Source organism: Methyloversatilis sp. (assembly GCF_030696805.1).
Lineage (GTDB): Bacteria > Pseudomonadota > Gammaproteobacteria > Burkholderiales > Rhodocyclaceae > Methyloversatilis.
The window spans coordinates 1-54976 of record NZ_JAUYRO010000095.1 but is presented as its reverse complement, the minus strand read 5'-3'; the positions used below and the strand labels follow the sequence as shown (position 1 = coordinate 54976).

56 protein-coding genes and 1 tRNA gene (1 of these 57 cut by a window edge) are annotated in these 54976 nt (G+C 65.9%); 14 read left to right on the top strand and 43 right to left on the bottom strand.

The genetic code is table 11. From position 1 onward, the window contains the following. Positions 1–245: the 5' end (the start) of an EAL domain-containing protein gene (locus Q8R75_RS15395; RefSeq protein ID WP_305614231.1), read on the bottom strand. 2167 nt of this gene lie to the left of the window's left edge; only the first 245 of its 2412 coding nucleotides appear in the window; the start codon lies at positions 243–245; its stop codon lies off the left edge, out of view. A gap of 10 nt (positions 246–255) precedes the next feature. Beyond that, the gene (locus Q8R75_RS15390) at positions 256–855 is read right to left on the bottom strand and encodes a methylamine utilization protein (RefSeq protein ID WP_305614232.1); all 600 of its coding nucleotides are present in this window, start codon (positions 853–855) and stop codon (positions 256–258) included. 342 nt (positions 856–1197) lie between these two features. Between Q8R75_RS15390 and Q8R75_RS15385 the strand changes: the two genes are divergently transcribed. Next, a complete protein-coding gene (locus tag Q8R75_RS15385; protein WP_305614233.1) occupies positions 1198–2088 on the top strand; it encodes a DUF4394 domain-containing protein in 891 nt (296 codons plus the stop codon). A gap of 95 nt (positions 2089–2183) precedes the next feature. Here Q8R75_RS15385 and Q8R75_RS15380 read toward each other — a convergent pair whose 3' ends face one another. Genes Q8R75_RS15380 through peaA form a run of 9 tightly spaced genes read right to left on the bottom strand, consistent with a single transcriptional unit; the run spans position 2184 to position 13418 of the window. Beyond that, on the bottom strand, positions 2184–2969 hold the full coding sequence (locus Q8R75_RS15380; protein ID WP_305614234.1) for a TorF family putative porin: 786 nt from the start codon (positions 2967–2969) through the stop codon (positions 2184–2186). Next, on the bottom strand, positions 2950–4344 hold the full coding sequence (locus Q8R75_RS15375) for a tryptophan 7-halogenase (RefSeq protein ID WP_305614235.1): 1395 nt from the start codon (positions 4342–4344) through the stop codon (positions 2950–2952). The genes Q8R75_RS15380 and Q8R75_RS15375 overlap by 20 nt, the downstream gene beginning before the upstream one ends. Next, a complete protein-coding gene (ccsA, locus tag Q8R75_RS15370) occupies positions 4341–6500 on the bottom strand; it encodes a cytochrome c biogenesis protein CcsA (RefSeq protein WP_305614236.1) in 2160 nt (719 codons plus the stop codon). The genes Q8R75_RS15375 and ccsA overlap by 4 nt, the downstream gene beginning before the upstream one ends. Then, entirely contained in the window at positions 6493–7143 is a 651-nt protein-coding gene (locus Q8R75_RS15365) for a S8 family serine peptidase (RefSeq protein ID WP_305614237.1), read from the bottom strand. The genes ccsA and Q8R75_RS15365 overlap by 8 nt, the downstream gene beginning before the upstream one ends. Next, entirely contained in the window at positions 7140–8870 is a 1731-nt protein-coding gene (locus Q8R75_RS15360; RefSeq protein ID WP_305614238.1) for an ABC transporter ATP-binding protein, read from the bottom strand. Before Q8R75_RS15360 ends, Q8R75_RS15365 begins: the two co-directional genes overlap by 4 nt. A gap of 5 nt (positions 8871–8875) precedes the next feature. Continuing rightward, positions 8876–9985: a quinohemoprotein amine dehydrogenase subunit beta gene (gene peaD / locus Q8R75_RS15355; RefSeq protein WP_305614239.1), complete on the bottom strand. Its 1110-nt coding sequence runs from the start codon at positions 9983–9985 to the stop codon at positions 8876–8878. A gap of 32 nt (positions 9986–10017) precedes the next feature. Next, positions 10018–10338 (bottom strand): quinohemoprotein amine dehydrogenase subunit gamma, encoded by a 321-nt coding sequence (qhpC, locus tag Q8R75_RS15350; protein ID WP_305614240.1) that lies wholly within the window; start codon positions 10336–10338, stop codon positions 10018–10020. Continuing rightward, entirely contained in the window at positions 10335–11777 is a 1443-nt protein-coding gene (gene peaB / locus Q8R75_RS15345; protein WP_305614241.1) for a quinohemoprotein amine dehydrogenase maturation protein, read from the bottom strand. Before peaB ends, qhpC begins: the two co-directional genes overlap by 4 nt. 27 nt (positions 11778–11804) lie before the next feature. Then, positions 11805–13418, bottom strand: coding sequence for a quinohemoprotein amine dehydrogenase subunit alpha (gene peaA, locus Q8R75_RS15340; RefSeq protein ID WP_305614242.1), 1614 nt, complete (start codon positions 13416–13418; stop codon positions 11805–11807). 510 nt (positions 13419–13928) lie between these two features. Between peaA and Q8R75_RS15335 the strand changes: the two genes are divergently transcribed. Both Q8R75_RS15335 and Q8R75_RS15330 read left to right on the top strand, forming a co-directional pair. Beyond that, positions 13929–14879, top strand: a complete 951-nt coding sequence (locus Q8R75_RS15335) for a helix-turn-helix domain-containing protein (protein ID WP_305614243.1) — start codon at positions 13929–13931, stop codon at positions 14877–14879. Between the two features lie 184 nt (positions 14880–15063). Further along, positions 15064–16353, top strand: coding sequence for a PDDEXK nuclease domain-containing protein (locus Q8R75_RS15330; protein WP_305663790.1), 1290 nt, complete (start codon positions 15064–15066; stop codon positions 16351–16353). Positions 16354–16947: 594 nt separating this feature from the next. Here Q8R75_RS15330 and Q8R75_RS15325 read toward each other — a convergent pair. The 15 genes from Q8R75_RS15325 to Q8R75_RS15255 all read right to left on the bottom strand — a co-directional run bounded on the left by Q8R75_RS15325 (position 16948) and on the right by Q8R75_RS15255 (position 30278). Next, the gene (locus Q8R75_RS15325) at positions 16948–17265 is read right to left on the bottom strand and encodes a hypothetical protein (protein ID WP_305614245.1); all 318 of its coding nucleotides are present in this window, start codon (positions 17263–17265) and stop codon (positions 16948–16950) included. Continuing rightward, entirely contained in the window at positions 17262–17939 is a 678-nt protein-coding gene (locus tag Q8R75_RS15320) for a hypothetical protein (protein ID WP_305614246.1), read from the bottom strand. Before Q8R75_RS15320 ends, Q8R75_RS15325 begins: the two co-directional genes overlap by 4 nt. Then, positions 17939–19333 carry an amino acid permease gene (locus Q8R75_RS15315; RefSeq protein WP_305614247.1) on the bottom strand — a complete coding sequence of 465 codons (1395 nt, stop codon included), beginning with the start codon at positions 19331–19333 and terminating at the stop codon, positions 17939–17941. The genes Q8R75_RS15320 and Q8R75_RS15315 overlap by 1 nt, the downstream gene beginning before the upstream one ends. Positions 19334–19383: 50 nt before the next feature. Next, the gene (locus Q8R75_RS15310; protein WP_305614248.1) at positions 19384–19524 is read right to left on the bottom strand and encodes a hypothetical protein; all 141 of its coding nucleotides are present in this window, start codon (positions 19522–19524) and stop codon (positions 19384–19386) included. A 3-nt stretch (positions 19525–19527) separates the two neighbouring features. Continuing rightward, positions 19528–19929: a hypothetical protein gene (locus tag Q8R75_RS15305; RefSeq protein WP_305614249.1), complete on the bottom strand. Its 402-nt coding sequence runs from the start codon at positions 19927–19929 to the stop codon at positions 19528–19530. An 11-nt stretch (positions 19930–19940) separates the two neighbouring features. Beyond that, positions 19941–20294 carry a hypothetical protein gene (locus tag Q8R75_RS15300; protein ID WP_305614250.1) on the bottom strand — a complete coding sequence of 118 codons (354 nt, stop codon included), beginning with the start codon at positions 20292–20294 and terminating at the stop codon, positions 19941–19943. Positions 20295–20414: 120 nt separating this feature from the next. Next, on the bottom strand, positions 20415–20744 hold the full coding sequence (locus Q8R75_RS15295; RefSeq protein ID WP_305614251.1) for a multidrug efflux SMR transporter: 330 nt from the start codon (positions 20742–20744) through the stop codon (positions 20415–20417). A gap of 29 nt (positions 20745–20773) precedes the next feature. After that, positions 20774–22138 (bottom strand): FMN-binding glutamate synthase family protein, encoded by a 1365-nt coding sequence (locus Q8R75_RS15290; protein ID WP_305614252.1) that lies wholly within the window; start codon positions 22136–22138, stop codon positions 20774–20776. A gap of 47 nt (positions 22139–22185) precedes the next feature. Next, positions 22186–22875 carry a protein glxC gene (locus Q8R75_RS15285; protein ID WP_305614253.1) on the bottom strand — a complete coding sequence of 230 codons (690 nt, stop codon included), beginning with the start codon at positions 22873–22875 and terminating at the stop codon, positions 22186–22188. Beyond that, on the bottom strand, positions 22863–23771 hold the full coding sequence (locus Q8R75_RS15280; protein ID WP_305614254.1) for a class II glutamine amidotransferase: 909 nt from the start codon (positions 23769–23771) through the stop codon (positions 22863–22865). Before Q8R75_RS15280 ends, Q8R75_RS15285 begins: the two co-directional genes overlap by 13 nt. A gap of 19 nt (positions 23772–23790) precedes the next feature. Then, positions 23791–25131 carry a type III glutamate--ammonia ligase gene (glnT, locus tag Q8R75_RS15275; RefSeq protein ID WP_305614255.1) on the bottom strand — a complete coding sequence of 447 codons (1341 nt, stop codon included), beginning with the start codon at positions 25129–25131 and terminating at the stop codon, positions 23791–23793. Between the two features lie 37 nt (positions 25132–25168). After that, complete coding sequence (locus Q8R75_RS15270; protein WP_305614256.1) at positions 25169–25807, bottom strand: methylglutamate dehydrogenase; 639 nt, start codon at positions 25805–25807, stop codon at positions 25169–25171. Further along, positions 25804–28698 carry a glycine cleavage T C-terminal barrel domain-containing protein gene (locus tag Q8R75_RS15265; protein WP_305614274.1) on the bottom strand — a complete coding sequence of 965 codons (2895 nt, stop codon included), beginning with the start codon at positions 28696–28698 and terminating at the stop codon, positions 25804–25806. The genes Q8R75_RS15270 and Q8R75_RS15265 overlap by 4 nt, the downstream gene beginning before the upstream one ends. A 14-nt stretch (positions 28699–28712) precedes the next feature. After that, entirely contained in the window at positions 28713–28970 is a 258-nt protein-coding gene (locus Q8R75_RS15260) for a sarcosine oxidase subunit delta (RefSeq protein ID WP_305614257.1), read from the bottom strand. A gap of 66 nt (positions 28971–29036) precedes the next feature. Beyond that, positions 29037–30278: an FAD-dependent oxidoreductase gene (locus tag Q8R75_RS15255; RefSeq protein WP_336623627.1), complete on the bottom strand. Its 1242-nt coding sequence runs from the start codon at positions 30276–30278 to the stop codon at positions 29037–29039. 196 nt (positions 30279–30474) lie between these two features. Here Q8R75_RS15255 and Q8R75_RS15250 point away from each other — a divergent pair, with 196 nt between their 5' ends. The 3 genes from Q8R75_RS15250 to msrA all read left to right on the top strand — a co-directional run bounded on the left by Q8R75_RS15250 (position 30475) and on the right by msrA (position 32143). Next, on the top strand, positions 30475–31080 hold the full coding sequence (locus Q8R75_RS15250) for an XRE family transcriptional regulator (RefSeq protein ID WP_069038618.1): 606 nt from the start codon (positions 30475–30477) through the stop codon (positions 31078–31080). Positions 31081–31193: 113 nt separating this feature from the next. Then, positions 31194–31643, top strand: coding sequence for a peptide-methionine (R)-S-oxide reductase MsrB (msrB, locus tag Q8R75_RS15245; RefSeq protein WP_305614259.1), 450 nt, complete (start codon positions 31194–31196; stop codon positions 31641–31643). Continuing rightward, entirely contained in the window at positions 31640–32143 is a 504-nt protein-coding gene (gene msrA, locus Q8R75_RS15240) for a peptide-methionine (S)-S-oxide reductase MsrA (RefSeq protein ID WP_305614260.1), read from the top strand. Before msrB ends, msrA begins: the two co-directional genes overlap by 4 nt. A 16-nt stretch (positions 32144–32159) precedes the next feature. On the opposite strand, the gene Q8R75_RS15235 is transcribed toward msrA, so the two are convergent. From Q8R75_RS15235 to Q8R75_RS15220, 4 genes are all read right to left on the bottom strand, one after another. Further along, positions 32160–32531, bottom strand: a complete 372-nt coding sequence (locus tag Q8R75_RS15235; protein ID WP_305614261.1) for a hypothetical protein — start codon at positions 32529–32531, stop codon at positions 32160–32162. A gap of 14 nt (positions 32532–32545) precedes the next feature. Then, positions 32546–33772: a class I SAM-dependent RNA methyltransferase gene (locus tag Q8R75_RS15230; RefSeq protein ID WP_305614262.1), complete on the bottom strand. Its 1227-nt coding sequence runs from the start codon at positions 33770–33772 to the stop codon at positions 32546–32548. A 94-nt stretch (positions 33773–33866) separates the two neighbouring features. Continuing rightward, positions 33867–34295, bottom strand: coding sequence for a CopD family protein (locus Q8R75_RS15225; RefSeq protein WP_305614263.1), 429 nt, complete (start codon positions 34293–34295; stop codon positions 33867–33869). Between the two features lie 8 nt (positions 34296–34303). After that, positions 34304–35233: an NAD(P)H-binding protein gene (locus Q8R75_RS15220; RefSeq protein WP_305614264.1), complete on the bottom strand. Its 930-nt coding sequence runs from the start codon at positions 35231–35233 to the stop codon at positions 34304–34306. A 22-nt stretch (positions 35234–35255) separates the two neighbouring features. Here Q8R75_RS15220 and Q8R75_RS15215 point away from each other — a divergent pair, with 22 nt between their 5' ends. Together Q8R75_RS15215 and Q8R75_RS15210 are read left to right on the top strand one after the other, a co-directional pair. Beyond that, positions 35256–36272 carry a CDP-6-deoxy-delta-3,4-glucoseen reductase gene (locus tag Q8R75_RS15215; protein ID WP_305614265.1) on the top strand — a complete coding sequence of 339 codons (1017 nt, stop codon included), beginning with the start codon at positions 35256–35258 and terminating at the stop codon, positions 36270–36272. After that, complete coding sequence (locus Q8R75_RS15210; RefSeq protein ID WP_305614266.1) at positions 36269–37405, top strand: HDOD domain-containing protein; 1137 nt, start codon at positions 36269–36271, stop codon at positions 37403–37405. The genes Q8R75_RS15215 and Q8R75_RS15210 overlap by 4 nt, the downstream gene beginning before the upstream one ends. Before the next feature lie 187 nt (positions 37406–37592). On the opposite strand, the gene Q8R75_RS15205 is transcribed toward Q8R75_RS15210, so the two are convergent. From Q8R75_RS15205 to Q8R75_RS15160, 10 genes are all read right to left on the bottom strand, one after another. Then, complete coding sequence (locus tag Q8R75_RS15205) at positions 37593–38150, bottom strand: cohesin domain-containing protein (RefSeq protein ID WP_305614267.1); 558 nt, start codon at positions 38148–38150, stop codon at positions 37593–37595. Positions 38151–38178: 28 nt separating this feature from the next. Next, positions 38179–39978 carry an amidase family protein gene (locus tag Q8R75_RS15200; RefSeq protein ID WP_305614268.1) on the bottom strand — a complete coding sequence of 600 codons (1800 nt, stop codon included), beginning with the start codon at positions 39976–39978 and terminating at the stop codon, positions 38179–38181. Between the two features lie 421 nt (positions 39979–40399). Next, on the bottom strand, positions 40400–41581 hold the full coding sequence (locus Q8R75_RS15195; RefSeq protein WP_305614269.1) for a multidrug effflux MFS transporter: 1182 nt from the start codon (positions 41579–41581) through the stop codon (positions 40400–40402). Next, entirely contained in the window at positions 41578–42015 is a 438-nt protein-coding gene (locus Q8R75_RS15190; RefSeq protein ID WP_305614270.1) for a hypothetical protein, read from the bottom strand. Before Q8R75_RS15190 ends, Q8R75_RS15195 begins: the two co-directional genes overlap by 4 nt. Positions 42016–42031: 16 nt before the next feature. Continuing rightward, the gene (gene metF, locus Q8R75_RS15185) at positions 42032–42871 is read right to left on the bottom strand and encodes a methylenetetrahydrofolate reductase [NAD(P)H] (protein ID WP_305614271.1); all 840 of its coding nucleotides are present in this window, start codon (positions 42869–42871) and stop codon (positions 42032–42034) included. After that, positions 42864–43640: a TlyA family RNA methyltransferase gene (locus tag Q8R75_RS15180; protein ID WP_305614272.1), complete on the bottom strand. Its 777-nt coding sequence runs from the start codon at positions 43638–43640 to the stop codon at positions 42864–42866. Before Q8R75_RS15180 ends, metF begins: the two co-directional genes overlap by 8 nt. A gap of 28 nt (positions 43641–43668) precedes the next feature. Further along, complete coding sequence (locus Q8R75_RS15175; protein ID WP_305626677.1) at positions 43669–44736, bottom strand: NYN domain-containing protein; 1068 nt, start codon at positions 44734–44736, stop codon at positions 43669–43671. A 130-nt stretch (positions 44737–44866) separates the two neighbouring features. After that, a complete protein-coding gene (locus Q8R75_RS15170) occupies positions 44867–45886 on the bottom strand; it encodes a hypothetical protein (protein WP_305615600.1) in 1020 nt (339 codons plus the stop codon). Between the two features lie 16 nt (positions 45887–45902). Further along, positions 45903–46622: a hypothetical protein gene (locus Q8R75_RS15165; protein ID WP_305615602.1), complete on the bottom strand. Its 720-nt coding sequence runs from the start codon at positions 46620–46622 to the stop codon at positions 45903–45905. A 233-nt stretch (positions 46623–46855) separates the two neighbouring features. Continuing rightward, positions 46856–46940, bottom strand: a tRNA-Leu gene (locus tag Q8R75_RS15160). Between the two features lie 86 nt (positions 46941–47026). Between Q8R75_RS15160 and Q8R75_RS15155 the strand changes: the two genes are divergently transcribed. Next, positions 47027–48742 (top strand): ABC transporter transmembrane domain-containing protein, encoded by a 1716-nt coding sequence (locus Q8R75_RS15155; RefSeq protein ID WP_305615725.1) that lies wholly within the window; start codon positions 47027–47029, stop codon positions 48740–48742. A 46-nt stretch (positions 48743–48788) separates the two neighbouring features. Here the strand turns inward: Q8R75_RS15155 and Q8R75_RS15150 are convergent, their stop codons facing one another. After that, positions 48789–49181: a BON domain-containing protein gene (locus tag Q8R75_RS15150; RefSeq protein ID WP_305615604.1), complete on the bottom strand. Its 393-nt coding sequence runs from the start codon at positions 49179–49181 to the stop codon at positions 48789–48791. Positions 49182–49442: 261 nt separating this feature from the next. On the opposite strand from Q8R75_RS15150, the gene Q8R75_RS15145 reads away from it, so the two are divergent. After that, entirely contained in the window at positions 49443–49739 is a 297-nt protein-coding gene (locus tag Q8R75_RS15145; RefSeq protein WP_305615606.1) for a hypothetical protein, read from the top strand. Positions 49740–50058: 319 nt separating this feature from the next. Further along, positions 50059–51996 (top strand): ATP-binding cassette domain-containing protein, encoded by a 1938-nt coding sequence (locus Q8R75_RS15140; RefSeq protein ID WP_305663789.1) that lies wholly within the window; start codon positions 50059–50061, stop codon positions 51994–51996. Between the two features lie 32 nt (positions 51997–52028). Here Q8R75_RS15140 and Q8R75_RS15135 read toward each other — a convergent pair whose 3' ends face one another. Further along, the gene (locus tag Q8R75_RS15135) at positions 52029–52784 is read right to left on the bottom strand and encodes a PEPxxWA-CTERM sorting domain-containing protein (protein ID WP_305626672.1); all 756 of its coding nucleotides are present in this window, start codon (positions 52782–52784) and stop codon (positions 52029–52031) included. A 73-nt stretch (positions 52785–52857) separates the two neighbouring features. Between Q8R75_RS15135 and Q8R75_RS15130 the strand changes: the two genes are divergently transcribed. Next, positions 52858–53100 (top strand): hypothetical protein, encoded by a 243-nt coding sequence (locus tag Q8R75_RS15130; protein WP_305626671.1) that lies wholly within the window; start codon positions 52858–52860, stop codon positions 53098–53100. A gap of 276 nt (positions 53101–53376) precedes the next feature. Here Q8R75_RS15130 and Q8R75_RS15125 read toward each other — a convergent pair whose 3' ends face one another. Further along, a complete protein-coding gene (locus Q8R75_RS15125) occupies positions 53377–53889 on the bottom strand; it encodes an antibiotic biosynthesis monooxygenase (RefSeq protein WP_305615612.1) in 513 nt (170 codons plus the stop codon). Positions 53890–54090: 201 nt separating this feature from the next. On the opposite strand from Q8R75_RS15125, the gene Q8R75_RS15120 reads away from it, so the two are divergent. Both Q8R75_RS15120 and Q8R75_RS15115 read left to right on the top strand, forming a co-directional pair. After that, positions 54091–54537: a DUF2141 domain-containing protein gene (locus tag Q8R75_RS15120; protein ID WP_305615614.1), complete on the top strand. Its 447-nt coding sequence runs from the start codon at positions 54091–54093 to the stop codon at positions 54535–54537. An 87-nt stretch (positions 54538–54624) separates the two neighbouring features. Beyond that, positions 54625–54976: TetR/AcrR family transcriptional regulator (locus Q8R75_RS15115; RefSeq protein ID WP_305663788.1), on the top strand; the 352-nt coding region annotated here is incomplete at its 3' end.

Below are 54976 nucleotides of genomic sequence, written 5' to 3'. Positions count from 1 at the left end.
TCGCGACTGGTCAGCGCCTCACGGAAGCCGTAGTCGGCGGCCAGCACGCGGGCGGCCTGGGTCAGCTGGCTGGCCCGCTGTTCGAGCAGGCGGGACAGGACCCGATCGGCCGTCTGCAGTTCGGCACGCACATCGTCGAGCGCGCTGGCGCGGCCGAGCTGGCCGAACATCAGCAGTCCGCCGGCCTGCACCACCAGCAGCAGCAGTGCGCAACAGGTGGCAATGCGCCATTTGAGACTGTTCATTCGCATCGTTTCAGGGTTTCAGATCGACCGTCACCGGCTCGGTCATGTCGGCACTCACCCTGATCGGACGAGGCGGAAGGTCCGGCATGCCGAGCCGTCGCGGATGCCAGGCCTGCAGCAGATAGTCACCCGGCGGCAGGTCGGCCACCTTCGCCGTGCCATCGTCACCCGACACGGCAAACCACGGGGTGTCTGCAACCATGATGTAAGCCAGCATCCGGTCGTGAATATTGCAGCCGAGCACGACGACGCCCGGCTTGTCGAACACCACCGGGCGGGCGGGTGTGCCGGCGTACAGCTTCAACTCGAACACCTTGGACGCGGAAAAGGAATACACATGGTGACGCACCGTGTCGTTGTTCGGAAACTCGACTGCGGCGCCGGTCTGCACCACGCTGACCAGGGGCACGAAGGTCTTCCTGACCTGTTCGATGCTGGCCGGACGAGGCGGCGGCAACGCGCCCCTGGCCACCGGCAACAGGGTCACCACGACGCTGTCGAGCGCACGTCCCGACGGTTCACTGGTCTGGAAGGTGACGGTTGCGGCCTGCGCAGCACCCGTCAGAAGCGCTGCGGAAAGCCCTGCCGCGCGCGTCATCCGTCCTGCCATGCAAGCCTGCTTCCGCACTCCCTTGACGCGCACGATCCCGCTACCCACAAACTGTCGATGCTCCGGCTAACGGCAGCAGGGCGTCACCCTTTAGGGATGCCACCGCGCATCAGACGTCAGCCCGGGGTGGCGTCGGGGCGCCTGAAACAGACAAACCTGACGTCACTGCGCGTCGCGATCGCGACAGTTGCATGAAGTTCATACAGGCAATTGATGAGTGCGCTAAAGGCTGCAGCGAATCAACCGTAACCCTCCATGGATCTTGTCCGCGCGCCAGGAAACGTGAGCAAACCGCAAGCGCGAGGCTGTCAGCCCCCCCTTCATTCAATCAAGGACATCTCCATGCAGAGCGCCGCCCGTCTTCCGCTGCTGACGCTTGCCTCGACCGTCTGCCTGCTCACCGCCTGCGCCGGCACACCCGACATCGAAGGCCCGCCGCGCAAGGAAACCGTATTTGCTGTGACCCAGTCGCACCACCTGATCAGCTTCAATGCCGGCCAGCCGGGCAGGCTCCTGTCGGATGTCGCCCTGACCGGGCTGGACAACGGCGAACAGTTGCTGGGCATCGACTATCGGGTCGCCCGGGGTGTCATGTTTGCGCTCGGCAGCACTGGCCGCATCTTCACGGTCGATGTCGTCCAGGGCCAGCTCAAGCCGGTCGGCAGCGCGAAATTCGCCGCGCCGCTGAATGGTCAGCGCTTCGGCTTCGACTTCAATCCGGCGGCCGATCGCATCCGCATCGTGTCCGACGCGCGGCAGAACCTGCGCGCCCATCCCGACACTGGCGCACTGGTCGACGCCGCACCCGACATCGCCGGCCTGCAGCCCGACGGCCCGCTGACCTATGTGGAAGGCGACATCAACGCCGCGGTGGCGCCGAAGATCGTCGCCGCCGGCTACACGTACAACCAGGACGACGAAAAGCTCACGACCAATTTCGCGATCGACGCCGCCACCGGTGCGCTGGTGCGTCAGGGCTCGGTGGAAGGCGTGAAGCCGGTGGTGTCACCGAATACCGGCAAGCTGTTCACGGTCGGCGCGCTCGGCATTGCCGGGCTGGCCGACGCGCACTTCGACATCGCCGACGTCAGCAACGACGCCTACGCCGCGGTCAGCACGGTGCAGGACGCCACGCCGCAGTTCTACCTGATCGACCTGAAAACCGGCGCGGCGACGCGTCTGGGCAAGGTCGGCAAGGGCGAGCCGCTGCGCGGCATCGCCATCGAACCCTGATAGCAACTACCGGGGCAGGCCAGAACAGCGCGCCCCCGTCCCGGGACGGGGGCGGCCACGCGCTGCATTCGATGCCGGCAAGACCCCGGGAACGGTCAGAAGGTGCGTTTGACGAAGGCCAGCCAGTTCGGATCGCCCGGCTGCTTGCAGCCGTTGCCATTGCCGTTGCAGATCGGCAGGTAGGCGTTCTTGTCGACATTGGTGTCGACATACGACAGCCCGGCCTGCCAGCCACCTTCGAAGTTCCGGGTCACGCCCACCTTCCAGTCGGTGAAACTGTATTGGTCGTAGTGCTTCACGTCCTGACGGCCGACGTGAAGCTGTGCGGTCCAGCCGGGCAGGAATTCGTAATTGACGTTCGCCTCCAGGTAGTAGGAACCGTCGGAGTCGCCACGGCCCATGCCCATGGAGCGATCGTTGAAGCCGAAGTAGTCGGTCACCATCTGCGAGTACTTCACGTTCAGGAATTTCCAGGTGACCCCGGCATACAGCTCCAGCGAGTTGAAGTTCTCGCCGCTGCCGTTGTACTCGCCACCCGGGAACAGGAACTGCAGGAAGCCCACGTCCAGCGTGAAGTCACCGATCGCGTGCGCATAGCCGCCATAGACGTCGATCTCGCCCACCGCGTTCGGCAGCGCATCCCCGCTGACATTGGTGCCCCACACGCCGAGGTAGAGGCCGCTCGAATGCGCCAGATCGAAGCCGCCCTGCACCGCGGGTTTCTCCTGCGAGTACGAAATGCCGCGGAAGATGTACTGCGAGAACACCCCCACGTTCGCGCTCACAGTGAAGGCTGGCACGGGCTCCTGAGCATGGGCAGGCAGCGGCAATGCCGCCATCAGCAACATGGGCAGCAGGACATCAAACCGGGTTCTTTTCATCGTTAAACGCTCCTCTTGCGGTGGTGAGATCGCCGGATCGATGCCCGGCGCGGGTAAGAAGGGAATGCGTCTGCAGCCAGCGCAGCGCCCGGGCGACTGCGTCGGCCGGCGCGCCCAGATGACAGCCGATGTCGGCCGGCACGATCGCTGCGTCCGCCTGCAGCAGCGCGTCGAGCCGGCCGAGATCAATACCGTCGATGAAGCGCACGCCCCGCGGATGTTCGGCGCTTACGACGACGCGGCGCTCGACGATGAATCCGTCCTCGACTACCGGCAACGTTGCGAACGCAGCCGGACCGGTGGCGTTTGCGACGGACGGCCGCGTGGCCACTGGCTGCGTCACCCACTGCCAGAAGGGCTCGTCCTCCCAGTGCGTCTCGGCTGCGTAGTGCTGTCGCGCCACCTTGACGCGCGAGAAGAACACCGCTTCGATGCGCTCTCGCAGGTAGCCCCGCGCCAGTTCTGCCTGCGCCGGGCGCTGCAGCAGCGTTTTGATGACCGGCACCGTGGCAATGGCGCCGGAGGCCGCCTCGAACATGCCGTGGCCGGACAGCGGATCGCAGGTGTAGGCGGCGTCGCCGACACGCAGATAGCCGTTGCCGGCGACCGCGCCGCGCAGTGCCGCTTGTATGCCGCGCGCCCGCGCGGCACCGGTCGCCTTCAGCTGCCTGCCGAAGCGCTGCGGCAGACGCGTGAGCTGCGCCAGCGCCGCCGCGTGCGCGAGATCGAGGTCACCGCCGAAGGCGGCCACGCTGGCCGGCCGCATGACAACCTGGATGTGCGCACAGCCCTGCAGATCGACACCCCCCCAGGCCCAGCCGGACGGGAAGGATTCGATGAAAGTTGTTCGCGGCTGCGCCCGCGCGCCGTCGAAGGTGCGCCCCAGCGATACCAGCGTCGGGCCGGTGTGGAGATCGGGCGCCATCTTCGGCGCGGTATGGCCGCGACACTCGGCGAGCAGTGCAGTGTCGGTGCGCTGCTGGCGACCGTCGACGTCCTCCCAGCGCACGCACCAGGCACCGCCCTCGCCACGCTCCTGCTCGCGCACAAGCCCGTCGCGCAAGTCGACGCCGGCCGCCCGCACGTCGCGCAGCAGTGCGGCGTCGAAGGCGACGCGATCGACCACGAACTCGCCGTTCATCTCAACCTCCTGCGCGTTCCAGCTCGACACGCGATGCCAGCGCGGGCCGAGCAGGGCGAGCGCCTCGTGACAGCCGAGCTGATTCAGCGCCGCGACCACGCGCTGCGACAGACCCTCGACCGCGGGCGCCGTGCGCGGCCGCCCGATCACCTGCGCCGGTATGTCGTGCCGCGCGAGTGCGATCGCCAGCAGGCTGGCGGCCGGACCGGTACCGAGTATCAGCAGTGGAATCATCGCTGCGGCTCCCGGTGCACGGGCAGCGGGCGCAATGCAAGCCACAGGGCGCCCAGCGAAGTCAGCGTCAGACCGATCCACAGCAGCGACGCGAAAGGCAGCACACGCAGCACCACCACCGCCTGCGCGGCCTGCGGCCCGCCTTCGAGCGCCGCCACCGCAGACGAGGTGGCGACCCATAGCTGCAGGTCGCGCGCCCAGCCGCGGTCGATGAAGGGATGCAGCACATAGCCCGGCTGGTCCGCGTAGCGCGCATAACGGTAGTCGAGGATTTCGCAGATCTGGCGCACCGGACCTGCGTAGCCGGCGATCGCGCTGCGCGCGTCGCGGTACAGCGTCTGCCCCTGCAGCACGCCGTGCTCCGGCGTCGAAATCTCGATCTGCGCCAGCGCGCGGAAGCTGCCGCTGCCCCGCGTGCGACCGCCGTCGGGCGCGCGGTCCACGTCGAGGCTGGTGACGCGAACGGCATAGCCCTGGTGCGCGCGTTGCCAGTCGCCATCGATATCGATCAGGTGCTGCGAATAGCCATTCAGCGCAGTCGCCAGCAGACCGCCCCACAGCGCGACCACCGCGCCCAGATGCAGCAGACCGAGCGGCAGCTGGTAGCCGGCAGTGCGGCGAGTGCGCCAGGCGCCGTGCACGCTCCAGACGGCACAGCCGAGCGCGAGATAGGCGCCCGCGATCAGCGCGGCGTCGATGCGTGGCAGCACGGCGACGATCTGCTGCGACAGCACGCCACTGCCGGCGTAGCCGTTCGCCAGCAGGCCGCCCCGTACGAACACGACTGCGCAAAGCAGCGTCGCGACAGCCAGCGTGATCCAGCCCAGCCGCGCCGACAGCCGGCGCGCGAAGAACCAGCCGCCGATCAGCCCGGCCGCGACCATGGGCAGCAGCAGCAGGCGCGCCAGCCCGTAGCCATCGACGTCCCACTGGGCGAAGGCCGCGCGCAGCGCCGGCAGCTCGGAGCCGCGCGCCCAGTTCTTCAACGTTTCGAAAAAAGGTTTCAGGTCGTCCGGCCGCGGCAGATCCCGCGCGCTGGAGAAACAGGCCCAGGCGAGGTGGGTAGCCGCCGCCAGGCCGATGAACACAAAGATGAGCTGCGTCACGCGCAGACCCCAGGCCGCCAGATTCAGGCGCGCGGCGTGCGGCAGCGGCTGCACCGTGCGCCAGCCGCGCAGCCAGGCCAGCAGGCCGGCACCCAGCAGCAACCCGGCCAGTGCGATGTGCGCCGCCCAGGTCGAGGCCCCGACGTAGCGGTGCGAACTGGCCAGCGCATCATTGCGCGTGACGCCCATCGCGACCGCGGTCAGCACCGCCGCGGCCAGCGCGGCGAACGGCACCCAGCGCCACATCGTGCGGCCGGCCCGCCAGCCGCCGGCGCCGTGCAGGTGGGCGGCAAGCAGACACCACACGGCGAACACTGCGGTCTGTACCGGGTCCCAGTGCCACACCTGCCCGTACATCGCGTCCTCGAAGGCCCACACCATGCCGAAGCCGATGCCGGCGGTGAGCAGCGCCCAGGCGCGTCGCGCGTGCATCAGCGCACTGCCCGGCCAGCGCGCGTCGTGACCGGCGAGTGCCGCCAGCGCGGGAGCGGCCAGCGACAGCGTCCATGCGTAGGCGGCGAGGATGAGCGGCGCATGCACCAGCATCCAGATCTTCATCAGATGCGCATTCATGCCCTGCGATGCCGACTTCTGCAGCCAGTCGACCGGCGTCGCCGCGAACGGGCCGAGCCAGGCGGCGGTCAGCGCATACCAGGCTGCCAGCAGGGCAGCGATGTCGATGCGCTGACTGCGTTGCGCGGCGCCGCGTGCCGCCAGCGTGGCCAGGAAGGCGGCCAGCAGCAGCGTCGTGCCTTCGTCGCCACCCCACAGATTGGCGAGCTTCAGGTGCAGCGGCAGTTCGGCGCCGCTGTATATCCACACGTAGCGCACGTCGAAGCGGTCGCCCAGCAGAAGCACGGCGAGCGCGATCAGCGCGCCCCACAGCAGGCCGGCCACGACGCGCAGCAGCGCGGAGCGCCGGACGGGCACCACCCCGGCCCACAGTGCGGCGGCGCCGGCGGCTGCAAGCAGCACATTGCCAGCCGCCGGCAACACCGCACAGCCCAGCGCCGCCAGCAGCACGGCACCCCACAGCAGGCGATCACGCATGACGGCGCTCCGGTCCGACATGGATCGCCGCTCGCTGCAGCCGCGCGCGCAGATCATCCGACGCGACGCCTTGCGCAAGCAGCGCGGCAATCAGCCCGCTCATCCGCGCGGTGGCGATGCTGGCGCCGCCGCCGTGCTCCGGGCGGCCGGGTTCGATCAGCGGGTGAGTGCCAAAATCGGCCACAGCGGTCGCCAGCCACGACACGTCGCCCGCTGCGCAGCGGGCGTCGCCGGTGACCGCGATGCAGTGCGCGAACGCGGCCGGATACACCGGCGCACCGCGCGCCGGCGCCGAGGCGACCAGCACGATGCCGGCGTCTGCGGCGTCGCGGCAGGCCTGCGCCAGCCGCCGGGTGGCGCTCGGCATGCCGAAGCTCATATTGATCAGTTGCACGCCTTGTCCGATCAGCCAGTAGAGGCCGTCGAGCACTGCATCGACCGTGGTTTCACGGCTGCTTCCGAACACCTGTGCCACCGCCAGCCGCGCCTGCGGTGCATGCGCGAGCACGCAGCGCGCGATCTGGCTGCCGTGGCCGCGTGCGTCGGCGTCCAGCGGCGCGGTTCCGGATGTGGCATACACCGCGTCGCTCAAGCCGCTGTCCAGCGCACTGTCGAGCAGACCCACGCGAACGACGACGGTCATGCGGCGGCCTGCGGAAAATCGATGACGCGGTCGAAGGCGAACTGCGACAGGTCACGGTGGCTCACCACGATGCGCGTCGCCTGCGGCAGCAGCGCGTCGATCGCCGCCAGCGTGCGCAGCTCGAGCGCGCCGTCGAGCGAGGACGTGCCCTCGTCGATCACCAGCACTGCCGGCGACATCAGCAGCGCGCGCGCCAGCGCGACCCGTTGCCGCTCGCCGCCGGACAGCGAGGCGCCGCGCGGGCCGACCATGGCGTCCAGCCCGTCGGGCAGACGCGACAGGAAGTCGCTCACGCCGGCCGCCTGCGCCGCCCGCCCGACCTCTTCGCGACTCGCGTCAGGCCGGCCATAGCGGATATTGTCGAGCAGCGAGCCGGTGAACAGCACCGCCTCCTGCGACACCACGACAATGCGCCGACGCAGCGTCGCGCGGTCGATGGCTTTCAGGTTCACGCCGCCGATGGCCATCCAGCCGGCCGACGGTTCGAAGTGGCGGTGCAGCAGATCGATGAAGGTGGACTTGCCGCTGCCCGAGTCACCGCGCAGCCACACCCGCGCACCGGCGGGAAGGGTCAGATTCAGTCCGGAGAAGGCCGCGCGCGCAGCACCCGGATAGGTGAAAGCGAGGTCGCGCACCATCAGGTCGCCGACCGGGAAGGCGTTGCCCGGCAAGGGAGCCGAATCGTCCGGCACGTCGAGCGCGCGCAGTTCGTCGACGCGGTTCAGGCCGACCTTCACGCGCTGCCACTGCAGGTAGAGCCCCATCAGCGCATGCAGCGGCGCGCTGGCGCGCTGCACGCAGGTGGCGAAGGCGACCAGCGTGCCCAGCGTCAGCGGCTCGCCAGCCAGCATCGAGAGGCTGCCGCCGACGAAGATGCCGATCACCGCCAGCGACAACAGCAGATTGGGAAAGGCGCCGCCCAGATAGCCGAACAGCTGCAGCGACAGCAGACGCTCGCGCACCGTGCCGTGCAGCGCACCAAGTTGTTCCTGCTCGCGCTTCTCGGCAGCGTGCGTCTGTATGCAGCGCACCGCGCCGATCTTCTCGACCAGGAAGCTGGACACCTCGACACCGGCGTCGCGCGACTGTTGCGACAGCTTCTCGATGCGCGGTCGCACCCAGGACAACACGATGCTGTTGAGCACCATCAGTAACGCGAGGAAGAGCGCAAGCTTCGGGCTGAGCAGACTGAGCAGCACGACGGTGCCGATCAGCGTGAGTACCGAGTTGATCGCCGACAGCACGGCGTCGACCGCGAAGCGCTGCACTTCGCCCAGATCGCCTTCCAGCCGCGTCAGCAGGTCGCCCTGGCGCATGCGCGCGAAGAAGGCCGGCGACAGCCGCAGCACATGCGCGAACAGCGATTCGCGCATGCGGTGAAGAATGCGGGCCGACGCCGCCACGTGGATGCGTCGGCAGGCGAAGCCGACCGCCAGCGCGAACAGCGCCAGCCCGACCATCCAGCCGCCACTCGCCAGCACCGCCGCGCGATTGTGCGCGAGGATGCCGTCGTCGATCAGCGCCCGGGTCAGCAGCGGCTGGGCCAATCCGGCCAGCACGGCCAGCGTGGACAGCAGAAGCACGGCGGCCAGCGCCGGCCACTCGGGCCGGATGAAGTCGCCGGCCCAGCGGTAGAGCGCGCCGAGACGACGGCCGCCCTGCGCCGCAGGCGCCGCCGCGACCGGCGCGGCGCCCGCTGCGGGCACATGGAGTGCTTCTGCCCTCATGCCGCTCAGCGCTGGAAGATGCGCAGCGAGGTGAGAACCTGGTCGCCACCGCCCGGCGTGCGGATGTTGCCGATGCGCTTCAGCGTGGCGCTGTCGTACACCGCGATGTCGCCCTGGGTGCCGCCGATGTACAGCTCCTTGCCGTCGCTCGACACATTCACGTTGTAGTAGGTGTGGTCGAGATCGACGCGGTCCATCCTGCCGGTCTTCGTGTTCACCTTGGTGAGCTGGGTATAGACGGTATAGGTTTCGTCGCGGCGCACCGGGTTCACCACGCTGGAAAACAGCACGACGCCGGCATTCTCGAATTCCTTGAAATGCACCGTGTCCTTTTCGAGGTCGAGCGTCCAGATGCCGGCGCGCAGCGCGGACGGGTCGCCTTCCGGCTTGTTCGCGTAGGCAACGTAGTAGGGCGTGGCGAACACATTGGTCTGTTCCCACTGCGGCCAGATTGCCAGCGTGTCCGGCTCGCCCTGCTCGCCGTTCTTCCAGCTGCGCCACGGGTGCTTTCCCTTGACTGCGCCGGTCTGCGGGTCGAGCTTGAGCATGTCCCAGCTGAAGGCGTACAGCGTGTCGCCCTTTGCCGACCAGGCCAGCGTGGACACGCGGCGCGGCACCTTGAGCTTGCGTGCCGGCTCGGCGTCGGTGCCGGCGTCGGTGCGGTAGATCGCGATGTAGGGATCGAGCACCTTGTACTCGCCCGGCAGCAGCTGGGTCGGGTTCACATAGACGGCCAGTTCCTTGCCATCCGGACTCAGGTCCATCGGGAAGGGAGACTTGCCGCGGATGTCGCCGCCGGACAGTTCGGCGCGGAACACTTCCTTGCCGCTGTCCAGATCGATGCCGGACACGGTTTCCCAGCGGTTGTGGATGACGTAGGCGGTCTTGCCGTCACGCGAATGCACCAGCGTGATCGGGCTGTTGCCCATCGAAGTGTTCGGAATGGTGTGCGTCTTCACCACCTTGCGTTCCTTCGCATCCATCACGAACACGAGATTGGGCCGCGCGGCAGTCACCAGGTAGTCCTTGGCCGCGAGGGCTGTGGCCGGGAGGGCGCCGAACAGTGTGACGCCGAAGCTGGCGGCCAGTGCGGCCGCCGTGGTCTTGATCTTCATGAGCAGGTATTCCTCCGTTTGCATTCGCAGGCTTATTTCGGGAACACGCTCTGCAGCGTGTTCCAATCGCGCGCAGCGTCGTCCTTCCCGGTGTTCCAGTCCGGGTAGTTGTGCAGCGTGTCCGGCACCTGGGCCGGCCACCAGCAGGGGTCGGAACAGCCGTACAAGTCGGCTTCCATCGGCTGGCACAGACCGGCCACGCCAAGGAAGGGGTCCAGTTCCCAGCCCGGGTCGAAAGTTGTGGAGCAGCCGGCAACGGCGGCGGTCATCGCGACCACCTTCTCGACCGCCTCCTCGTTCGGGGCTGCTTCGATCTGGTGGGCCTTGCGGTTCAGCGGTTTCAAGCGGTTCATAGTTCGGAGCTCCTGTTCGCGACATGCTTGTGGAGGAAGGCGGGGTTCTTTTCGAGGATTTCGAGATAGGCCTCGATGCCGAAATCGACCCACTCCCTGAGCAGTTCGCAGTAGTGATAAACGGGCGAATGCGGGTCACTGAAGTTGGCGTAGGACTCGTGGTAGCAACCGCCCGAGCAGAGATTGCGGATGCGGCAGGTCGAACAGCCTCGCTGCGATCGGTCGAGCGCGCCTTCCAGGAAGGCTCCCAGTTCCACCTTGGCGATGCCGGTATCGACGTTGCCGAAGGTCGGCAACGCGGAGCCGGTGAAGCGGTGGCAGAGGTTCAGGTCGCCCTTGTGATCGACCGCCAGCAGGCCGATGCCGGCACCGCAGGGCAGCGCCTTGCGGCGCCCCTCGTACAGGTCGGACAGCATCTGGTGCATGTTCGAGAAGCCGATGTTCCGGCCCTCGACCGCCGCGGCGACGTATTCGCGGCCCAGCGCCTTCATCGCGTCGAACACCGCGCGCAGCTCGTCACCGACCAGATTGAAGGTGGTGATCGGGTTGCTGGTGACCGGCGCGAAGCCCACTTCGGCGAAGCCGAGTTCGTCCTTCAGGTGATGGTGGATGGCCGCCACATCGGAATAGCCTGCGGTCAGCGTGACCCGCGCACCGACCGCCCGCGAGGTGTAGCGCGACAGCAGCATGCGTGCCTTCTTCGCCACCACCTCGTAGGTGCCCTTGCCACCTACGGTCTTGCGGCGCAGGTCATGCACCGCCTGCGGGCCGTCCATGCTGATCGAGATGCCGAACGAGTGCTCGTTGAACCAGTCGGCGATCTCTTCGGTGAGCAGCGTGGCGTTGGTGGTGAGCGAGAAGTCGACCTGTTTCCCTTCCTCGCGGCAGCGCTCCTCCGCGTAGGCGGTGACCGCCTTGATCAGCCGCATGTTCGACAGCGGCTCGCCGCCGAAGAACACCACGTTGACGCGGTCGCGCTTCGCCCCTTCCTTCAGTAGCAGTTCGATGCTCTTCTTCGCCTTGTCGAAGTCGAGCTTCTCGCCCCTGGACGGGGTGGTCAGGTCTTCTTTGTAGCAATAGGTGCAGCTCAGGTTGCAGCCGGTATTCACGTTCAGCACGATGGTGCTGAGCGGAAATTCGGTCACGCTGATCCCTGCACCGCGGTCGGCCACGGCAGGGCCGCCGCGCAGCACACCCAGCGACTTCAGATCCTCGATCGCGCCGGCGATCAGCGTCGGCGAACCGTTGCCCGAGAAGCGTTGCAGCAGCGCCTCGAAACTCACGGTCGTCATCGGCCGCACGAAATCGAGCACCTCGGCCGTCACACCGTCCAGATCGAAGATGCCGGTGCTGGGCACGTGCAGCAGCACGCGCCGGCCCTTCACATCCACGTCGTGGAAGGCGTGCGTATCGACGTAAAGCAGATTGGCTTCGGTCATGATGGCTTTTCCGGTAATGGCCCGCACTCAGCGGATCGGGGGATCGTTGAAGCGCTGCACCGTCACGATCAGCGGCGCAGTGGCCTTGACCGTGCGGGTGCCGTCCTTGACCGCTGCGGTCACCTTCAGCTCGCCCGCGTTGTTGGTGCGGTACTTGCGCTGCGGGTTGGGACCCGCATCGTTGGTCATGAACAGGCCGTTCTGGTCGATGCGGCCAGCGAATCTGGCGTCCTTCATCTCGGCGGCAACCTTGTTCAGGTTGTCGAAGGACCAGGCTGCAGGCATGGCACCGAGCAACAGATCGTCGGCAGTGCCCTTCTTCCCGTCAGGCCCGACGGTGTAGGCCAGCGCCTCCAGCTGGGCCGGCACCTTGTTCATCGAGCCGCCGTTGCCGCCGACGCGGGCCATCGGATGGTCGGGCGTGATCTTCACGTAATCGATGCGCTGATAGACCTTGAGCGCTTCGCCGCTGCGTGCGTCGCCGACCTTCACTTCGCGCGGGCCGCTGACCGCGTCCTTCGCCGACTCGACCTCGACCACTACGCGATCAAGGCTGCGCTCGGCCACCGACAGCACCTTCACGCCACTGCCCAGACTCACGTCGCCGTCGAGACCCACGCCGTTGATGACCAGGCGCCTGCGAGTACCCGCCTTCAGCGCCGCCGGCTGCACCGACAGCACGGCGGGCTGTGCACCGTCCGCACGGACTGCACGCAGCACCCCGCCTATCGCGTCGTAACCCGACTCGAACCAGCGACCGGACAGCGCACGGCCGCCGTCGGCCAGCGTCATGACCTGGTTGATTTCGCGTTCGCCGCTTTTCATCGTCGCCCGCCACTCATGGCCGGAGTACACGATGGCCGAGCCCTTCAGGTTCTCGCTGGTACCGTTCTCGTAACGCAATACCATGCTGACCGAATAGGCGTCGTTGCCGGTGCGCTGCACGGTGGCCGTACCTTCATAGGCACCGGCCCCGGGTTTGTGGCCGACCAGGCGCCAGTTGCCGCTGGCATCGGCCGGCTGCTGTGCCTTCCACTTGTTCCAGCTGTCGGACTCGAAGCCATACACCTTGCCCAGTTCGACCGAGGCATCGCCGACGGCGATGTCGAACCAGTTTCGATCGCGGCCGCCGGCCTGGATTTCGATGGCCGGGAACTGGCCGACGTGGAAGTGCACCAGCTTGCGCCAGTCCGACTCGGTGCGGCGCTGTACCGCGATGCGCCCGTAGGAGTGGCAGCGCGCGCAGGTGTCGCCGATCAGCTTGTTCTCCGGGTGCTCGACCACGCTGGGCGTACGGTCAACGATGTAGCGGTGCGCGGCCGATTCGTCCGGCGACAACCCGTAGGCATCCGAGAGGTATTTGACGATGGCGCTGCGCTCGTCATGCGTCATCTTCACGCCGTGAGCGAAGCCCATGCGCGCGACCGTCATATCCCAACCTTCGGGTGTGCGACGGCTTTCACTGATGCGGTCCCACCTGCCGTCGCCCTTGGCGGTGTGACAGGATGCGCACTTGGTGTTGACCAGTGCCTCGCTCGCCGGAGCTGCCGCATGGGCGCCCGCGACGTAGAGCTGGGTGACCAGGCCGGCAGCGAGCGCAAGCGCACGCGGCGACGTCCTGCTAAGTACTGTTCTATGCATCGAGTACCTCTTGAGTTGTTGGGCGATGAAGGCCGCTCGCTGACTGCGCGGCGTCTGTTGATCACGGCGTTGGCGGAGCCCGCCGGCCGTTGATCGACTATAGGAGTGGGGTAGGCAGGGGCGTTATCGCGAACCGGCCAAAGGTTCCGTCCGCAATATCAAGAATCGGCCCGTTCGTCCGGATGATGTCGGGCCGCGTATTGCCGAGCCCCGGCGCCGGGCCTACCATCGGTTTCAGAGGGTTCCGGACGCGCCGGCCAGCAACCGGTGCAGACGTTCGCAGGCCCGCCGATACAACGAACGCCGCCATCTTCACGAAGCGTCATCCGTACTGCTACGCAGCAGGGGTTGCGCCGGTCACGAGCGGCGAAGGGAGTGAGCGTGAATACCGTTGAATCCACCGGCGAGACGCTATCGCATGGGCAGCCAGTCTTGCCCCAGTTGTGCTGTTTCGTCACCGAGGACCCTTGCCAGCACGCGGACAGCCTGCCGCAGTGGTCACAGGAGTACATGCAGCTGACCAGCGGCGAGTTTCGCGGTCGTATCGTCGAAATGACGACCGGCCCGGTGCAACTGTTCCGCGAATCGATGGACCAGGTGATCGACGAGAAGGGCCATCCGCGTCCGTCGTCCTACACCGTCGGCGTGCCGATGAACGTGCATCCGGACGGTTACTGGCAGGCGCAGGAAGTCCAGCGCGACAGCCTGCTGACACTGCTGCCGGGCGAGGAACTTCACTTCCGCACGCCCAGGATGTCCGACATCTTCGTTGCCGTGATCGACGCCGATACCCTGGAGACCTACGCCGAATCGGTGCTGGGGCGCGAGGTGGCGAGTGAAGTGGCGAGCGTGCTGGCGCGAACGCAGATGCAGACCCTGCACTCGGGCGCAGCAACGCGTTACCGACAGGTGCTGCTCGAGGTCATGTGTTGCGTGCAGGCGACGCCCGAGGTTCTGCGGCACGCCGCCTCATGCCAGGCGGTGTCGGAATCCATCATCAACGCCTCGCTCACGGCGCTGCTGTCGATCTCCGATAAAACCGAACGCAGCCGCGGCGGCCACGCCATTCACCGCGCCATCGTCGAACGCGCACGCCAGTACATCCTCGCCAACCGCGACGCGCCGCCTACGGTCAGCGATCTGAGCGCACACCTGAAGATGAGCCGGCGCGGCCTGCACCACGCATTCATCAACGTGCTGGGCATCAGCCCGGTCACCTTCCTGCGCTACGTGCGCCTGCACGGCGTGCGCAAGGACCTGCTGCACGGCGGCCCGAACATGTCGGTCGGCAGTGCCGCCTGCAAGTGGGGCTTCTGGCATATGGGCATGTTCTCGTCCTACTACAAGGCGCTGTTCGGCGAGTCACCATCGTCCACGCTGAAGCGCCCGCCGAGAGTACATGTCCAGCCCTGGTCGTCAGGCGGCGGTGACTGGCTCTTTCCCGGGCTGGCGGATCAATAGAACGGCCGCTGGCTTGACACCCGACGAAGGAACACTCGGATGTCGTCATGTGCCGCTGTCGACGCCGAGGCTCTGGACGCGAGATTCCCGGCCTGCTCGCCGATGGCCACAGCAACACGGAGAACGTTCTCGTCGCGCGTCGGCCGCGCCAGGCAAACATCAAGAACAGGCTTGAAGCGGACGCGTGGGCACTGAAGAAGCCGCCGTTCCGGTTAATGATGGCGGGCTAGAATGTCGCGATGCGCAGTCACCAAGCCGAAGAGAAAAGTCTACCGAACGGGATCGACGCCCTGGCTGCGGAGGGACGGGCATGACGCGTCCAACCCCTCCCTCTTCACCCCCGAAACTCGACTACACGGCTGTACACGCGGACATCGTCGCGCTGCTGGAGGCCGCCCGGCGGGCCGCCGCGCGCAGCGTCAATGCACTGATGACGGCCTCTTACTGGGAAATCGGCCGACGCATCGTCGAGTTCGAACAGGGTGGCAAAGACCGGGCAGAGTACGGGCAAGCACTCTTGAAGCGCCTGTCCGCCGACCTGTCGGCCCGCTTCGGGCGCGGCTTCGGGGTGGACTCGCTCGAATCCATGCGCCTTTTCTACAAGACCTATCCGCCCGAAAACATTTCCGAATCACTGATTCGGAAATTGCCCCCTGGCGCGCAGCCGCCGAATTCCGAACCGTCGATTCGGAATTTCGATCTGCACCAGTTGGCCCAGGTGTTTCCTCTGTCCTGGACGCATTACATCCACCTGATGCGCCGCACCCGGTCCGCCGAGGAGCGCGCGTTCTACGAAGCCGAAGCACTGCGCGGCGGATGGAGCGTGCGCCAGCTCGATCGCCAGATCGGCAGCCAGTTCTACACGCGGGCGCTGCTGTCGAAGAACAAGCGGGACATGCTGGAAAAAGGCGGCCAGCCCCAACCCGGCGAGCTCGTCACGGCAGACGACGCCATCAAGGATCCCTACGTTCTCGAGTTTCTTGACCTCAAGGACGAGTACTCCGAGTCGGAACTGGAAGACGCGCTGATACACCGCCTTGAAGATTTCCTGCTCGAACTGGGCAGCGACTTCACTTTTGTCGGCCGCCAGAGACGGCTGCGCATCGACGAAAGCTGGTTTCGCGTTGACTTGCTGTTCTTTCATCGTCGCCTGCGCTGTCTGGTCATCATCGACCTGAAACTGACCGCGCTCACCCATGCCGACGTGGGCCAGATGCACCTGTATTGCAACTACGCCCGCGAGCACTGGACGCTACCCGACGAAAACCCGCCGGTCGGCCTGATTCTTTGCGCTCGGGCCGGATCCGCCCTGGCCCGCTACGCACTGGACGGCCTGCCGAACAAGATCATGGCGGCCGAATACCAGACCGTGCTGCCGGACGTTGAACTGCTGCAGGCCGAACTGGATAAGACGAGACGCGAACTGGAGGCACGGCAGATCGCACGGCGGGGTGCCGCTGAGGACGGCGAATGAAGGCGGAATCGATACCATTGGAAAAACCGTGTTCAGCCGTTCTGGCAACACGTCTGGCCAAAATCCCGCAGCCTCGCCACGCCTCGAATCGCTAATTCATTGACCAGGTTGGCGACTGCAGCCCGATCTGAGTTCCCCGTTGCGTTGGCTGCAGTGAAAGACTGGCTGCAACCGCTTGAACATCCGGGTGACATAGTACGTCGGCTGCACCAATCGGGCTTGTGTCAGCGCTCCCCAGTGGACGCATTACGTCATTTGAATGCCGTGATGACCAACGCAAACTGGTTGCCTCGCGAGTTAGGGCAATGCCTGGACGAAATCGTGCATGCATCTCCAGAGCTTGAACAAGATGCGCGCGACCAGCGGTTGCGCGAATACGTGCGCAGACGCAGCATCTGATACACGGATCCGAACAAACGCGATACTCGGCAGGGCAAAAGACCACCCTCACGCTGCACCAGTAGGCGCTGGGGGCGCAAGGGTCTAAGCAAACATGGCGATGGATGGCCGACTGGTGAAACCCGCGGCAGGAGATCGCGTGTTCATGCCAGCCGGCACGCCACATTTGGTCGACGGGGCGTCGGTCGGCGGCGTTCAGGCCACGCCTGCCCCCGCCCGCACCCGCGCCAGCGTGTGCCGGTAGCGTGCCCACACATAGGCGTCCATCACCATGACGGCGTAGACGAAGAAGCCGCCAGCGTGGCGGCCGACGAAGGAGTGTTCGGGCGTCGTCATGTGCCAGCTCACGACGCCGAGGCTGAGCGCGAAGAACAGCATGATCCATGCGCGTACCTGCATGCCGTTGAGCACCTGGCCCATGCCGGGCAGCAGCGCGGCCGCAGCCAGCACGAACAGCGGATGCGGTGGACGAGGTGTTGCCACTGCGGCGGCCGATGCGATGTCGGATGTCATGCGGCTTTCTCCATTTTCGTGATCTTGAGCGACGCGGCGATGCGCAGCGCCGCATCGAGCAGAGGTTGCAGCAGTTCGGGTTCGACGCGCGCCTCGTCCGGCAGCAGCGAGCGCAGCACCAGGTAGTGCGCGCGCTGCACGCCGCCGACGCGGAACACGATGCGCACGCCGCGCGGGCTCACCAGCAGTTCCTTGAACGAGGGCTCGTCGATCAGGCTGCCGGCCGCTACGCGCAGCGTATTCAGCGGCGGTCGCCAGCCGGCCGGGCTCACCTTGGATATCTGGTGCACCGGCCAGTCGGCCGGCAAGTCGATGCGCTCGTCCATGCCATCCGAGGCGGACCAGAACTCGATGTTCTGCGGTCGCATCAGCAGGTCGAAGCTGCCGCCCACCGGCAACGGCGTGCGCAGCGTGACGGACAGCCACAGCGACGGCACCTTGCGGTAGCCGACGTGATCGAGCAGGGCCTGCAACTCGAACTGCGCCCCGCCGTAGCGGCCGCTCAGGCGCGGATAATCCGCACCCGAAGCGGCCACGTCGACCGCGTCGAACAGGCCGGCGCACTGCTCATACACCGCTGCCCGCTCGTCGCCGAATCGTCGCTGCACGCGCCGGTGCCACCACGCGAAGCCCGCGCCGGCGAGCAGCAGCGCCGCGATGGTCGCGATCGTCATCAGTAACCCTTCGGTCGCGGCCAGGGCATCGTGAATTGCTCGCCGCGCTTCACGTAGGGATAGCGACGCACGACGAACCAGATCGACACCAGGATGTAGAAGGCCATGATCGACAGCAGTGACGTGCCGTAGCCCAGATAGGTCGCGAAGTAGGTCGCGCCGCACAGCAGGCCGAGCACGATGGCGGGCACCGGATGAAACGGATGCACGTAGCCGCGCTCGATCGACCCGAGCGGCCACAGCCGGCGGAAGCGCACGATGTTGAAGGACATGAAGGTGTAACCCAGCAGGCCCGACAGGATGGAGAAGGTGATCACCTGGTCGAGCAGCCCGGTGAAGGCGAACGACACCGCGATCGGGATCAGGAACAGGATGGCACGGTAGGGCGTGCGATAGCGCGGATGCACGGCGCCGAACCAGTGCGGCATGTAGCGGTCTCGCGACATCGAGAACCAGGCACGCGACGAGTCGTTGATGCAGCCGTTGGCCGAAGCGATCGCCGCGAACATGGTGCCGATGAACAGGATCACCTCCAGTTCGACACTGCCGGTCAGTCGCGCGGCGTCATACAGGGGCGTCGTCGCCTGGCCCAGGTATTCCCACGGAATGAGGCCGGTGCAGATGTACCAGGTGAGCGAGGCGGCGATCAGCAGCGTCATCATGCCGCCCATGGTGCCGAGCGGAATCGAGCGGCCGGCCGAGCGCACTTCTTCCGCCGCCTGGCAGGTGCCTTCGATGCCGAGGTAGTACCACATGCCGAACTGCAGCGAAGCGAGCACGCCGATCCAGCCATACGGCAGGTCGGTCAGCAGTTCGCTGTGCCGCAGCACGCTTTCGCCGCCGGCGATGCCGGTGGTGCTGAAAAACAGCACCAGGATGGCGAGCACGGCGAAGGCGGTGATGACGAAATTCACTGTCAGCGTCATGAACACGCCGCGGTAATTCAGCCACGCGAGGAAGGCGATGGTCAGCACCACGAAGGGCCGTGGATCGAGTTCGGCGCCGTACTGCGCCGCCACCGCCTTCAGCAGGTCGCCGACCACCAGCGCGTCGGCTGCCTCCAGCATGGTGTAGGCCATCACCAGATAGAGGCCGACGTTGAACGCCATCAAGGGTCCGATGATGTGCTTGGCCTGCGTGTATTGGCCGCCGGCTGCGGCCACCGTCGACGTCACCTCCGAGTCGATCATTGCCACGCAGGTGTAGAGCAGGCCGATCACCCAGCAGGCGATGAGTGCGCCGTAGGCGCCGCCCTTCGCCACCGAGAAGTTCCAGCCCATGTACTCGCCGACCAGCACGATGCCCACGCCCAGTGCCCACACGTGCACCGGGCCCAACACTTTCAGGAGCGAAATCTTCTCCTGCCTGCCTTCTGCTGCGGTTGTCGTTCCCATCTTGTTCTCCCGTGTTCACGCACGCCGTTGTGCGTGGTTCGAACCACCCGTTACTCGTCGCCTTCGCGCGAACTGAGCAGGAAGTCTTCGCCGTAGGTGCTGCTGACGAAACGTGCATCGACCAGCATCCAGCCGACCAGCACGATCGAAATGCCCCAGGCTGCGTATTCCAGTGCCGTCCAGAAATCCATGACTCAGTCCTCCTTGCCGGTGCGCGGGCCGAAGCGCTCGTTGATGACTTCGCGGTACTCGCGGTCGGACACCTTGAGCACGAAGAAGAAGTACGCGGCGATCACGGCGACCGTGATGCCGAGCGACCAGGGTTCGATCTCGTAGCTGAACTTCTTGCTGACGATGGGCTCGGCCTTCTCTGCGTCGTAGCCGAGCTTCTGCCACTGGGCGGCCATGGTTTCGTTCTGCTTCATCGCCTCCCAGGAGGCGACCGGCTTTTCTGCCGGCGCATCGGACTCGGCCGCCGTACCGCCGAGCAGCAGCGGCGCGAGCAGGCTCAGATAGACCAGGGCCAGCACGACGAACGCATCGATGAACTGGCCGAAGCCTTTCTGTACGGGGGGCTTGTAGACACTGCGGGTCATGTGCGCACTCCTCAGTCGATGTCGACGTGCGCCGGGCGCAGTGCGGCCTTGCGGGCACGGGCGCGGTGTTCGTCGAGGTGGTGGATGTCGATGCCGTAGATGTGCGCGCGGTCTTCGTCGTAGTGACGCAGCATGGCCACGACGGACGCCGTGTTGAACAGCAGCACGAGCACGCCGGCCACGGTCAGCACGAGACCGGTGGGCGAGTCGAGAAAGCCGTGCGGGACAGCAAAGTACACATAGCCCAGCGCCAGCCAGAGGCCGACGAGCGCGAACAGCGCCGTTGCCCTGTCACGACCGAACATGCGGCGGATGCGGCCGTCGAGCGCGGGGTTTGCGGGGTGTTTGCTTTTGCCTTGATCCATCTTGCTCTCCTCCTTTATGGGTGCAATTTTTTGATGGGATGAAATCGTCAGCAGCAGAGGGAAACATTGGATGTGCGGTGTCGGGGTCTCCTTCTGAAAGTGTTGTCCGGGGTGATGCGTTCAGGCCTGCGACTTCGAGAAAAGCTGGATCACGGCGACCCCGCTCACGATAAGGGCAATGCCGGCCACTGCGGCGGCATCGAGGCGCTGACCGAATGCGATCAGGCCGATTATTGATATTGCGACGATGCCCACGCCCGACCACACTGCGTAGGCGATGCCGAGCGGAATGGTCTTGAGCGACAGCGACATCAGCGAAAATGCGATGACATAGCCGACTACGGTCACGACCAGGGGTAGCGGACGTGACAGGCCGGCCACCTGTTTCAGGGCGCTCGTTGCAATGACTTCCGCAACGATGGCGCCGAGCAGGAAGAGCCAGCCGGTCATGGCCGCCGCACCCGGATCAGCAAGTGCGTTCAGAAGCCGTTGTGACCCGGGATCCAGCTGGTACCGGCCAGCGGAATGCGTGCCATCGCGGCGGCTTCCAGCGTCAGCGCAACCAGATCTTCGCGTTCCAGGTGATGCACGTTCTGCTTGCCGCAGGCACGGGCAATCGTGGTCAGCTCCATGTTCATCGTCTGCAGGTAGTTCTTCACGCGACGCGCGCCGACGTCCGGCTGCAGCCGCTGCTCGAGGATGGCGTCCTGCGTGGTCACGCCGACCGGGCACTTGCCGGTGTGGCAGTGGTGGCAGAAACCCGGTGCCGTGCCCAGCGCGTCGTAGGACTCGATCGCAGAGTGATGTTCACCGTTCTGGATGTAGGTTTCGGCATTGCAGCCAAGCGCGATCAGGATGCCCTGGCCGATGGCCACTGCGTCGGCCCCCATCGCAAGCGCCTTGGCGACGTCGGGGCCGCTGCGGATGCCGCCGGACACGATGAGCTGCACCTTGCCCTTCATGTTCAGATCTTCCAGCGCATCGACTGCCTGGCGAACCGCGGCCAGCGTCGGAATGCCGACGTGCTCGATGAAGCAGGTCTGCGTGGCGGCGGTACCGCCCTGCATGCCGTCCACCACCACGACGTCGGCGCCCGAATGAACGGCCAGCTTGACGTCGTTGAAGGTGCGGGTCGCGCCGACCTTCACATAGATCGGCTTTTCCCAGTCGGTCAGTTCGCGCAGTTCCTGGATCTTGATCGCCAGATCGTCCGGGCCGGTCCAGTCGGGATGGCGACAGGCCGAGCGCTGGTCCACGCCCTGCGGCAGCGTGCGCATCTTCGCCACGCGCGGATTCACCTTCTGGCCGAGCAGCATGCCGCCGCCGCCCGGCTTGGCGCCCTGGCCGATCACCACTTCGATCGCGTCGGCGCGGCGCAGGTCGTCCGGATTGAAGCCGTAGCGCGACGGCAGGCACTGATACACCAGCGTCTTCGACGAGCCGCGCTCTTCCTGCGTCATGCCGCCGTCACCGGTGGTGGTCGAGGTGCCCATTTCGGTCGCGGCGCGACCGAGTGACTCCTTCACGTTGGCCGACAGCGCGCCGAAGCTCATGCCGGCGATGGTGATCGGGATGTCGAGTTCGATCGGCTTCTTGGCGAAGCGCGTGCCGAGCACCGTCTTGGTGACGCACTTTTCGCGATAGCCTTCGAGCGGGTAGCGCGACAGCGAACCGGCGAGAAAGACCAGATCGTCGAAATGCGGCAGCTTGCGCTTGGCGCCCAGGCCGCGGATTTCGTACAGGCCGTGCGCGGCCGCATTCTGGATGTAGTCGATGACAGTGCGGTCGAAACCGGCCGACTGTTCGAGCGACGGGCGTTTGAACGTAACGGGCTTGGTGTCCATGCTGAGTCCTTTGGTGCTGAGTCCTGCGGGTTTCCGGTACGCCCGGCTCAATATTCCTGGTCGGCGTCGGCGTTCCAGTGGTACAGGGAACGAGCCGAGGCGATACGCCTGAATGACTTCGGATCGTGGTCCAGACCGGCTTTCGACAGCAGTTCGGCCAGCGCCGCGTAGTCGGCGTCGGTCATGTCCTCGAACTGCGCATCGGCGCCGAGCGACTTCGCGGTGCCGCGGATGTAGATGACCGCCTCGTACAAGGAGTCGCCGAGCGCGTCGCCGGCGTTGCCGCAGATGACCATGCGGCCGGCCTGCGCCATGAAGCCGGAAAAGCTGCCGACGCTGCCGCCGACCACGATGTCGCCGCCCTTGAGCGAAATGCCGCAGCGCAGGCCGGCATCGCCGTCGATCACCAGCAGGCCGCCGTGTGCGGTGGCGCCGGCGCCATTCGACGCGAAGCCCTTCACATGCACGGTGCCGCTCATCATGTTTTCGGCGACACCGGTGCCGGCGCTGCCGTGGATCACCACGGTGGCGTGCTTGTTCATGCCAGCCGCGTAGTAGCCGGCGTGGCCATGCACCTCGACCGTGACCGGGTGATTCAGACCGACCGCGATGTTGTGCGCGCCGTCCGGGTTCAGCACCGACACGTGGCGACGGTCACCGTCGGCCAGATCGCGATGCAGGAAGCGGTTCATGTCGCTCAGCGACGAACTCGCCAGATCGAAGTTCAGGCTTTCCATACGTACATCTCCTCGGGCGCGGGTTCGAACACGTGGGCGTGCTTGACGCCGGGCAGGTGTGCCAGCGAGCGGAATTCCGACGCGATGGCGACGTAGTCGTCCGTTTCGGCGACCACCGCAGGCTTGCAGGCGAACGGATCGCGGATCAGCGCAAGCTTGTCCGGCGTCCCCATCAGGAAGGTGTAGAAACCGTCCATCTCGTCGAAGCCGCGCTGCAGCGCCGCTTCCAGCTCGTCGCCTTCGCGCAGCCGCCATTCGAGAAAGCGGCAGGCCGCTTCGGTGTCGTTGTCGGTGTCGAAATGGATGCCGTGCGGCTGCAGCTTGCGGCGGATGTCATTCGGGTTCGACAGCGAGCCGTTATGCACCAGGCAGAAATCCTCGCCGGCGGTGAACGGGTGGGCGCGGTCCGGCGTCACCGCCGATTCGGTCGCCATCCGTGTGTGGCCGACCAGGTGGGAGCCCTTCATCGACTTGAAGTCGTAGCGCTCGGCCACTTCGGCCGGCGTGCCGACGTCCTTGTAGAGGTCGATCGTGCGGCCGGTGCTCAGGATGTGCAGCTTCGGATGGTGTTCGCGCAACCAGCGCTTGATCATGTCCGGCGCCACCGCGAACGACAGCACGGCGTGATTGTTCTTCACGTCGATCAGCGCCTCGACGTCGAGGTGATCCTTCAGCGCGTGCGTCAGCCCATGCCAGTTGAAATCCGCGCCTTCATCGGTCAGTCCCGAATACAGGCTCAGCTTGCGCGAACCTTCGGGCAGCGGATCGGCGAACACCGCCAGACCGGCCGAATCCGGCCCGCGTTCGGTCATGCCGATCAGCATGGGCACCATCAATTCGCCCAGTCTTTCCTTCAGTGCCGGCGTCTTCACCAGCAAACCCACGATTCCACACATATCGGTTCTCCGGGGATGATCAGAAAAATTCGAGGTAGCTCTGCACTTCCCAATCGGAAACGTGGCGCATGTACTCGACCCACTCCATATGCTTGAGGCGCAGGAACTCGTCGACGACCGGACCCAGTGCAGCCCGGATCACTTCGTCCTTTTCGAGCGCCAGCAGCGCTTCATGCAGGTTCTGCGGCAGTACGCAGATGCCGGCCGCATCAAGCTGCGCCTGGCTGTACTCGTACAGGTTGTCGTTTTGCGGCGCGCCCGGATCGAGCTCGTTGTTCACGCCGTCCATGCCGGCAGCGATCACTGCGGCGGTGGCCAGATAGGCGTTGCACGAGGCATCCGGCAGGCGCAGTTCAAGCCGGCCGCCGGGGCTGCGGATCATGCCGCTGCGGTTGTTGCCGCCATAGCAGATATAGGCCGGTGCCCAGGTGGCGCCGGTCAGCGAGCGGCCGACCACCAGGCGCTTGTATGAATTGACCGTCGGGCAGCACAGCGCGGCCAGCGCCGGTGCGTGCTTGAGCAGGCCGGCCGCCCAGTGGTAGGCCAGCTTCGACAGCGCAAGACCGTGCTTGTCGGACTTGTCCTCGAACAGGTTCTTCCTGCCGCCGGGCGCCGTTTCACCGATCGACATGTGCATGTGCAGGCCGTTGCCCGGGCGGTTCGAGAACGGCTTGGGCATGAAGGAACAGATCAGTCCCAGATCGGCGGCAATCTCGGCGGCACCCATCTTGAAGAAGGTGTAGTGGTCGCACGAGGTCAGCGCATCGGTGAAGGTGTAGTTGATTTCGAACTGGCCGTTCGCGTCTTCATGGTCGATCTGATAGACGTCGATGCCGACCTCACGCAGCGATTCGGACAGCCGCTCGAGAAACACGCGGGCACGCGACAGGCCCTTGTAGTCGTAACAGGGCTTGGCCAGCGTGTCGCCGGCGTCGGCCGGCAGGATCTTGCCCTCGACCTTGCGCAGCAGCGAGAACTCCGGCTCCATGCCGGTGTAGAAGGTCCAGCCGCGGGACTTGAACTGTTCGAGCTGCTTCTTCAGCACCACGCGGGCGTCGAATTCGTGCGGCGTGCCGTGCGTATGGCCGTCGCAGGCGATGCGCGCATAGCCCGGTTGCCAGGGCACCAGCGACAGCGTCGAGGCATCGCCGACCGCCATGTAGTCGGCATCGACATTGGGCGTCATGCCCATGCCCCAGATGGCGAAACCGGCAAAGCCGGCGCCATCGCTCACGACGGTGTCGTAATGTTCGACCGGGACCGATTTGGTCTTGGCCGAACCGTGGATGTCGACGAACTGTGCCAGCAGATACCTGACCTTGTTGTCCTTCAGAAACTGCTTTGCTTCGCTCGGTGTCATGTCATTTCTCCCTGTCGCCCGCTGTTGTTCAGTCTCGTTAAGCTTCGACGCCGACCGCGCCGCCGCCCAGATCGCCCGCCACCTCGACCAGCGTGAGCCACAGATAACCGCCCCACGTGCCGTCGCACCACAGACGGACGACCGGGCCATCGGCGCTGTCGAGCGTCAGCGCGGTCACACCCACGCCGACCATGGAAGTCATCACCAGCGCCGGTGCTGCCAGCGTGGAAAAATCGAAGGCGCAGGTCTGGCGAAGCAATTCGGGTATCTGCGTGCCGGTGAGCACCAGCGCGGCATCGAAGCGCGGCACCGGATAGACGCGCTCACCTGGCGGCTGCGCCATCAATGCGGCGGCGCGTGTGCCGCCCGGTGCATCTTCGATCAGGTATTCGGTCAGCCCGAGACGCGCCACCAGCGTGCCGTCGGCCATCTGCAGGAAGCTGTTGGGCTGCGCCGGCGTGTCGATGCCCTGCGCATTGAGCCAGGCGGCTGCGCCGGCGCCCTTGACGCCCGTACGATGCAGGAAACTCAGATCACCGATGCCGGCGCTGGCCCGCTTGGTGGCTTCGTCGGCGCCGAAGCGCGCGACAACCTGCATGCGTTCGCGGGTGGTCCAGTTCCGGGCGAGCGGCGCCTGCACGTCAAACAACGGGCTGATGCGCACTGGTGCGTTCATGTCGCCTCCTTCTGGCGGGCATCTGTCGGGTCGAAGAACGGTGTCGTACAGACTTCGGCCGGCACCATCGTTCCATCGGTGACGCGGATGGACAGCGCCGTGCCGGGTGCGGTCATTTCGGGCGGCACGAAGGCGAGCCCGATGTGGCGACCGACATTCGGGCTCCACGAAATGCTGGTCACGCGGCCGACGATGTCGCCGCCATCAATGATCAGATGGCATTCCTGCGGCACCTGACCCATATGGCTGGCCGGCAGCATGAAGCCGACCAGCTTGCGTTTCAGCGGCAGCTTCTTGATGATTTTCAGCGAGCGCTGGCCGGTGAAGAAGGGCTTGTCGAGCTTGACCGCCCAGTCCATGCCGACCTCGAACGGATGGGTCAGGCCGTCGGTGTCCTGGCTGACGATGAGGTGGCCCTTTTCCAGCCGCAGCAGGCGCTGCGCTTCGACGCCGAAGGCACCGATGCCGGACGCCTCGCCCGCCTTCATCAGCAGATCCCACAGCACCGGGCCGTACTCGGCCGGCACATGGATTTCGTAGCCCCACTCGCCGACGAAGCCGACCCGCATCATGCGCACCGGCACGCCGGCCACATGGCCGGAGCGCACCGCAAGGTAGGGGAAGGCCGCCGATGACAGATCCATGTCGGTCAGGGTGGCCAGCACGGCGCGCGACGCCGGGCCGGCGAGATTCATCGCCGAGTAGGCACCGGTCAGATTCACCAGCCCGCAATCGAGCCGCCATTCGGTGTTCAGGCGGGACAGTTCGCGATACACGGTGGCGGAGCCGGACGAGGTCGTCGTGAAGTAGAAAACGTCATCGGCCACGCGCGCCACGACGCCTTCATCGGCCAGCACGCCGGACTCGTCGCACATCACCGCGTAGCGCGTGCTGCCGACCTTCATGTTGTCATAGCGGCCGGTATAGACGCGGTTCAGGAATTCGGCCGCCTGCGGACCGCGCACTTCCAGCTTGCCCAGCGTGCCGACGTCAATCAGACCGATCGCCGAGCGCACCCGCGCCACTTCGGCGCGCACGCAGTCGGTCGCCGTGCGTCCCTCGACCGCGTAGTAGGCCGGCCGCTCCCAGGCACCTGCCTGCATGAACACGGCGCCGAGCCTGGCGTGGCGGCCGTGCAGCGGCGACTGGCGTTGCGGGCTGAAGCCGCGTCCGGCCAGATGCGACAGCGGCACCGGGTGGAAGAACGGCCGCGCAGTGGTGGTGCCGACCTGCTGCGGCGACTTGCCGGTCAGGCGCGCAAGGATGCGCAACGCCGTCATGTTGGAATGCTTGCCCTGGCTCGGGCCCATGCCGACGGTCGAGAAGCGCTTCATCAACTCGATGTTGTCGTAGCCCTCCTGCACCGCGTTCTCGAAGTCCTTCACCTGCAGGTCTTCGTCGAAATCGACGAAGTTCTTGCCATCCGGATGGGCGACGATGGGCCAGGCGTGCGACGGCGATTCGCTCTCTTGCGTAATCTCCGGCTGGATGACCGCGTCGATCGCGCTCGGGAAGCCGGCGTGCGCCGCGGCGGCGGCCCCTGCGCGCCGGCCGTCGGCAATGCGTGACTCGATGCGGTAGGCACCATTCACCCGGCCACAGGCGAACACGCCCTGCGGCAGCACATCCGGCACGAACTGCTGCAGGCCGTCGTCGAAACGCATCCTGGTGCCGGCCTGGTACAGCAGGTTGGCGGCCGGCGACCAGCCGGTGCTCATCGCCAAGCCGTCGCAATCGATGCGCCGCTGCGAACCGGCGACCACCTTGCCCGCCGCATCGACGCGGCACACCGTGACGCCGGCCAGCGCGCCGCGGCCGTCGGCATGCGCCTCATACACTGCATGGCCGGTGAGCAGTTCGACGCCGCGGCTGCGCAGCGCGTCGAGCTGGGGCGATGCAGGCACGTCGGCACGCAGGTCGAGCACGGCGGCGACGTCGCCGCCGGCAGCCAGCACATCGAGCGCGACGCGATAGCCGTCGGCGTTCGCCGCCAGCACCACGCTGCGCTGCGCCGGCAGCACGGCATAGCGATAGATCAGGCGCTGCATGGCCGAACCGTTCATGACACCCGGCAGGTCGTTGTTGCGGAACACGGCCGGCTGTTCGAACGCACCGCTGGCGACCACCACCGCCGCGGCGCGCATCTTGGTCATGCGTTCGGCGTCGATCAGCGGCACCCAGTTGTCGGCGTAATACGCGCCGGCACAGGTGCCTTCGAGCAGGCGGATGCGGGTGTGCGCCCTCACACGTTGCAGCAGTTGCCGCGTGTGCTCGCGGCGCGCGGCGTCGCCACCGAGCTGGAACAGGCCGCTGCCGCCGGCGTGTGCGTTCTCGTCGACGATGACCACGTTTGCCCCGGCATCGGCCGCGGCCAGTGCAGCGGACAGGCCGGACGGACCGGCGCCGATCACCAGCACGTCGCAGAAGTCATAGCGCTTGGGCGTGCGCACGTGCGGCGTGTTGAAATCCAGTACGCCCAGACCGGTGATGCGGCGGAACATGCGTTCCCACGTCGGGAACAGCCGCTTCGAATGGAAAGCCTTGTAATAGAAGCCGACCGGCAGGAAGCGTGCGAACAGGCCGAGCACACGTGCGCGGTCGTTGGCGACGCCGCCGAAGGTATTCACGGCCGTGAGGTCCATGCCGTCGCGCAGCGCAGTGACGTCGCCACGGGTGTTCAGGCGCGGGCCGTCCTGCAGCATGACGTTCACGTCATGGTTGGCGGCCGACAGGATGCCGCGCACCCGGTGGTACTTGAAGCTGCGGCCGAGCGCGCGCTGGCCGGCGGCCCACAGCGCACTGGAAATGCTGTCGCCGGCAAGACCTTCGAATGCGGATCCCTCGAAACGGAAGCGGACGACCGTGTTGCGGTCGATCCACTCGTCGGGCATGGCGGGCAGGCGCTTCACCGGTCATCTCCAAATAGATAGGTACGCAGCACAAAATCTTTCTCGGTATCGCGTTCGGCGATGAACCAGGTGTTCGACGGCGTGTGGCACCACCACTCCTTCTTCACGCCGGGTGCGCCATTGCGGTTGAACACGTAAGCGGCCCACTCGTCATCGCTGCAGGCGTCGGGATCCGGCATCGGGCGGATTTCGCCCCAGTAGACGAATTCCGATACCGGCCGCGTGCCATTGACCGGACAGGTCATCAATTTCATGTCGTCGCTCCTGCAGTCCGGCGAAGGGATACGGGCAAGGATTCCATGACCCACTCATTGACAAACTCAGTGACCCACACTTGCCGCTCCCTTCTCGCCGGTCAGCGCGTAGTTGCGGAAGCGGTCCAGCGAAAAACCGGTGATCAGTTCATGCGGCTTGTCGTTCGCCACGGTCCAGGCCATGGTCTTGCCGCAGACCGGCGTCGCCTTGAAGCCCCAGGTACCCCAGCCGGAATCGAGGTAGAAGCCCTCGATTGGCGTCATGCCCATGATCGGTGCGAAGTCGGGTGTCATGTCGGCCATGCCAGCCCACTGGCGCACTACCTTCACGTGCGACAGGAAGGGGAACATGTCGAGCAGATGCGCCGACAGGCCTTCCGGGAAGTCGAGCGTCGAGCGTGTTGATTGCACTTCGTACGGATCGAGCGAGGCGCCCATCACCAGTTCGCCGCGCGAACTCTGGCTGACGTAGATGTGCAGGCTGCCCGACACCAGGATGGAATCAAGCCAGGGCTTCATCGGCTCGCTCACCATGGCTTGCAGCGGGTGAATGTAGATGGGCGTCTTGATGCCGACCATGTCGGTGATGCGGGGCGTGAAGCCGGCCACCGCACAGATCACCTTGCTGGTCGCGATGAAGCCGCGCGTGGTGTGCACGCCGACCACCTTGCCGCCCTTGACCTCGATGCCGGTGACCGCCGTCTGCTGGTGAATTTCGGCACCGCGCATGTCGGCGCCGCGGCCGTAGCCCCAGGCGACCGCGTCGTGACGGGCCACCGCGCCGGGCGCGTGGTACAGCGCGCCCTGGATCGGCGCGTGGCCGCCACAGGACAGATCCATCTGCGGCGTGGCGCGCTTCACGTCTTCCGGCCCGACCACTTCGGACGCGATGCCGTAGTGCTTGTTTACCTCGGCGCGCCAGCGCATCGTGCGCATCGCCGAGTCTGTATGTGCCAGCGTGAAGTGGCCGCGGGTGGAGAAGAACAGGTTGAGGTCGAACTCGGTCGACAGGTCCTGCCACAGCTGCACCGACTTGTCGTAGAACTTGACGCCTTCGGGCGTCAGGTAGTTCGAGCGGATGATGGTGGTGTTGCGGCCGGTGTTGCCGCCGCCGATGTAACCTTTTTCGAGCACCGCGACATTGGTGATGCCGTGGTCGCGCGCCAGGTAGTAGGCGCTGGCCAGCCCGTGGCCGCCGCCGCCGATGATCACCACGTCGTACGAAGGTTTCAGCGTGTCGTGGGTCGTGAACATCCGCGGTTCCGGATGTGACTTGGACAGACCGAACCGCAATAGGCGCCAGGGCATGAAATTTTCCGAAGTTGAGTTTCCGCAGTTCCAGGCTGCAGGGCGACCGCCGGTGGGCGACTCGCTTCACGACAATGTTCGTGTGAAGCAACTTTAGTTCAAATCATGAACCTTTTAAAGCAGGAGTCAACAAAAATTCGTACGATGAAACCTGGCACGTAAAATCGCGCACAGCCAGAACAGGGAGGCCACAACAATGAGCACGCAAGACAGTGCGATGGAAGGCGAACTTGAGCGCTACCTCGGCACCACGATCCGCGAGCTGCGCCGCGCACACGGGCTGACGATCGCCGACATTTCGGACCGCGCCGACATCAGCCGCGGCATGCTGTCGCGCATCGAGAACGGCCAGACCGCAACCAGCCTCGACGCACTGTCGCGTATCGCGCGCGCGCTCGGCGTGTCGCTGTCGGCACTGTTCAAGGATTACGAAACCGAAGGCGGCGGGGCGCAACTGGTGAAAGCGGGCGAAAGCATGGAAGTGGCGCGGCGCGGCACGAAGAGCGGCCACACCTATCACCTGCTGTCCTACCACCAGGGGCCGACCAAGCTGTTCGAGCCCTTCCTGATCACCATCGAACAGACCTCGGCCACCTTCCCGGTGTTCGAGCACCCCGGCACTGAATTCATCTACATGCTGGAAGGCCGCATCGACTACCGCCACGGCAAGACCATCCACTCGCTGGAGCCGGGCGACGCGCTCACCTTCGACGGCAATGTGCCGCACGGCCCGGAAAAGCTCACCGAAGTGCCGATCCGCTTCCTGTCGATCATCATCTATCCGGAGCAGGCGCACGAGTGAGGGTGGCCTGCGATCTGCCTGCCGTGTGCTCGACAGACGGAACTCGCGGGCTTTAAATCCCTCTGTGCGGCAGCACCTGCAGAGGCTGCATCCCATCCCGGCCGGAGAATCCCGTGAAAACCTACGCCAAGACCCCCGAAGCCCTCGCCCGCCTGACGCCCGAGCAGTACCGCGTCACGCAGCAGAACGGCACCGAATACCCCGGTACCGGCGAGTACCTCAAGAATCACGCGCCCGGCATCTATGTCGACATCGTGTCGGGTGAGCCGCTGTTCGCCTCGACCGACAAGTTCGAATCCGGCTGCGGCTGGCCCAGCTTCACCAAGCCGATCGAGCCGGCGCACGTGACCGAACTGCGCGACGCCTCGCTCGGCATGGTGCGCGTCGAAGTGCGCTCGGCACACGGTGACAGCCACCTCGGCCACGTGTTCAACGACGGCCCGCGCGAACGCGGCGGCCTGCGCTACTGCATCAATTCGGCGTCGCTGCGCTTCGTCCACCTGAAGGACATGACGGCGGAAGGCTATGGCGACTACATCGACCAGGTGGAGGGCGCGCGATGAGCAGCGAACGCGCGGTGCTGGCCGGCGGCTGTTTCTGGGGCATGCAGGACCTGATCCGCAAGCTGCCCGGGGTGCTGAAAACCCGTGTCGGCTACACCGGCGGCGATGTGCCGAATGCGACCTACCGCAGCCACGGCACGCACGCTGAAGGGATCGAAATCGTGTTCGATCCGACGCAGATCAGCTATCGGCAGCTGCTCGAATTCTTCTTCCAGATCCATGACCCGACGACGAAAAACCGGCAGGGCAACGATCGCGGCCTGGCCTACCGGTCGGCAATCTACTGGGTGTCGGAGGCGCAGCGCGACGAGGCGCTGCGCACCATCGCCGACGTGAATGCGTCAGGCCTGTGGCCGGGGCCGGTGGTGACCGAGGTGGAGCCGGTCGGTGACTTCTGGGAAGCCGAACCGGAACACCAGGACTATCTGGAACGCATTCCGAACGGCTACACCTGCCACTTTCCGCGCGCCGGGTGGGTGCTGCCGCGCAGCGCTCAATGAGCGTCGGCGGTAGGTTCTAGAAGCAGACGCTTTGCGCCAGCCCGAGCCGGCAGCTCCACTGGAATTGCTCGGTCCGGTGTTTGGCGGAGCGCTGGTACATGACGGTCGGTTCCGCCAGCACTGCGTCGGGCAGCGGAAAGCTCATCGCGACGCCACTCGCGTTGGTGAAGAAACGCAGGAAGCAGGACGCGGTGTCGTCATCGCACACCGTTTCGATGATGCGGTCGTAGTAGGCGCGGTCGCGCGCCGACGCCTCCGGCACGACGATGAACTGCAGTTGGCCGAGCCGGCCGGCAAGGTGCCAGTCTGCGGCCGGCGGCGCTTCTCCGGCGGCCGCCGGCAGTGTGACGATCGCCGCCAGTACGCACAGAACCCTTGTCAGACTCATTGCTGCCTCCTCCTTCACGGATCCGGCGCTGCCTCGGCGCGCGGCGCGCGCAGACTGCCTTCGACCATGCGGTACTCGTACAGCCGGCATTCCAGTGCGCCGTTGTACAGCGGCGTGCGGCGGCTCGCTTTCAGCTTGATCAACTTCGGAAAGTCGGTGTCAGCGGTGATGAACAGGCAGCGCCAGCCGCTGTAGCGCTGCTTCAGCAGGTCGCCCAGCTTCGGATAGAAGGTTGCCAGCGCCTGCTTTTCGCCGATCCGCTCGCCATACGGCGGATTGGTCACCAGCACGCCGTGGTCGGCCGGTGGCTCGCGGTCCATCAGGTCGAAGCCCTCGACCCGCACCACCCAGGGCAGTTTTGCCGCCTGCAGGTTTTCCTTGCAGCGCGCGACTTCGCGGCCGGCGATGTCCGAGCCGTAGATCGGCAATTCGCGCGCGGGCTGGGCACGTGCGGCGGCTGCGTCGCGCACGGCGTGCCAGTCGGCGGCGCGATAGCCAGTGAGTTTTTCGAAGCCGAAGCTGCGGCCGAGTCCGGGCGCGATGTCGAGTGCCATCTGCGCCGCCTCGATCAGGAAGGTGCCGCTGCCGCACATCGGGTCGAAAAAGGGTTCGACCTTGTCCCAGCCGGACAGCAGGATGATGCCGGCGGCGAGGTTCTCCTTCAGCGGCGCCTCGACGTGCGCCACCTTGAAGCCGCGCTTGTACAGCGGCTCGCCCGAGGTATCGAGATAGATCGTGGCATCGCGGTCGGTCAGGAAAACGTGCACGCGCACATCCGGCGCCACCGTGTCGATGCTCGGCCGCGAGCGCGTCTGTTCGCGCATGCGGTCGCAGATCGCATCCTTCACGCGCAGGGTGACGAAATCGACCGATTTCAGCGGCGAGCGCACCGCGGTGGTGTAGACGCGCAGCGTGCAGCGTGGCGAAAACCAGCGCTCCCAGCCCAGGTCCAGCGCCAGCTTGAAAATGTCTTCTTCCTTGCGGTACGGCCCGTGGCCGACACGCCACAGCACGCGGGTGGCGATGCGGCTTTCCAGATTGACGCGATACACCAGCGCCCACGGGCCTTCGAAGGCGACGCCACCGGGCACGGCCTTCACGGTGTCGGCGCCGAGCGCCACCAGTTCGTCGGCCAGCACGGCTTCCAAGCCGCGCGGACAGGGCGAGAAATAGCGCTGCTCGCCCAGCAGCTCGGGCGGCATTTCGCCTTCGGGGCGGGGTACGCGGCGAATGGAGCGCACGGCAGGTGCAGCCGTGGAGCGTACGGCGGGCGCAGCCGGGCGCGGCGCGGATGTCTTTGGCGGGAGTCTTTTCGGCGGGAAATTCGTCATGGGATCAGAAAGGTTTCAGCACGACCAGCAGCACGACGACGAACAGCAGCAGCACCGGCGCTTCGTTGAACCAGCGATACCAGACATGGCTGCGCGTGTTGCGACCGGCTTCGAACGCACGCAACAGGCGCGCGCAGTAATGGTGATAGCCGATCAGGAAAATGACCAGCACCAGCTTGGCGTGCATCCAGCCGCCGCCGATACCTTCGCCCAGCCAGAGCCACAGGCCGAAACCGACCGCCAGACCGGCCAGCGGGCCCATGAAGCGCAGCAGCTTGCGCGACATCAGCAGCAGGCGGTCGCGCACCGCGGTTTCGTCCGGACCGAGCATGGCCAGATTGACGTACAGGCGCGGCAGGTAGAACAGGCCGGCGAACCAGCTGGTGACGAAAACGATGTGCAGGGCCTTGGCCCACAGATAGGTACTGGTCATTGCGTGGCTCAGCGTTGGAAAGTTTGCAGGGCGTGTGCGAGCACGGCGTCGACGTCGGGGCGGCGCAGTTTCACCCGTAACTCGCGCTTCATGCGGCCGTTTTCGAGTACGCGCGATTCGTTCATGAAAGACAGCATCATCGGGCTCAGCCGCGCGCGCGCTTCCTGGCGCGTGACGCGCGGCGGGCGCGGCAGCGCAAAGGCGTCGGCCACGCGGTCGAAATAGTCGCCCATGGCGAGCCGGGTGTCGTCGCTCGCGTTGTAGGTGCGGCCGCCGCGTGCGCGCATCAGCGCGCCCCAGGCAAGTCGACCCAGATCAGAAGCGTCGATGTGATTGGTGTAAACATCCTCATCGGGATGCAGCACCGGATCGGCACGCTTGAGGCGGTCCAGCGGCAGGCGTTCGGGGCCGTAGATGCCGGGCGCCCGCAGGATGCTGACCGCGACGCCACGCCGCGCCAGACGGCGCACCGCCGATTCGGCGTCGACCCGCCGCGCAGCACGCGCGCTGCCGGCGTTCAACGGCCGCGTTTCCGGCACGCGCTCGCCTGCGCAGTCGCCATAGACGCCGCTGGTGCTGATGTAGCACAGACGGTCGGTACGCCCGGCGCGCGCCAGCGCGGCCACCAGGCGGCGGCTGCGCGGATCGCCCTCACCCGAGGCGGGCGGCGGTGCAAAGTGCCACACCCAGGGTGCGAGTGCCGCCACGCGGCGCAGGCTGGCCGCGTCATCGAGATCGCCACGCACGCAGCGCACGCCCAGCCGGTGCAGTTCCGCAGCCGATTCCGCGTTGCGCACCATGGCCCATACCCTCACCCGCGGTGCCAGCCAGGGCAGCGCGCGACGTGCAACGTCGCCACAGCCTACAATCAGCACCCTTGACCGTTTGCCGCACCACCCCGCCGGGGCCGTGCGTTGTGGTCGCTTTACCTTGTTCATTCACGGATTGTCTCACGCTGCCATGTCCTATCAGGTCACCCTCAAGCCCAGTCAGCACACCTTCACCACCGACACCGAAACCCGCCTGCTCGACGCTGCGCTGGCGGCCGGCTTCAATCTGCCCTATGGCTGCCGCAACGGCGCCTGCGGTTCGTGCAAGGGGAAAGTCCTGTCCGGCACGGTCGATTACGGAAAGCATCAGGCGGCCAAGCTGACCGACGCCGAAAAGGCGCAGGGCTTTGCGCTGTTCTGCTGCGCCACGGCGCGCTCCGACCTCGAACTGGAATGCCGCGAAGTCGGCGGCATGAAGGACATCGCGGTGCGCACCATGCCGACCCGGGTGCAGAAACTGGAACGGCTTGCGCCGGACGTGATGGCGGTCAGCCTGAAGCTGCCGGCCAACGAACGGCTGCAGTACCTGGCCGGGCAGTACATCGACTTCCTGCTGCGCGACGGCAAGCGGCGCAGCTTTTCGATCGCCAACGCGCCGCACGACGACGAATTCCTGACGCTGCACATCCGCGAGGTGCCGGGCGGCCACTTCACCGCTCATGTGTTCGGCGCGATGAAGGAGCGCGACATCCTGCGCTTCGAGGGGCCGCTGGGCAGCTTCTTCCTGCGCGAGGAGGTCGACCGGCCGGTGGTCATGGTGGCCGGCGGCACCGGCTTCGCGCCGATCAAGGCCATCATCGAACACGCCATCGAAACCGGCTACGACAAGCCGATCACGCTGTACTGGGGCGCGCGCACGAAGCAGGATCTGTACATGCACGATCTGGCGGCGAGCTGGGTCGGCCGGCTGCCCGGTTTCCGCTACATCCCGGTGCTGTCGGAACCGGCGACCGACGACGCCTGGACCGGACGCTCCGGTTTCGTTCATCAGGCGGTCCTGGCCGACCTGCCCGATCTCGCCGGCCATCAGGTCTATGCCTGTGGCGGACCGGCGATGATCGACGCCGCGAAGGCGGACTTCACCCGACAGTGCAATCTGCCGATAGAGCACTTTCACGCAGACTCATTTACCTATTCACCGCAATGAGCCAGGACGTCTTCTTCACCCGCGAACCGGTCATCAACAAGCAGCGCGCGATCACGGCCACCCGGCTGCGCGTGCATGCGCCCGCCTGCGGCGACGCCGTGGCGGCGCTGGACGCCATCGGCGAAGACTGGCCGCCGGCTCGCCCGGTGTTCGTCAGCCTCGCCGGCTGCGCACCCGACGCCAGTCTGGCCGACTGGATCGCGCCGGAAGGAGCCATGATGGAAGTCGGCGCGGTGCAACTTGCCGATCCGGCCTGCGCAGAGGCGGTGCTGCAGCTCGCGCAGGCCGGCGTACCGCTGGTGCTGGGCGACTACAAGGTGGGCACCGAACTGCCGTCCGGCCTCGGCTTTCGCTTCGTCATGGCGGACGCGCGGGTGCAGCCGGTCACCATCCGCGTGCCCGGCATCCTTCTCGCCACCGGGGTGGCCGATCCGCTGGCGTTCGACGCCGCGATCAAGGCCGGCTACGGCGGCGCGACGGGCTGGTTCTTCAAGGCCAACCAGACCACGGCGAAAAAGCTGGCCCCGGCGCACGCGCAGATCGTGCGCGTGCTCAATCTGGTGCGCCGCAACGCCGACCCCAAACAGATCGAGGATGCCCTGAAGCAGGACGTGGCGCTGTCGTTCAAGCTGCTGCGCTACATCAATTCGGCCGGTTTCGGCCTGATGTGTCAGGTGCAGTCCTTCCGCCACGCGGTGGTCATCCTCGGCTATGAAAAGCTGAACAAGTGGCTGTCGCTGCTGCTGGTCACCGCCGGCAAGGACCCGTCGGCACCGGCATTGATGCAGGCGGCGATTGCGCGCGGCCGGCTGATGGAAGTGCTCGGCGCGGAGTTCTTTCCGCGCGAGGAGCACGACAACCTGTTCATCACCGGCGCCTTTTCGCTGCTCGACAAGCTGCTCGGCGCACCGATGGATGCCGTGCTCGAAGAAATGACGCTGCCCGACCCGATCACCGACGCGTTGCTCGGCAACGACGGCGCCTACACGCCCTTCCTGAAACTGGCGCGCGCCTGCGAGGATGTGTCGGCTGGTGCGCTGCGCGAGCTGACGCACTCGCTCGGCCTGGACGCCATTCAGGTCAATCGCGCGCAGATGTCGGCGCTTAAGTTCGCCGACACACTGGAGTTCTGACCGGCGCTGGATGGGCGACAGGAAGGGGCGATCCACTGCTTGCCGAGCCGCCTCTCTTGTGGGAGCCGCTTCTTGTGGGAGCCGCTCCCACAGGGGCCGCCCCCAAATGGACCGCGCAGCATCGCAAAGAAAAAAGCCCCCCGGCCTTGCGGCACGGGGGGCTTTTCACACTGCAGGACGCGAAAGTTCAGCCGCGACGGCGGCGGGCGGACAGGGCGATCAGGCCCAGACCGGCCAGCAGCAAGGCGTAGGTCTGCGGCTCAGGCACCGCGGTCACCATGCCGGCGCCCAGTTCGACCGGCAGCGCCATGCCTTCGGCGTCGCCGATCGCGTTCACGAACACTTCCAGCGAACTGCTGCCCAGGCTGATTGCCTTGAACGACAGCGTCGCCAGCGTGAACGTGTCCGGCTGCAGCGCGATCAGGTCTTCGATCGAGTCGAACGACGACTGGAAGATGTTGATCAGGCCGGGCGCAGACGACGCCGAAAACAGCGAACCCAGACTGAGCACGTCCAGCCCTTCACCGAAAACAACGCCATACGACGTCATCACGAACGGGTCGTAGATGAAGTCGAAGTCGAAGCTGCCGACGGTGGCATCCGCCAGACCGGATACGATCAGATCGACGGTGAAGAAGTCGCCGACGGCGACTTCCGACGAGGACGGCACGGCGGTGACCACCTGGGCCTGCGCGGCTCCCGTGGCCAGCAGAGCTGAAGCAAGCAATGCATTGACGAATTTCATGATGTTCAGGTCCCGTGTCTATGAGTGATCAAAGTGCGCAGCGCGGCTTGCTGCACAGATTCGTGATCAGGCGCGTGTCCAGCGCCGTGATCTTGCCGTCGCCATTGATGTCGGCCTTGTCGTAAGGGCCGGTCGCAGGCTGGTTCAGCCGGCGCGAGGCGGCCATCACATCCTTGCTGTTCACCTTGCCGTCGCCGTCGATGTCGCCGCGCAGCACCACGTCGGTCGGCAGCGGCGGCGCACTCGGCGGCACGAAGCGTCCCTGGGTGGCCTGTTCGAGTGCGTAGGCCAGTTCGATCAGCCGCGGCTCGCCGAAACGACGACCGGCAAACGACACACCGGCGGGAATCGGCACGTCGTTCGAAATGACCGAGCCGTACGGAATGACGATGCTCGGGTAGCCGGCGCGTGCCCAGGTGCCAGCGCTGCCGCTGCCCGAATAGAAGATGGCGTCGAAATCATCGGCCGTACCCTCTTCACCGTCCGGACCGTTCAGCGCATTGTTGATCGCAGTGCGCGAGCGGCTGATGCCGTTGGCGAAGTTGGTCTGATAGTTCAGCGTGTCGGCGCTGTCCGGGCTGATGTCGAGGTTGTTCGACGAGATGAACGTTGTCTGACCGTACTTGATGGTGTCGGCCGTGGTCAGCGGCGCCGGCGGTTCGGCATTGAACGCGATGAGGTCAGCCAGCGACTGAATCGGAAAGCTGTCGGGCAGCGTGTCGAAATAGGCGTTCACGTCGCGCTTCTGGCCGTAGTTCAGCACGCCGGGGGTGCTCGGGAAGGTCACAGCCGGAATCCTGACCACCGTCGCGCCCAGCGCCTCCATCTTGGCGATCGCGGCGTTCATGATGTCGGCACGATTGTTCGGGAACGGTGGCACCGCGATGCGGGCACCGGCCAGACCGTCTGCCTTCAGGAAGGGCGTGTAGTCGCTGAAGCAGTTGCCCGGCTCCAGACATTCCAGTGTCGCCGGGTCGGTCGGGTCGTAACCGGCAATTACGCCGAGCACGATGGCGGCATCGGTCACCGTGCGGGTCATCGGACCGGCGGTGTCCTGATCGGCCGTGATCGGGATGATGCCGTCACGACTGACCAGACCGACGGTTGGCTTGATGCCGACGATACCGTTGGCGTTGGCCGGGCTCAGGATGGAGCCCGATGTTTCGGTACCGATGGTCAGCGCCACCAGATTGGCGGCTGCCGCAATGCCCGAACCGGAACTGGAGCCGCTCGGGTTGAGCAACGGTCGGCCATCCGGATTGGTGAGCGACGGACGCGTGTCGTAAGGGTTGTAGCCGTAGCCCCCCAGATTGCTGAAGCCTGACACACCGCCGCTGGTCATGAAGTTGGCGAATTCGCTCAGCGTCGCCTTGCCGATGATGATGGCGCCAGCGTCGCGCAGCTTCTTGGTGATGAAGGCGTCGTCCAGCGGAATCGAATCCTTCAGCGCGACGGCACCGCCGGTGGTCGGCTGGTCGTCGGTGTCGATGATGTCCTTCAACAGGATGGGCACGCCGTACAGCGGTCCGATCGGCGTGCCGGGCACGAAGCGGGCTTCGTCCATCGCTTTTGCGGTGGCAGCTGCCTGCGGATTGACATAGATGTAGGAATTGAGCTTCGGACCAGCGTCGTCGTACTTGGCCACGCGTGCCAGATACATGTTGATGAGTTGTTCTGCAGACAGAAGCCTCGAGTGGAAGGCTTCCTGAATTTGCGGCACCGTTGCCTCGATCAGACTGAACTGCTTCGGCGCGGTTTGCGCCAGGGCGTTGAATGCGGCCACATTGCCGACCAGCGCCATCGCAGTTGCCAATATCTTTCTCTTCATCAGGGGACCTCTCCTAGATAGAACGGTTGATTACGGGCAACGCTGTTTTTCATCCTTTTTTGTAAGGACGTGTAGGCATAGCACAAACCGGTCCACAGCTTGAAATCCCTTTCTTTCCGCGACTTGCGATGCTTTTTCGACTCTATCCAATTGAAAGTTTGAGGGCTTTGTATTCACCGCTGGCGATGCACCGAACCGGTGCCGAGCCGGGAATAAATCGCGAGTGGTGCGCGCGCACTGTCGGTGACCCAAGCGAGTGCGCATATCGTTGGCGCAGCGGACGAGGCTCTGGCTGTGGGAGCGGTGAGCTGAAGACCGCGACCTGGCTCTGAGCGCCGGGCTTGGCGCAGCAGAGGTTCTATGGGCGGTGGGAGCGGCGATCCCACAAGGGCCGCTCCCAGAGGACGGCGGATACGGACCGTCAGGTCTGCAGCGAGCGGTAGCGCATCCAGGCCAGCCAGCCGACGATGATGAAGCCGGCCATGCCGACCGCCAGATGCAGCGGTTCACCCCACAGCAGCGGGACGATCAGCCCTGCGGCCAGCGCATTGGTCAGCGACTGGGCAAAGCCCTGACAGCTGGACACCATGCCGCGCGACTTCGGAAACAGGTCGAGCGCCAGCAGCGACAGCACGGGCATCGCGATCGCCTGGCCGATGTTGTACAGCGCGATCGGCAGCACTGCCCAGGGCAGACTGGCCGTGGTCGCCAGATTGAGGGCGACATTGGCGAAGGCGGCCGCGATCATGATGCTGTAGGCCAGCTTGAGCTGCACCATCGGCGCCATGTGTCCGGCCAGCCGGCGGGAGATCCACGAGCCGGTCATCATGCCGGCCACGGTCGGGCCGAACAGCCAGGCGAAGCCTTGCGGCGATACGCCGAGGTGGTCCATCAGGAAAGCGGGCGCCGACAGCACGTACAGAAAGAAGCCGGCGAAATTCATCGACACCGCGAGCACCAGCGCAATCAGCGCTGGATGGGCAAACATGTGCGCGTAGTCGCGCCCCAGCTTGACCGGATGCAGGCTGCGCCGATGCGCCGGATCCAGCGTTTCCGGCAGCCAGATGAAACAGGCGACCCACAGCACCGCGGCGTAGGCGGCAAGAAACCAGAACGTGGAGCGCCAGCCGAACAGGCCGAACACCCAACCGCCGATGATGGGCGCGGCCGCTGGCGCCAGCGCGAACAGCAGCTGGATGGTGCTCATCAGCCGCTGCGCCTGCGCACCTTCAAACAGGTCGCGCACGATGGCGCGACCGATCACCATGCCGGCACCGGCGCACATGCCGGCCAGCGCGCGCGCCAGCCAGAGTTGTTCGATACTGGTCGCCATGGCGCAGCCGACCGAGGTGGCGAAGAACATCGCCATCATCCACAGCACCACGCGGCGCCGGCCCAGCGCATCGGCCAGTGCGCCGTGCCACAAGGTCATCAGCGCGAAGAAGCCGAGATAGACGGTGAGCGTCTGCTGCACCTGGACCGGCGTCGCGCCCAGATCGGCGGCGATCGCGGGGAAGGCCGGCAGATAGGTGTCGATCGCGAACGGACCGATGGCAGACAGGCCGGCCAGCAGGAAGGCCAGCCCGCGCGGCGAACCGGTCACTGCGCCGGCACAGACGGGGCGGCCGCAGGAGCGGGCGCCGGGGCAGTGATCGGCGCCTGCTGCATCATCCGGCGCTCCACCTCGGTCGCCTCGACCACGCGCACCGAACTGACGTAATACTGGGTTTCGCCGAAGCAGTTGGTCGGCACGCCGACGTGCTGCTCGTAGTGCAGCGACACGCGCTGGCCCATGCTTTCGTTGAGCTGCTTCGCGACCTGGGCATCGCGCACGCTGAATTCGAACTTTTCGGTCAGTGTGCCGGGCATGGTCACCATGGCCAGTTCGCCTTCCCAGGTCTTGCAGAACCAGCCCTTGTTGGAAAATTTCTGCACGTAGCCGGCGCGCTCGCCGGTCGAGTAGCTCCAGCTGAGCACGATCCAGGTGTAGCCGCCGAACAGCGCGATGATCAGGGCAAGGACGGAAAAGATGCGCATGATGTGATGACGAGCCTCAGAGACCGAGCCGCTGCCAGATGGTCGAGGTGAGCCCGGCCTGGTTCAGCGTGTAGAAGTGGAGGCCGGGAGCACCGCCGGCCAGCAGGCGTTCGCACTGCGTGGTGATCACGTCCAGCCCGTAGGCGCGGACCGAGGCCGCGTCGTCGCCGAAACCTTCGAACTTGCGCCGCATCCAGCGTGGAATTTCCGCGCCGCAGGCTTCGGAGAAGCGCGAAATCTTCGAGAAATTGGCGATCGGCATGATGCCCGGATAGATCGGCGCATTGACACCCATCGCGCGCGCATCGTCGACGAAGGCGAAGTAGGCGTCGGTGTTGTAGAAGTATTGCGTGATGGCCGAATCGGCACCCGCCTTCATCTTGCCAACGAAAGCCTGCAGGTCCTTTTCGGCGCTGCGCGCCTGCGGATGCACTTCCGGGTAGGCCGCCACTTCGATGTGGAACCAGTCGCCGGTTTCGGCGCGCACGAATTCGACCAGTTCGTTGGCGTAGCGCAGATCGCCCGGATCGACTACGCCGGACGGCAGATCGCCGCGCAACGCCACCATGTGGTGGATGCCTTCGGCCTGATAGCGCTGCAGCAGCTGGCGGATGTTGTCGCGCGTCGACCCGATGCAGGACAGGTGCGGCGCCGCATTCAGGCCCTCGGCCTGCATTTCGAGCACGGTTTCAAGCGTGCGGTCGCGCGTGGTGCCGCCCGCGCCGTAGGTAACCGAAAAGAAGGCCGGGTTGAGCTGGCGCAGCTGACGACGCGTGGCACGCAGTTTTTCTGCGCCCTCGTCGGTCGCGGGCGGAAAGAATTCAACGCTGCACACGCGCGGGATCGAGTCATTCATCGTGGTCTGTTCCGGGCGGCTTCATGGCGAACATGAAGAACTCGCGGTTGCCGTCACCGCCGGTGATCGGGCTGTCGAAATAATCCAGTGCATTGAGACCGCTCGCCTCGGCGAACGTGCGCATACGCACCTCCAGGGCCGCATATTGTGCCGCATCGCGTACGATGCCGCCCTTTCCGAGCGCATCCGGCCCGAGTTCGAACTGCGGCTTGACCAATGCAAGCACCTGTCCGGCCGGTTTGAGCAGCGAAGGCCATTGCGGCAGCAGCAGTGTCAACGAAATGAAGCTGGCGTCGCACACCACCAGATCGAAGCCGCCGTCGGGCAGGTGACGACCGAGCGCGGCCGCATCGAGCGTGCGGGCATTCAGGTGTTCGATGCAGGTCATGCGCGCATCGCCGCGCAGCCGCGCATCGAGCTGACCGTGGCCGACATCGACACCGACCACACGCGCCGCACCGGCCTGCAGCAGGCAATCGGTGAAGCCGCCGGTCGATTGCCCGACATCCAGACAGCTCGCATCGGCCACCACCAGCCGGGTGTGTTCCAGTGCGCCGGCCAGCTTCAGGCCGCCACGCGACACGAAACGATCGTCTTCGCTGGCTTCGACGGCCAGTTCGATGTGCGCAGCAATGTCCTGCGACGGCCGGGTCACGATGATGCGACCGGCAGCCGACAGCAGCGCGACACGGCCGGCTGCGATCATCGCCTGCGCGGCGGTGCGCGAGCGCGCAAGTCCGCGCGCCACCAGCGTCTGGTCCGCCCTCATCCGTCGACCCGCGCGGCTGCAGCTGCGCTCACTCGCCGTCCTGCGGCGTCGCCGCGGCCGCCGGCTTGCGCGCCCGGGCGCGTCGCGGCGCGCGGGGCTTCACGGCCTTGGCGTCGCTGGCGGTCGGCGCGTCGGGCGCCGGGTCGGCGGCGACTGGCGCTGGCGCTGGCGCAACGACCACGCTGTCTGCAGCACCTGCATCGGCCGGCGCGTTGCGCGGCTGACGGCTGCGCCGCGGCCGGGCTGCGGCCTTCGGGGTGTCGTCCGCCGCGGGTTCGGGCGCCCGTTCGATCGGCTTTTCGATCAACTGCACCTGGGCCTGGCCGGTGTCGCCCTTGCGCAGGCGGAACAGCTCGGGACGGCTTTCCAGCAGACCGGACAGGCTGGCGTGTCCGTAGTCCTTGTTGCTGAAGCCCGGTTCGTACTGGCGCACGATCTGGCCGACACGCCCGATACCGGCCCAGCCGGTGTCTTCGTCGGTGGCGGAACGGACGCCCTGCGACAGCAGCTCGAGCACCTGCGCGTCGGGCTGGTAGCTGCGCGCCTTGCGCGGTGCCTCGGCGCGTGCCGGCGCTGCGCCGGCCGGGCTCGCCGACACGTTCCGGTCAGCCGGACGTCGCTTCGATGACGATGATGTGGCGGAGGGTGCGGCGCGCATGTCATCGGTGAACACGAATTCTTCGCAGGCGCGCTGGAAGGCAACCGGCGTGGTGCGCCGGCCGACACCCATGACGAAAAGCCCGCTTTCCTGGATGCGGCGCGCCAGCGAGGTGAAGTCGGAGTCGCTGGACACGATGCAGAAACCATCGACGAGGCCGGAGTGCAGCAGATCCATCGCGTCGATGATCATCGCGCTGTCGGTCGCATTCTTGCCTCCGACGATGCGGAACTGCTGGATCGGCCGGATCGAGTGGTCGAGCAGATGTGCCTTCCAGCTGGTCATGTTGGGCGAGGTCCAGTCGCCGTAGATGCGACGCACCGTGACGCGCCCGCGCGACGCGGCGGCCAGCAGCACAGGCTGGATCAGCGACGGCTGGGCGTTGTCGGCGTCAATCACCAGCGCCAGGCGGCGCTGCGAGGTATGGGTATCGTTCATGCGGAGCAGTTGATAAAGCAAACCGGCATGCTACCCCTGTCGGCGTGGCAGCGCGGCGGTTGCGAGGGCTGTTCCTGTGGGAGCTGTTCCTGTGGGAGCGGCGGGGATGCCGCTCCCACAAGAGCCCGGCTCAGTCTTCGATCGTCAGATAGACCAGCGTCTGGTTCAGCAGCTGATAGGCCACTTCGCCGTAGGTCATCGGGCCGAGCAGCGTAGGCACGCGCTTGCCTTCGAGTTCGCTGTACAGATAGTTCAGGACGCAGTTGCAGCTGAAGCCGACCGGACCGGCCTGGCCGCCCTCTCTCTCGCGCAGCGCCTGCTGGAAGGCGCTGACGTAATCGGGCACCGGCGCGGCAAAGCGGTATTCGACATCGTCGAACACCGGGGCGTAGAAATCGACCACGCCCTTGCCCAGATCGACCGCCTTGATGCTCACGTTGATCATTGCACCGCTGTAGTCGGCGACCAGCGGCAGGCGGGTGTCGATGGCGTTCGTGGTGACATAGCGCGCGAAGTTGGCAGGTTCGCCATTGATGCGGCACTCGCCGACCGAAAAACCCTTGGCCGGGAAGCGGATGCTGTCGCCATCACCCGGCGTGAACAGATTGATGATGTCGATGTGCGCGTACTTGTCGGCCGGCAGTGGCACGTGCATCACCAGTGCGCGGTCGGGCTCGAATTCCAGCGTTTCGCCATTGACGGCGAGCGGACTGGCGCGTCCGAGATCATCGAGATGGATGCCGGAAATCCAGCCGATCAACGGCTTGAGGTACATGTCCTCGTAGCCCGGCGCGTTGCGCGCGAACAGTGAGTGCACGGCCGAGAAGGCGGGGATGACGATGATGGAAAAGCCGTTCTCCGGCGCGTCGGCGCACACCCGTTCCAGGCTGATCTGGTCGTAGAAGCGCATCAGCGGCACACCGCCGCTGACCGGCACCTGCGCGACATAGAGCTGGTCGCGCGTGGTGACCCCGCCGTCCTGCCCCATGAAATAAGGAATGGTGCCGCCGATCCAGTGGCCTCGCGGCAACTCGCGCAGCAGCAGTTCGTCGCCGGCTACGCTGTAGTAGCCACCACCGCGGATAAGGGCAGTCGCTTCCGACAGCCCCATCATGCGCCCGCTCAGTTCCGGCTTGGTCTGACTGTTCATGAAGTCGGGACGGGTTTCAGCTGGCACGCAACTGGGACAGCTCGTGCCCGAGCATGCGTGCGTTCTTGACGAAATAACGGTGCAGCTCGCGCAGCTTGAGCATGCGCACTTCTTCGTCGGTGATCACTTCGAGCTGGCTGCGCAGCCGGGTCATCAGCAGCTTCAGGCTGAGCGCACGGATATCGAGATCCACCTGACCTTCGATCAGCTTGAGCCAGACCGGATCCGTCAGGTCGGGGATGTCGTCCGCCAGCGCGGCAGGCGCGACGGAGCCGGCGGGCGTCAGATCGACCAGCGGCGACGCCGGCGTCGCGATGGCAGTCTTGCCCTGATCGAGCGAGTATTTGAACTTCCACAGTTCCTGCAGCGGAATGCCGGTGATCGTGCAGATGCCGTTCAGCGGGACGCCTTCGTTGAACAGCGCAAAGACATGCTTGGAAAGGGCCTGGGAAAACGGCATGTCGAGGGCGCCAGCCCAGGGCAGCGCGCTCAGATCTGCGCCGATCGGCGCCTGCACATGCACATGGCAGCGCCAGCCCGCGAGATCGACATGGCGCCAGACGCGCTCCGGCCCCTCGGCCGGCTGACGCCGCACGCGGGCGAACCAGCCGCGCGGCGGCTCGACGCCGACCCAGGCATCCAGCTTGCGGGCATCCGGATCGAAGCGAAAATCGCGTACCGTCCACGGCTCGTTCAACTGCAACAAGCGGCCCAGAAGTACTTTATCCAACGCCATCGGTTTCTCCTCCTCCGACCGAATTCTGTTCCGGTTACATGACCGGAATCTTTTCTGTATTGAGACGGGCCCGGAATTGCGAGACGGATGGTAGCAAAGCGATGCCATGACACGGTTTGCGCTGCAACATCGCAACCGGTGCCCGGCATGCCTGACCAAGACGTGGATTTTCCGGCCGGGCTGGCCGGAAGGTGAAACAGAAGCGCCGTGAGGCACCTGAGATACTGAATGTGTGGTGCGCGGAAAGAGACTCGAACTCTTACGCCTTGCGGCACTGCCCCCTCAAGACAGCGCGTCTACCAATTTCGCCACCCGCGCACTTCGGATAGGGGCCGGAATATACAACAAAACAGCCACGACAAGGAGTCAGCAGTGTGACGGATGTACAGCGAGCGCGGCAGGTGATGTTCGAAATGGTGAAGCCGCATCGGGGTCGGCTGCTGTTGGCCACCCTCGGTCTGGTACTGGCGGCGAGTGCGGCGCTGGCGCTCGGTCAGGGTCTGCGCAGCGTGATCGACCAGGGTTTTGCAGCCGGTGATGCCGCCTGGCTGGACCGGGCGCTCGGCGGTTCGCTGCTGCTGGTCGTGCTGCTGGCGGGCGCAACCTGGCTGCGCTTCTACAACGTGTCCTGGCTCGGCGAGCGGGTGTCGGCCGACCTGCGCACGCGGGTCTATGCGCATTTGCTGACGCTGCCGCCGTCGTTCTTCGAGGCCGGGCGCACCGGCGAAGTCATTTCGCGGCTGACCAACGACACGGCGCAGATCGAGAATGTGGTTGGTTCCACGCTGTCGATCGCACTGCGCAACATCCTGCTGCTGACCGGCGGACTCGTGATGCTGGCGCTGACCAGCGGCCGCCTGACCTTGCTGGTGCTGGCCGGCGTGCCGCTGGTGGTCGCACCCATCGTGCTGTTCGGCCGCAAGGTGCGGGCGCTGTCGCGCGAGCGTCAGGCGCGGGTGGCCGACCTCGGCACCCATGTCGATGAAAGCGTGCACGCCATCCGCATCGTGCAGGCCTGCGGCCACGAAGACGCCGACCAAGCGCACTTCACGTCGCTGGTCGAGCGCAGTTTCGACACTGGCGTGAAGCGCTACCGCCATTCGGCACTGATGGTGGTGATGGTCATCCTGCTGGTATTCGGTTCGGTCGCGGTCATCCTGTGGGTCGGCGGACACGATGTGCTGGAGGGCCGGCTGAGCGCGGGCGAACTGTCGGCCTTCGTGTTCTACGCCGCCATGGTGGCCAGTTCGGTCGGTGCGCTTTCGGAAGTGTGGGGCGAACTGCAACGCGCCGCGGGCGCCACCGAGCGGCTGATCGAACTGCTCGACACGCAGCCCGACATCACGGCGCCGAAGTCGCCGCGCGCGCTGCCGCAGCCGGCGCGCGGCGACATCGCGTTCCGCGACGTGCGCTTCAGCTACCCGAGCCGTCCCGACACACCGGCGCTCGACGGCTTCAGCCTCGACGTGCGCGCCGGCGAAACCGTCGCGCTGGTCGGGCCGTCGGGCGCCGGCAAGTCGACACTATTCCAGCTGCTGTTGCGCTTCTACGATCCGCGGTCGGGCACGGTGAGCATAGACGGCGTGCCGCTGGCAGACGCAGATCCGGCCGACGTGCGCGCGCGCATCGCGCTGGTGCCGCAGGAGGCGGTCATCTTTGCCGCCAGTGTGGCCGACAACGTGCGCTATGCGCGGCCCGACGCCAGCGACGCCGAGGTGCGCGTTGCCTGCGAAGCGGCCTTCGCCGACGCCTTCATCCGCGCCATGCCGGGCGGCTATGACAGCCCGCTCGGCGAGCGCGGTGTGCGCCTGTCCGGCGGCCAGCGTCAGCGCATCGCCATCGCGCGCGCCATTCTCGCAGACCGGCCCATCCTGCTGCTGGATGAAGCCACATCGGCGCTCGACGCCGAAAGCGAGCGCATGGTGCAGGCCGCGCTGGCGCCGCTGATGGCCAGCCGCACCACGCTGGTCGTCGCGCACCGCCTCGCCACCGTGCAGCGCGCCGACCGCATCGTTGTGCTCGAGCATGGCCACGCGGTCGAAATCGGTACGCACGCCGAGCTGCTGGCGCGGGACGGCCTCTACGCGAAGCTGGCGCGGCTGCAGTTCATCGACGCCTAGACGAACGCTGCGACACGCCGAAGTCCGGCGCGTCGCAGCACGAGCATCACTGCTGGCGCAGCGTCAGTTCATCGTGCAGCGCATGCACGCCTTCGACACCGCGTGCCACTTCCAGCACCCGCTCGCGCTGTACCTGGGTGTCGACGACGCCGAGCAGACGCACATCGCCCTTGAGCGAAATGACTTCGATCGGGAAAGCCTTGATGGTCGGATCGGCCAGCAGGGCAGTCGTGACGCGGGTTGTCACGCCAGCATCGTCGAGGTTCGCTTCCGACCCCGGCATCGACTGGGTCGTCGCGCTCGACGGCATCGCAGCAGGCGCAGTCGAGGGCGACTGCGTGACGGGCAAGGGCTCCTGCTTGTCGCAGCCGGCGAGCAGCAGCACGCCCAGGCAGGCAAGCGCTGCGGCAGTGGGCAGTGATCTTTGGTGGGTGGTCATGAAAGTTTCTCCGCGCAGACGGTCAAGTCGACCGTGTTTGCGATCATCGGCGTCGCGACGTGGCGCGTCCGTACCAGAACGAACACAGCGGTTGATCTGCCGGGCATGGCCCGGGACGCGATCGTGCGCTGAGCTCCGTCCGCCAGCGCACAGACCGTTGGCGTTGCCCGCGAGCAACGTCGCCTCCCGGGCGTCGGCAGCGCAGAGGGTCCATCCGGCGCAGGGCGTCCGAATCCACGATGACGATTCCAGGAGACATCAATGACCACGCTCGAGATCACGCCCAACGAACAGACCGATACGCCAGTGTGGAAGACCGAGACTTACCACGATCACGATATGCACGTGTGCACCGAACGCCTCATCAACCGCAACCCGTCATTGTCCGGCCACGGCAATGAATGGACCTTCACGGTCACCGTCAGCTTGCGGGGTGCGAATGCGCAGAACGAAGAACTGGTCAGCGCGAAAGCGGACCTGGGTCTGTTCTACGCGTCACAGGCGATTGCCGAAGGCATGGGCTTTCTGCGGGGACGTGAACTGATCGAGGCGCGCTGACGCCGTCTGTAGTCGGTTCGCCCCTGGCAACATCTGAAGCGGCGGGCTGAGGGCGGTCGGGAACAGGGCGGTTTCCGTTACTGTGCCGCTCACGCCAGCGGCAGCACGCATTCGACCTCCGGGCATGCAGGCGTGTGAAAGATCCCGCTTGGGTCGCACGGTGTTCCGATTGACGACAACCGGCGCGGGCGAAGATACTTCGCCCCGTGCGACCATTCAGTCCAGGTTTCCGGTCGCCTGCCCCATCTTTTCCGCCCCGCCACCCCTTCCCTGGTCTTGCCGCCTGTCGTTGCGGGACGTCCGCTGGAGCTTCACCCGCATGATCACACTCAGGAACGTCACCCTGCGCCGCAGCGCCAAGGTGCTGCTCGACGGCGCCACCGCCACCATCAATCCGGGCGAGAAGGTCGGTCTGGTCGGTCGCAACGGCGCCGGCAAGTCGACGCTGTTCGCGTTGCTCAACGGCACGCTGCATGAAGATTCGGGCGAATTCAACGTACCGGTGCAGTGGCGCATGGCGCAGGTCGCGCAGGACATGCCCGAAACCGACCAGCCGGCGACCGACTTCGTCATCGAGGGCGACACCGCGCTGCTCGCGGCGCAGCAGGAAGTGCATGCCGCCGAGGCGGGCGACGACGGCGAGCGCATGGCCTATGCCTACATGGCGCTGCACGACGCCGGCGCACACGACGCGCAGGCGCGGGCGCAGTCGCTCATTCTCGGGTTGGGTTTCAAGACCACCGAACTGAACAATCCGGTCAACAGCTTTTCCGGCGGCTGGCGCATGCGCCTGCAGCTGGCCCGAGCCTTGATGTGTCCATCCGATCTGCTGCTGCTCGACGAGCCGACCAACCACCTGGATCTGGACGCGCTGGTCTGGCTTGAAAGCTGGCTCGCGCGCTACGAAGGCACGCTGGTCGTCATCAGCCACGACCGCGAATTCCTCGACGCCATCACCAACGTGACGCTGCACATCGACGCGGCAAAGCTCACCCGCTACGGCGGCAACTACAGCACCTTCGAGGACATGCGGGCGCAGCAGATGGAACTGCAGCAGAACGCCTACGCCAAGCAGCAGGACAAGATCGCCCACCTGCAGAAATTCATCGCCCGCTTCAAGGCCAAGGCGAGCAAGGCCAAGCAGGCACAGAGCCGCGTCAAGGCGCTCGACCGGATGGAGCGGCTGGCCCCTATGCTGGCCAGTGCCGACTTCACCTTCGAATTCAAGGAACCGGCCAACCTGCCCAACCCGATGCTGGTGATGGAAAACGCCAGCTTCGGCTACCCGCCGCCGGAGGACGCGCCGGCCGATGCGCCGCCGACCACCCTCGTGCGCCATGTGAACCGCACAGTGATGGCCGGCCAGCGCATCGGCATCCTCGGCGCCAATGGCCAGGGCAAATCGACGGTGGTGAAGACCATCGCGCGCGCGCTCAAGGCGACCACCGGCACCGTGAGCGAAGGCAAGGGTCTGTCGGTCGGCTACTTCGCGCAGCAGGAACTGGACGTGCTGCGGCCACAGGACAATCCGCTCGAACACATGACGCGCATGGCGCGCGAAGGCCTGCCCGCCGGACAGAGCGGTCGCGAACAGGACCTGCGCAATTTCCTCGGCACCTTCAATTTCAGCGGCGACATGGTGAAGCAGGCGGTCGGCACGATGAGCGGCGGCGAGAAGGCGCGTCTCGTTCTTTGCATGCTGGTGTGGCAGCGCCCCAACCTGCTGCTGATGGACGAGCCGACCAACCACCTCGACCTGGCCACCCGCGAAGCACTGGCGATGGCACTGAACGAATTCGAAGGTACGGTCATGCTGGTCAGCCACGACCGTTCGCTGCTGCGTTCGGTCTGTGACGAATTCTGGCTGGTGTCGCGCGGCGGCATCGAACCGTTCGAGGGCGACCTCGACGACTACCAGCGCTACCTGCTGAACGAAGCCAAACGCGCGCGCGAAGACCTGAAAGAATCACTCAAAACCCCGGCGGCGGCCGCAGCGCCACCCGCCGCCGCCCCTGCGACAGCGGTGAAGAAAGCGCCGGTGAACCTCAAGGCGCTGAAGCTCGAACTGGGCAAGCTGGAACAGTCCATCCTTGACCTGCAGAAGCAGAAGCACGGCATCGAAGCGCGTCTCACGACGGCGCTGCCGCCACAGGAAATCGGCGAACTGGGTGTGACGCTGCAGAAAATCGACGCCGAACTCGACACCCACGAAGAACGCTGGCTGGTGGTGTCGGAACAGATTGAATCGGCGTCCTGACGCGTCGGGCGGACGCCGCCTGACGCGCTGCATTACACGACCGTGACGCGACGGCGGGCGATCGCGCCGATCAGACCGAGCCCGGCGAGCAGCATCGCCCAGGTTTCGGGCTCCGGCACCGGCGCCAGCACGAAGCCGCGGCGGGCGTCGGTCAGCGTGTTGTACGCACTGCCGACAATCCAGCCCTGATCGTTGATGTCATTCGCCGATTCAAGCACCCAGCCAGCGGTCAGCGTTTCGCTGTCGAGAAGACTGGTGAGATCGATGATCGAAGGGCCGTCCCACAGGAACGCCCTCTGCTCGAAGGTCGACGCCGGATCGAAGATGCTTGCCTTCAGGCCGGTCCCCACGATCTGACCGGCATTGTTGATGCCGAAGGCTGCGGCAAACTCGCCTGCCAGCGTGCCCAGGTCCGTCGCGACCGTACCATCCCAGCGCACCGGGCGGATATAGCCTTCGCTGCTGAACATCTCTCCCACGACCACGCCGGCGTCGTTGATGTCGTAGGCCTGGCTGTTCGGGCCGCCCAGCGTGCTGAGCACGTAGTTGTCCCAGCGGGCGGCCTGGTACGCGACGACCGTCGGTCCGTTCGAACCCGCTTCGGTGACGGCGTAGATGCCTGCAATCTGGCCTGCGTTGTTGATGGCACGGGCTTCGCCGCCGATGCCGGGCAGTACGATGACGGCGCCATTTCGCCACAGCGTGGCGTTCGACAGGCCACCCCCGAACGTTGAATCACCGACGATGTCACCCGCATCATTGATCGCACGGGCGGTGCTTGAGCTCATTTGCGGCAGCGCAAGACTTGTTACGTTTGCCCCATTCCACAGCGTGGCTCGGCTGATTGACCCGGATTCGGTGATGGCCCCGACGATCTGCCCCGCCATGTTGATTCCTTGCGCATTGCCCGTGCTTGCTGGCGGCGAGGCGAGCGTCGAGGTAACGCCGCCCAGCCATATGCGCGGATGCACTCCCGACCCACCCGCGCCGCCGGAACCGACGACCTGCCCGGCCGCGTTGATCGTGGTTGCCGTCGTGTATCCGTCGCCCGGCAATTCAATCAAGGAGAACGTGTATCCGGCCGCCTGCGCGGCCACTGCATGACCGGCAAGTGCCAGCGCGACCAGCAATCTGTGAGGGGTGTTGCGCATTGTTGTTGTCTTTCTCTCCGCGAGGAGGGCAGTGATGAGCGACCTGTAGACGCGAGACGTGTCGTTCCCGCCGCTTGGTGCGTCAGGACCCGGTCGTGGCGAATGGATTATGCAGATGCACCTCTCATCCGATCATCGTGAATCGATAACTTTTGATTCGCCGATTTGACTTTCGAATGACATTGACCAGCCGATCTATAACTTTCGATATAGTCGCGAAGTTGGTCATTCATCTGCCATACATTCGCTCGTTGCCCGGCCGCGCCAGCAACTCCAGCGCCGCCGCCCAATCGCGCGGCACGTCCTTGCGGGCCATGTTCAGCCGCTTCAGCCGGACGGTCACAATCGCCGACTCGCTTTTCGCGATGGCCTCCTGATGCACGGCGGAGCGGACGAAGCGGGCGCGCGGGGCGTCGCCGGCCCACACGCTCATCGTCCACGCCTCGTTGCCGAACAGTTCGCGTCGCGCCGAATAGCCGATCAGGCCGGGCTGTGTCGCCATGCTGTCGATGACGCGGCGCGTCTGGCGGTCGAATTCATCGCGCCGGGCGCCATCGACGACGATGTGCGTCAGCACCAGCACGACGGCGTCGTCCGCCTCGCCGGCGACGGCCGTGTCGATGCGCGGAAACGGTGTCGACAGCGCGCACGCGCCCGCCAGTGCGGACAGGCTGGCCGCCATCAGCAGGGTGCGCAGCAACAGCATGAAAGGGCGGCTTCCCGGCGGCAGGGCAGGTGACATGGCGAAACCTCGCAGCAGAGTCAGGGTCGGGGTGACGGGATCGACGCCTTGAGGTTGACGCCGTCTACTTCAACCTTCATTATCGGCACCGTGCGTTGACAGTGTCAACCGCTGATCATCGGCAGCCATCGGATGCACCCGGCGAAGCCGCGCGCCCGATCCGCTGCCATGCCGTCACGACTCCGCTGCCGGAGGTACCCGATGTCTGTCCAGAGCATTCCATTCGCCCGCCTTGCATGGCTGCTGGCCCTGTCCGCGTTGCCGCTGAACGGAGCGGCCGCCGAAATCGTGGTGCGCGTGAGCGGCGTGACCGCTGCGAACGGCGAGATCGGCTGCGCGCTGTTCGAACGGGACATCGGTTTTCCGATGGACAACACGTCGGCACGCGTGCGCTGGCAAGCCGCAGCTGCTGAAGGCGTCACCTGCCGCTTCGCCGACGTTGTGCCCGGGCGCTACGCGGTGTCGGTTGTGCACGACCTGAACGGCAATCGGCGTGTCGACACCAATCTCATCGGCCTGCCGACCGAAGCGTGGGGGGTATCGAATGGTGTGCGTCCGACGCTGCGCGCACCCCGCTTCGACGAGGCAGCCTTCGTCGTGAAGGACAACGACGGCGAGACGGTGCTCGATGTCGCCGTGACACGATAGTCCAGCGCTCCACGCGGCTCGCCGGGGCATGCGCGGGTGGCCCGTCGTGTTAACGTTGTCGCCGGATCATTTTGCCTCCCGGACCGGATGCCCCAGACGAAGGACGCCGCACACGCGCCGATCGCCCTGCGCGATGCCTGCATCGTCGCGGCGCGCGAAGCCATTGCCGAGCACGGCATCGAACAGCTGAGCCTGCGCGACGTCGCGCGCCGGCTTGGTGTGTCGCATCAGGCCCCGTACAAGCACTACCCGAGCCGCGACCACCTGCTGGCCGAAGTCATGCGGCGCTGTTTCGAAAGCTTCGCCGCCCACCTCGACGCGCGGGGGCAGTTCGACGATCCCAGGGACGACCTCGGCGCGCTCGGCAGGCGCTACCTCGATTACGCGCACCGCCACCCGCTGGAATACCGGTTGATGTTCAGCACGCCGTGGCCGGCAT

What these genes read in the sequence shown, in the direction of transcription:
- Q8R75_RS15170 (WP_305615600.1), bottom strand. Translation starts at nt 45,886, where the DNA reads ATGAACAGTCAGACCAAGCCGGAACTGAGCGGGCGCATGATGGGGCTG.
- Q8R75_RS15300 (WP_305614250.1), bottom strand. Translation starts at nt 20,294, where the DNA reads ATGGATCAAGGCAAAAGCAAACACCCCGCAAACCCCGCGCTCGACGGC.
- Q8R75_RS15175 (WP_305626677.1), bottom strand. Translation starts at nt 44,736, where the DNA reads ATGAACGATACCCATACCTCGCAGCGCCGCCTGGCGCTGGTGATTGAC.
- Q8R75_RS15285 (WP_305614253.1), bottom strand. Translation starts at nt 22,875, where the DNA reads ATGGAAAGCCTGAACTTCGATCTGGCGAGTTCGTCGCTGAGCGACATG.
- Q8R75_RS15130 (WP_305626671.1), top strand. Translation starts at nt 52,858, where the DNA reads ATGGCCCCGACGATCTGCCCCGCCATGTTGATTCCTTGCGCATTGCCC.
- Q8R75_RS15365 (WP_305614237.1), bottom strand. Translation starts at nt 7,143, where the DNA reads ATGACCGTCGTCGTTCGCGTGGGTCTGCTCGACAGTGCGCTGGACAGC.
- Q8R75_RS15305 (WP_305614249.1), bottom strand. Translation starts at nt 19,929, where the DNA reads ATGACCCGCAGTGTCTACAAGCCCCCCGTACAGAAAGGCTTCGGCCAG.
- ccsA (WP_305614236.1), bottom strand. Translation starts at nt 6,500, where the DNA reads ATGCGTGATCGCCTGCTGTGGGGTGCCGTGCTGCTGGCGGCGCTGGGC.
- metF (WP_305614271.1), bottom strand. Translation starts at nt 42,871, where the DNA reads ATGAATGACTCGATCCCGCGCGTGTGCAGCGTTGAATTCTTTCCGCCC.
- Q8R75_RS15270 (WP_305614256.1), bottom strand. Translation starts at nt 25,807, where the DNA reads ATGAACGCACCAGTGCGCATCAGCCCGTTGTTTGACGTGCAGGCGCCG.
- Q8R75_RS15265 (WP_305614274.1), bottom strand. Translation starts at nt 28,698, where the DNA reads ATGCCCGACGAGTGGATCGACCGCAACACGGTCGTCCGCTTCCGTTTC.
- Q8R75_RS15150 (WP_305615604.1), bottom strand. Translation starts at nt 49,181, where the DNA reads ATGACCACCCACCAAAGATCACTGCCCACTGCCGCAGCGCTTGCCTGC.
- Q8R75_RS15235 (WP_305614261.1), bottom strand. Translation starts at nt 32,531, where the DNA reads ATGAGTCTGACAAGGGTTCTGTGCGTACTGGCGGCGATCGTCACACTG.
- Q8R75_RS15320 (WP_305614246.1), bottom strand. Translation starts at nt 17,939, where the DNA reads ATGACGATCGCGACCATCGCGGCGCTGCTGCTCGCCGGCGCGGGCTTC.
- msrA (WP_305614260.1), top strand. Translation starts at nt 31,640, where the DNA reads ATGAGCAGCGAACGCGCGGTGCTGGCCGGCGGCTGTTTCTGGGGCATG.
- Q8R75_RS15120 (WP_305615614.1), top strand. Translation starts at nt 54,091, where the DNA reads ATGTCTGTCCAGAGCATTCCATTCGCCCGCCTTGCATGGCTGCTGGCC.
- Q8R75_RS15280 (WP_305614254.1), bottom strand. Translation starts at nt 23,771, where the DNA reads ATGTGTGGAATCGTGGGTTTGCTGGTGAAGACGCCGGCACTGAAGGAA.
- Q8R75_RS15260 (WP_305614257.1), bottom strand. Translation starts at nt 28,970, where the DNA reads ATGAAATTGATGACCTGTCCGGTCAATGGCACGCGGCCGGTATCGGAA.
- Q8R75_RS15380 (WP_305614234.1), bottom strand. Translation starts at nt 2,969, where the DNA reads ATGAAAAGAACCCGGTTTGATGTCCTGCTGCCCATGTTGCTGATGGCG.
- Q8R75_RS15295 (WP_305614251.1), bottom strand. Translation starts at nt 20,744, where the DNA reads ATGACCGGCTGGCTCTTCCTGCTCGGCGCCATCGTTGCGGAAGTCATT.
- Q8R75_RS15145 (WP_305615606.1), top strand. Translation starts at nt 49,443, where the DNA reads ATGACCACGCTCGAGATCACGCCCAACGAACAGACCGATACGCCAGTG.
- Q8R75_RS15210 (WP_305614266.1), top strand. Translation starts at nt 36,269, where the DNA reads ATGAGCCAGGACGTCTTCTTCACCCGCGAACCGGTCATCAACAAGCAG.
- Q8R75_RS15205 (WP_305614267.1), bottom strand. Translation starts at nt 38,150, where the DNA reads ATGAAATTCGTCAATGCATTGCTTGCTTCAGCTCTGCTGGCCACGGGA.
- Q8R75_RS15180 (WP_305614272.1), bottom strand. Translation starts at nt 43,640, where the DNA reads ATGAGGGCGGACCAGACGCTGGTGGCGCGCGGACTTGCGCGCTCGCGC.
- Q8R75_RS15165 (WP_305615602.1), bottom strand. Translation starts at nt 46,622, where the DNA reads ATGGCGTTGGATAAAGTACTTCTGGGCCGCTTGTTGCAGTTGAACGAG.
- Q8R75_RS15360 (WP_305614238.1), bottom strand. Translation starts at nt 8,870, where the DNA reads ATGAGGGCAGAAGCACTCCATGTGCCCGCAGCGGGCGCCGCGCCGGTC.
- Q8R75_RS15315 (WP_305614247.1), bottom strand. Translation starts at nt 19,333, where the DNA reads ATGGGAACGACAACCGCAGCAGAAGGCAGGCAGGAGAAGATTTCGCTC.
- Q8R75_RS15225 (WP_305614263.1), bottom strand. Translation starts at nt 34,295, where the DNA reads ATGACCAGTACCTATCTGTGGGCCAAGGCCCTGCACATCGTTTTCGTC.
- Q8R75_RS15215 (WP_305614265.1), top strand. Translation starts at nt 35,256, where the DNA reads ATGTCCTATCAGGTCACCCTCAAGCCCAGTCAGCACACCTTCACCACC.
- Q8R75_RS15375 (WP_305614235.1), bottom strand. Translation starts at nt 4,344, where the DNA reads ATGATTCCACTGCTGATACTCGGTACCGGTCCGGCCGCCAGCCTGCTG.
- qhpC (WP_305614240.1), bottom strand. Translation starts at nt 10,338, where the DNA reads ATGAACCGCTTGAAACCGCTGAACCGCAAGGCCCACCAGATCGAAGCA.
- peaD (WP_305614239.1), bottom strand. Translation starts at nt 9,985, where the DNA reads ATGAAGATCAAGACCACGGCGGCCGCACTGGCCGCCAGCTTCGGCGTC.
- Q8R75_RS15250 (WP_069038618.1), top strand. Translation starts at nt 30,475, where the DNA reads ATGAGCACGCAAGACAGTGCGATGGAAGGCGAACTTGAGCGCTACCTC.
- Q8R75_RS15200 (WP_305614268.1), bottom strand. Translation starts at nt 39,978, where the DNA reads ATGAAGAGAAAGATATTGGCAACTGCGATGGCGCTGGTCGGCAATGTG.
- Q8R75_RS15155 (WP_305615725.1), top strand. Translation starts at nt 47,027, where the DNA reads ATGTTCGAAATGGTGAAGCCGCATCGGGGTCGGCTGCTGTTGGCCACC.
- Q8R75_RS15190 (WP_305614270.1), bottom strand. Translation starts at nt 42,015, where the DNA reads ATGCGCATCTTTTCCGTCCTTGCCCTGATCATCGCGCTGTTCGGCGGC.
- glnT (WP_305614255.1), bottom strand. Translation starts at nt 25,131, where the DNA reads ATGACACCGAGCGAAGCAAAGCAGTTTCTGAAGGACAACAAGGTCAGG.
- Q8R75_RS15325 (WP_305614245.1), bottom strand. Translation starts at nt 17,265, where the DNA reads ATGACATCCGACATCGCATCGGCCGCCGCAGTGGCAACACCTCGTCCA.
- Q8R75_RS15220 (WP_305614264.1), bottom strand. Translation starts at nt 35,233, where the DNA reads ATGAACAAGGTAAAGCGACCACAACGCACGGCCCCGGCGGGGTGGTGC.
- Q8R75_RS15135 (WP_305626672.1), bottom strand. Translation starts at nt 52,784, where the DNA reads ATGAGCTCAAGCACCGCCCGTGCGATCAATGATGCGGGTGACATCGTC.
- Q8R75_RS15390 (WP_305614232.1), bottom strand. Translation starts at nt 855, where the DNA reads ATGGCAGGACGGATGACGCGCGCGGCAGGGCTTTCCGCAGCGCTTCTG.
- Q8R75_RS15310 (WP_305614248.1), bottom strand. Translation starts at nt 19,524, where the DNA reads ATGGATTTCTGGACGGCACTGGAATACGCAGCCTGGGGCATTTCGATC.
- peaA (WP_305614242.1), bottom strand. Translation starts at nt 13,418, where the DNA reads ATGCATAGAACAGTACTTAGCAGGACGTCGCCGCGTGCGCTTGCGCTC.
- Q8R75_RS15125 (WP_305615612.1), bottom strand. Translation starts at nt 53,889, where the DNA reads ATGTCACCTGCCCTGCCGCCGGGAAGCCGCCCTTTCATGCTGTTGCTG.
- Q8R75_RS15290 (WP_305614252.1), bottom strand. Translation starts at nt 22,138, where the DNA reads ATGGACACCAAGCCCGTTACGTTCAAACGCCCGTCGCTCGAACAGTCG.
- Q8R75_RS15255 (WP_336623627.1), bottom strand. Translation starts at nt 30,278, where the DNA reads ATGCCCTGGCGCCTATTGCGGTTCGGTCTGTCCAAGTCACATCCGGAA.
- Q8R75_RS15140 (WP_305663789.1), top strand. Translation starts at nt 50,059, where the DNA reads ATGATCACACTCAGGAACGTCACCCTGCGCCGCAGCGCCAAGGTGCTG.
- Q8R75_RS15335 (WP_305614243.1), top strand. Translation starts at nt 13,929, where the DNA reads ATGCAGCTGACCAGCGGCGAGTTTCGCGGTCGTATCGTCGAAATGACG.
- Q8R75_RS15385 (WP_305614233.1), top strand. Translation starts at nt 1,198, where the DNA reads ATGCAGAGCGCCGCCCGTCTTCCGCTGCTGACGCTTGCCTCGACCGTC.
- peaB (WP_305614241.1), bottom strand. Translation starts at nt 11,777, where the DNA reads ATGACCGAAGCCAATCTGCTTTACGTCGATACGCACGCCTTCCACGAC.